This window comes from Microcoleus sp. N9_A2 (assembly GCF_036701775.1).
Classification (GTDB): domain Bacteria; phylum Cyanobacteriota; class Cyanobacteriia; order Cyanobacteriales; family Microcoleaceae; genus Microcoleus.
Map to the genome: position 1 here is coordinate 1 of NZ_JAUBRH010000059.1, position 40,818 is coordinate 40,818.

37 protein-coding genes are annotated in these 40,818 nt (G+C 46.3%); 24 read left to right on the forward strand and 13 right to left on the reverse strand.

The window, feature by feature from the left end:
* The first annotated feature begins 316 nt into the window (after window positions 1-316).
* Genes QUA44_RS24750 through QUA44_RS24760 form a run of 3 tightly spaced genes read left to right on the forward strand, consistent with a single transcriptional unit; the run spans window position 317 to window position 1,263 of the window.
* Window positions 317-511, forward strand: coding sequence for an IS110 family transposase (locus QUA44_RS24750; RefSeq protein ID WP_333255395.1), 195 nt, complete (start codon window positions 317-319; stop codon window positions 509-511).
* Window positions 477-857, forward strand: a complete 381-nt coding sequence (locus tag QUA44_RS24755) for an IS110 family transposase (protein WP_333255393.1) — start codon at window positions 477-479, stop codon at window positions 855-857. The genes QUA44_RS24750 and QUA44_RS24755 overlap by 35 nt, the downstream gene beginning before the upstream one ends.
* 46 nt (window positions 858-903) lie before the next feature.
* Entirely contained in the window at window positions 904-1,263 is a 360-nt protein-coding gene (locus QUA44_RS24760; RefSeq protein WP_333255391.1) for an IS110 family transposase, read from the forward strand.
* Window positions 1,264-1,391: 128 nt separating this feature from the next.
* On the opposite strand, the gene QUA44_RS24765 is transcribed toward QUA44_RS24760, so the two are convergent.
* Complete coding sequence (locus QUA44_RS24765) at window positions 1,392-3,548, reverse strand: WD40 domain-containing protein (protein WP_333255389.1); 2,157 nt, start codon at window positions 3,546-3,548, stop codon at window positions 1,392-1,394.
* A 365-nt stretch (window positions 3,549-3,913) separates the two neighbouring features.
* On the opposite strand from QUA44_RS24765, the gene QUA44_RS24770 reads away from it, so the two are divergent.
* The 5 genes from QUA44_RS24770 (at window position 3,914) to QUA44_RS24790 (ending at window position 13,432) form a co-directional block, all read left to right on the forward strand.
* Window positions 3,914-5,056, forward strand: coding sequence for a sulfate ABC transporter substrate-binding protein (locus QUA44_RS24770; RefSeq protein WP_333255387.1), 1,143 nt, complete (start codon window positions 3,914-3,916; stop codon window positions 5,054-5,056).
* A gap of 92 nt (window positions 5,057-5,148) precedes the next feature.
* Window positions 5,149-6,009: a sulfate ABC transporter permease subunit CysT gene (gene cysT / locus QUA44_RS24775; RefSeq protein ID WP_333255385.1), complete on the forward strand. Its 861-nt coding sequence runs from the start codon at window positions 5,149-5,151 to the stop codon at window positions 6,007-6,009.
* Window positions 5,999-6,877, forward strand: a complete 879-nt coding sequence (gene cysW, locus QUA44_RS24780) for a sulfate ABC transporter permease subunit CysW (RefSeq protein WP_333255383.1) — start codon at window positions 5,999-6,001, stop codon at window positions 6,875-6,877. Before cysT ends, cysW begins: the two co-directional genes overlap by 11 nt.
* A gap of 376 nt (window positions 6,878-7,253) precedes the next feature.
* The gene (locus QUA44_RS24785; RefSeq protein ID WP_333255381.1) at window positions 7,254-7,610 is read left to right on the forward strand and encodes an NIL domain-containing protein; all 357 of its coding nucleotides are present in this window, start codon (window positions 7,254-7,256) and stop codon (window positions 7,608-7,610) included.
* A 515-nt stretch (window positions 7,611-8,125) separates the two neighbouring features.
* Entirely contained in the window at window positions 8,126-13,432 is a 5,307-nt protein-coding gene (locus QUA44_RS24790) for a DUF4347 domain-containing protein (RefSeq protein WP_333276749.1), read from the forward strand.
* 145 nt (window positions 13,433-13,577) lie between these two features.
* On the opposite strand, the gene QUA44_RS24795 is transcribed toward QUA44_RS24790, so the two are convergent.
* Window positions 13,578-13,958, reverse strand: coding sequence for a cytochrome c (locus QUA44_RS24795; RefSeq protein ID WP_333255377.1), 381 nt, complete (start codon window positions 13,956-13,958; stop codon window positions 13,578-13,580).
* Window positions 13,959-14,139: 181 nt separating this feature from the next.
* On the opposite strand from QUA44_RS24795, the gene petG reads away from it, so the two are divergent.
* Entirely contained in the window at window positions 14,140-14,259 is a 120-nt protein-coding gene (gene petG, locus QUA44_RS24800; protein ID WP_015174208.1) for a cytochrome b6-f complex subunit V, read from the forward strand.
* 249 nt (window positions 14,260-14,508) lie between these two features.
* Here petG and QUA44_RS24805 read toward each other — a convergent pair whose 3' ends face one another.
* From QUA44_RS24805 to QUA44_RS24840, 8 genes are all read right to left on the reverse strand, one after another.
* Window positions 14,509-15,591, reverse strand: a complete 1,083-nt coding sequence (locus tag QUA44_RS24805; RefSeq protein ID WP_333255375.1) for a glycosyltransferase family 1 protein — start codon at window positions 15,589-15,591, stop codon at window positions 14,509-14,511.
* Window positions 15,592-15,681: 90 nt separating this feature from the next.
* Entirely contained in the window at window positions 15,682-16,752 is a 1,071-nt protein-coding gene (locus QUA44_RS24810; RefSeq protein ID WP_333255373.1) for a glycosyltransferase family 1 protein, read from the reverse strand.
* Between the two features lie 320 nt (window positions 16,753-17,072).
* Window positions 17,073-19,208 (reverse strand): glycosyltransferase, encoded by a 2,136-nt coding sequence (locus tag QUA44_RS24815; protein ID WP_333255371.1) that lies wholly within the window; start codon window positions 19,206-19,208, stop codon window positions 17,073-17,075.
* Window positions 19,209-19,218: 10 nt separating this feature from the next.
* Window positions 19,219-19,752 carry a hypothetical protein gene (locus QUA44_RS24820; protein ID WP_333255370.1) on the reverse strand — a complete coding sequence of 178 codons (534 nt, stop codon included), beginning with the start codon at window positions 19,750-19,752 and terminating at the stop codon, window positions 19,219-19,221.
* Window positions 19,753-19,991: 239 nt separating this feature from the next.
* Window positions 19,992-21,065, reverse strand: coding sequence for a glucose-1-phosphate thymidylyltransferase (locus QUA44_RS24825; protein WP_333255368.1), 1,074 nt, complete (start codon window positions 21,063-21,065; stop codon window positions 19,992-19,994).
* A 284-nt stretch (window positions 21,066-21,349) separates the two neighbouring features.
* Complete coding sequence (locus QUA44_RS24830) at window positions 21,350-22,060, reverse strand: M15 family metallopeptidase (RefSeq protein ID WP_333255366.1); 711 nt, start codon at window positions 22,058-22,060, stop codon at window positions 21,350-21,352.
* Between the two features lie 45 nt (window positions 22,061-22,105).
* Complete coding sequence (locus QUA44_RS24835) at window positions 22,106-22,330, reverse strand: DUF433 domain-containing protein (RefSeq protein ID WP_333255364.1); 225 nt, start codon at window positions 22,328-22,330, stop codon at window positions 22,106-22,108.
* Between the two features lie 134 nt (window positions 22,331-22,464).
* Entirely contained in the window at window positions 22,465-23,127 is a 663-nt protein-coding gene (locus tag QUA44_RS24840; RefSeq protein ID WP_333255362.1) for a class I SAM-dependent methyltransferase, read from the reverse strand.
* 9 nt (window positions 23,128-23,136) lie between these two features.
* On the opposite strand from QUA44_RS24840, the gene QUA44_RS24845 reads away from it, so the two are divergent.
* On the forward strand, window positions 23,137-23,415 hold the full coding sequence (locus QUA44_RS24845) for a MarR family transcriptional regulator (RefSeq protein ID WP_333255360.1): 279 nt from the start codon (window positions 23,137-23,139) through the stop codon (window positions 23,413-23,415).
* Window positions 23,412-23,600: a hypothetical protein gene (locus QUA44_RS24850; protein WP_333255358.1), complete on the forward strand. Its 189-nt coding sequence runs from the start codon at window positions 23,412-23,414 to the stop codon at window positions 23,598-23,600. Before QUA44_RS24845 ends, QUA44_RS24850 begins: the two co-directional genes overlap by 4 nt.
* A 398-nt stretch (window positions 23,601-23,998) precedes the next feature.
* Here the strand turns inward: QUA44_RS24850 and QUA44_RS24855 are convergent, their stop codons facing one another.
* The 3 genes from QUA44_RS24855 to QUA44_RS24865 form a co-directional block, all read right to left on the reverse strand.
* The gene (locus QUA44_RS24855) at window positions 23,999-24,763 is read right to left on the reverse strand and encodes a hypothetical protein (RefSeq protein ID WP_333255356.1); all 765 of its coding nucleotides are present in this window, start codon (window positions 24,761-24,763) and stop codon (window positions 23,999-24,001) included.
* A 262-nt stretch (window positions 24,764-25,025) separates the two neighbouring features.
* Window positions 25,026-25,418 (reverse strand): ACP S-malonyltransferase, encoded by a 393-nt coding sequence (locus QUA44_RS24860; RefSeq protein ID WP_333255354.1) that lies wholly within the window; start codon window positions 25,416-25,418, stop codon window positions 25,026-25,028.
* A complete protein-coding gene (locus QUA44_RS24865) occupies window positions 25,415-25,807 on the reverse strand; it encodes a DUF433 domain-containing protein (protein ID WP_333255352.1) in 393 nt (130 codons plus the stop codon). The genes QUA44_RS24860 and QUA44_RS24865 overlap by 4 nt, the downstream gene beginning before the upstream one ends.
* A gap of 286 nt (window positions 25,808-26,093) precedes the next feature.
* Here QUA44_RS24865 and rpmH point away from each other — a divergent pair, with 286 nt between their 5' ends.
* The 13 genes from rpmH (at window position 26,094) to ltrA (QUA44_RS24930) (ending at window position 40,704) form a co-directional block, all read left to right on the forward strand.
* A complete protein-coding gene (gene rpmH, locus QUA44_RS24870) occupies window positions 26,094-26,231 on the forward strand; it encodes a 50S ribosomal protein L34 (RefSeq protein WP_006632320.1) in 138 nt (45 codons plus the stop codon).
* A gap of 42 nt (window positions 26,232-26,273) precedes the next feature.
* A complete protein-coding gene (rnpA, locus tag QUA44_RS24875) occupies window positions 26,274-26,678 on the forward strand; it encodes a ribonuclease P protein component (protein WP_333255350.1) in 405 nt (134 codons plus the stop codon).
* Window positions 26,650-27,042 (forward strand): PH domain-containing protein, encoded by a 393-nt coding sequence (locus QUA44_RS24880; RefSeq protein WP_333067527.1) that lies wholly within the window; start codon window positions 26,650-26,652, stop codon window positions 27,040-27,042. The genes rnpA and QUA44_RS24880 overlap by 29 nt, the downstream gene beginning before the upstream one ends.
* 204 nt (window positions 27,043-27,246) lie before the next feature.
* Window positions 27,247-28,395, forward strand: coding sequence for a membrane protein insertase YidC (yidC, locus tag QUA44_RS24885; protein ID WP_333255347.1), 1,149 nt, complete (start codon window positions 27,247-27,249; stop codon window positions 28,393-28,395).
* Between the two features lie 11 nt (window positions 28,396-28,406).
* The gene (locus QUA44_RS24890; RefSeq protein ID WP_333255345.1) at window positions 28,407-28,880 is read left to right on the forward strand and encodes a R3H domain-containing nucleic acid-binding protein; all 474 of its coding nucleotides are present in this window, start codon (window positions 28,407-28,409) and stop codon (window positions 28,878-28,880) included.
* 242 nt (window positions 28,881-29,122) lie between these two features.
* Window positions 29,123-29,635, forward strand: coding sequence for a YceD family protein (locus QUA44_RS24895; RefSeq protein ID WP_333255343.1), 513 nt, complete (start codon window positions 29,123-29,125; stop codon window positions 29,633-29,635).
* 498 nt (window positions 29,636-30,133) lie between these two features.
* Complete coding sequence (locus tag QUA44_RS24900; RefSeq protein WP_333255342.1) at window positions 30,134-31,642, forward strand: AAA family ATPase; 1,509 nt, start codon at window positions 30,134-30,136, stop codon at window positions 31,640-31,642.
* A 104-nt stretch (window positions 31,643-31,746) separates the two neighbouring features.
* On the forward strand, window positions 31,747-32,208 hold the full coding sequence (locus QUA44_RS24905) for an SH3 domain-containing protein (RefSeq protein ID WP_194067479.1): 462 nt from the start codon (window positions 31,747-31,749) through the stop codon (window positions 32,206-32,208).
* A 489-nt stretch (window positions 32,209-32,697) separates the two neighbouring features.
* Entirely contained in the window at window positions 32,698-32,874 is a 177-nt protein-coding gene (locus QUA44_RS24910; protein WP_194010918.1) for a hypothetical protein, read from the forward strand.
* 531 nt (window positions 32,875-33,405) lie between these two features.
* A complete protein-coding gene (locus tag QUA44_RS24915) occupies window positions 33,406-34,845 on the forward strand; it encodes a peptidoglycan-binding protein (RefSeq protein WP_333255340.1) in 1,440 nt (479 codons plus the stop codon).
* A 354-nt stretch (window positions 34,846-35,199) separates the two neighbouring features.
* Window positions 35,200-36,000 carry a hypothetical protein gene (locus tag QUA44_RS24920; RefSeq protein WP_333255338.1) on the forward strand — a complete coding sequence of 267 codons (801 nt, stop codon included), beginning with the start codon at window positions 35,200-35,202 and terminating at the stop codon, window positions 35,998-36,000.
* A 583-nt stretch (window positions 36,001-36,583) separates the two neighbouring features.
* Entirely contained in the window at window positions 36,584-38,371 is a 1,788-nt protein-coding gene (ltrA, locus tag QUA44_RS24925; protein WP_333255336.1) for a group II intron reverse transcriptase/maturase, read from the forward strand.
* 653 nt (window positions 38,372-39,024) lie between these two features.
* Complete coding sequence (ltrA, locus tag QUA44_RS24930) at window positions 39,025-40,704, forward strand: group II intron reverse transcriptase/maturase (protein ID WP_333255334.1); 1,680 nt, start codon at window positions 39,025-39,027, stop codon at window positions 40,702-40,704.
* Window positions 40,705-40,818 lie beyond the last annotated feature (114 nt).

Here is a 40,818-nt window from a genome sequence, read left to right on the forward strand (position 1 = left end):
TGTCATTGGTTTTCTCACAGGATGGTCTTGGATTTTACATTCTTTATCTCTAGCACATCTTTAAAAAAATGGTATAAGATGCAAGTTTCAGTGGAAAGTGCTGTTTAAGGACATCAGAAATTGGTGAAGTTGGCCCGCCCCTTAGGCGGAATAAGTCTGTTGCGTAGATAAGCTCCCATTACTGATGACAGGCGCACATTAAGCTGGACAGTATCTTAGGCTCTCGATCTTTTGATCGGGAAAGCCTGCATTGACAAGGTTAGTCTTCCATTGCCTGTCGGTTCTTTCATAAATCGGAGTACATCTGGAGCAAACAATGACATCAACAGTCTTAGGTATAGACATCAGTAAAAGAGACTTTCATGTCTCATTGCTGACTGAAAGTCGTGCGACTAAACCCAAAAAGTTTACTAACAATACTCAAGGGTTTGAAAGTTTACATAACTGGCTCAAACAACAAAGTGTAGTCGAGCTCCATGCTTGTATGGAAGCTACTAGCATTTTGGCGTGAAGCTTTAGCCGAATTTCTGTATGGGGCTGGGTTTCAGGTAAGTATCGTCAATCCGGCCCGGATTAAGGGGTTTGCTAAAAGCGAACTTCTGCGAACTAAAACCGACTCCGTAGATGCAGCACTGATTGCTCGTTTTTGTGCTGCGATGAAACCGGCTCTGTGGACACCAACGGCGCCCGAAGTCAAGGAATTACAAGCTTTGTTGCGACGGCTAGAATCAGTCACAGAAATGATGACGATCGAACAAAACCGTTTGGAGACAGCTACGCCAACTGTTGCTGGGCTTACCCTTGCACATTTGGAGTACCTAATCATGGCAACAAAAACTGATCAAAAAACTGATTAGCGACCATTTTGACCAACATCCACATTTAAAACAACAACGCGACCTTTTGACCTCAATTCCCGGAATTGGTGAACAGACGGCATCCGTATTGTTAGCGGAAATTCGTGATGTTTCCGATTACAACAATGCCCGTCAATTAGCCGCTTATGCTGGTTTAACTCCCTGTGAACGCAGTTCTGGGACTTCGGTTAAAGGCAAAACTCGTTTGTCCTGCACCGGAAACGTCCGACTACGAAAAGCCTTGTATCTGCCTGCGGTAGTGGCGATGCGTCACAATCCGTTACTCAAGGCCATGAGTGAGCGATTATTGGGTCGTGGCTGGCGTCAAAATGCAGGTGATTGGCGCTCTGATGAGGAAATTGGTGCATTTGGCTTTTGGGATTTTAAAGTCCCAAAAGCCTTTTGACCCTAATTATTTACTCGCTACCCCTTGACAGTTCAAGACAGTATCTACAAGTATTGTGGTTAATTTACCGAACACGATAAGACTACTGACTACTGACTATTGACTGCGGACTAATGACTAATGACTGCCTAATCGCAGCGCCAAATCTTGATCGTCTCATCCGCGCTGCCGCTGGCGAGTAAATTGCCCGAAGGTGCGATCGCCACCGAGTACACCGTACCCGAATGTCCCTTCAGACTGCTCAACAACTCCCCCGTCTGCAAATTCCAAATATTAATCGTATTATCATCGCAGCCGCTAGCCAAAGTCAAACCGTCCCCACTGATAGCAACCGAATCGCCCCGACTCACATAATTCTGCAAAATATGCAGCGCCTCATTCGTTCCTAAATTCGCTACACCCTTTCCCTTCCCAGAATTAGTATTTAAAATCCGCAACAAACTGCCGGTATGCAAATTCCGCAGCTTAATCGTATAATCATTGCTGACGCTAGCAAGAATCTGACCATCCGGCGCGATCGCCACAGAATTCACCCCAACACTCAAACCCGAAAGAGTCCGCAGTAACTTGCCACTTTCCACATCCCAAACCTTGCTCGTCGCATCCGAACTGCCGCTCGCCAAGATCTTACCATCCGGGCTAAAAACCACCGCATTCACATTGTCAGCATGACCCCTCAAAGTCCGTAGCAACTCACCAGTCCGCAAATTCCAAAGCTTAATCGCATTATCAGCCCCACCGCAGCTAGCAATTAGCTGGCTCTTCGGATTAACCGCCACCGAATTCACCTCCATAGAATGTCCCGGAAAAGTACACAATAAATCACCGTTATACAAATTCCAAAACTTAATTGTTTCGTCCGAACTGCCGCTGACCAACATTTTTCCGTCCGAGCTAATAGCCACAGAATTTACGCGATCGGAATGTCCCGTCAGAGTGCCAATTAATTCCCCTGTTTCTAACTTCCAAATCTTAATAGTTTTATCCCAACTGCCGCTAGCCAGAATTTTGCCGTCAGGGCTAATCGCCAGAGAATTCACAAAGGATGAATGTCCCGGGAGCGTATATACACACCGCCATTTCTGATGTTTTAATTTGTGAGCTAATTCCTTCACCCGCTTAGATACCGCCTCAGCTTCCTGTCTGCGTTTGAGTTCAGCCTCCTCCAAACGCTGGCGTTCCGCCCTAGCTTTCGCCTCTCGCAGCGCCAGCCGCCGCATCTCTCCCTTATAGACTATTCGCTGCTGCTCCTGAATTTCTTTAAGAGTTTCAATATACGGTTGGGCCCAATCTTTAGAAAACCATTCCTGAGCAAATTCCGCCTCTAATTTAAATAACTGAGGTTCGTGAGTAAAATCGATATTTAAATAATACAAATCAGCTAAAAAAGCCGCCAATAACTTGTGAATAGTCACAATTATTTGCCGAATAATCCGCAGGCTCAGCTTTTTGTCTTTCCCCTGCGCTTCTAACTGGTGATAAACCTCTTCCCAATTCCAAGGCTGCATCGCCACTAGAGAAACGCTCTGATTGATGACTCCCCAAAAACCAACATGAAAATTAACTTCATAATCGCTGATATCGCTGTACAGTATAGCTGTCGGTACGGGAGACAACACAGTCTGCAACCGCTCCACATCAATATCAGAAATCGATTTTTTGAAATAGTCTCCGTAAAACTGAACCGGGCACAAATCTCCCTGGGGGGGGTAGTGCTGGTTCAAAAAAGCTCTTAACTTAGCCGGCAGCTCGATATTCAGATTGTGGCGAAACGAATCGGGGCAATCTTCGCTAATTTTTGCGGGAGCAACTAACAGCAGCAATCGGTGCTGCTGCTGCTGCAAAATCTGTTCAGTTTCCTGCCTGCTCAAATTAGAAAACCAGTTGTCCCTGTCCCAAATAGTTTGAATTTCGCTCAGCTTAACTCGAATTGCTTCTGATTGAAACTCCCGCATTAAGTCGCGGCAAAGCCGACTAATTGCCCGTTTATCTCTTACTTCTTGTGCCTTAATTCGATTAGCGCGTTCTTCCTTTACCCATTCTTCTGCGTCGGCGACGGCGATTAATTCTTGTTCTCTAGCCTGCTGCCGCTGCAAATATCTCACTTGTGCTTTAATCCAGCGGGGGTCTTTTTTGATTTGCTGGTTTAAAACTGAAGAACCAGACGGCTCAATTTCTGCATAGCGTTCGTTGACAGCGCTTGCTCCCAATCTTTCTCCCAATTCAGAGGCTACAGGCTTCAACAGTTCAATTAGGGTGTCTGAGACTGGGCGGGGTAAGGACATACCAGTTAAAACTTTTTCTTAGTTAAGGACGATCGCGCGAGTCAGGCATATCTCGCTGAGGCGGGGACTCTTGGCAGGGCTATTACATTTGGGCGATCGGCCGATGGTAGTCGTAGGGCGTATCGTGCAGCCGCGCAAGTTGACCACTTTAACTCAATAATACTATTTATACACTTTACATTTTACCCCAAATCTGGCTCGAAAGCACCGAGGGAAAAGACATCAGGATATGCGATCAACCCTGAGTTCCCCCAATTTGTTTTTTTTGTTGCCTTTTGACTCGCTCTTGTCTATAATCGTACTTCACAACCCTAATTACGGTATTCCGACCTAATAACCGTACTTTTACGAGAGGAACAAATATAATGAGCCCGTGGCAACGCCTAACTCAACACCTTCACTGGCCACAACAGCCACCAGCCAGCACAAATCAATCATTTACGGCGCTGAAAAGATTTGTGTCGCTATTTTTAGTGGGAATAACTTTAAGTCTGGCCGTTGCATCCTGCGGCCAGGGAACCACCAACAATCCCGCAGCCACTCCAGGCGGTGCTAGCCCAGCAGCCAACAAAGGCAACGTAGAATTAACCCTAGTATCCTTCGCCGTCACCAAAGCCGCCCACGAAGCCATTATTCCCAAATTCGTAGAACAATGGCAAAAAGAAAAAGGCCAAACCGTCACCTTCAACCAAAGCTACGGCGGTTCCGGCTCCCAAACTCGGGCCGTAATTGACGGTTTAGAAGCAGATATCGTACACCTAGCCCTCGCCCTCGACACCGCAAAAATCGAAAAAGCCGGACTAATTCAACCTGGGTGGGAAAAAGAAGTCCCCAACGAAGGCATAGTCAGCAAATCCGTAGGAGCAATAGTTACCCGCGAAGGCAATCCCAAAGGCATCAAAACCTGGGAAGATTTAAGCAAAGACGGAGTAAAAGTGATTACTGCCGATCCCAAAACATCAGGCGTTGCCCGTTGGAATTTCCTCGCACTTTGGGGCTCGGTTGTTAAAACCGGAGGAGACGAAACCAAAGCATTAGACTTTACTAACAAAGTCTACAAAAACGTCCCGATTCTGACTAAAGATGCCCGCGAAGCCACTGATGTATTTTTCAAACAAGGGCAAGGCGACGCCTTAATTAACTACGAAAACGAGATTATTCTGGCTGGTGAGAAAGGCGAAAAACCGACTTATAGTATTCCCGAAGTCAATGTGTCGATCGACAATCCGATTGCCATTGTCGATAAAAACGTTGATAAACACGGTACTCGCGAAGTCGCCGAAGCATTTGTCAAGTTTCTCTACACCCCAGAAGCTCAGCGAGAATTTGCCAAAGTAGGCTTCCGCCCAGTAGATGCGACAGTAGCGGCGGAACCAGAATTTGTCAAAAAATATGCCCCCATCAAAACCCTATTTACAGCTCAAGACTTAGGAGGTTGGGCAGATATTCAGCAGAAATTCTTCGATGACGGAGCTGTTTTTGACAAAATCCAAGGTTCAATTAGATAGTAAAAAAATAGAATGCCCTGATCCCCGACTTCCCCGAAGTTGTCGGGGCTCTAAAAGATTCACTATTCTTGACAACTCAAAACTATTCACTTATGGCTGTATCATCTCCTACCAGCAACCCTCAATCTCCTATTCAGAATATCAAAAGGGCGATCGGCAAAATCACATTACCTTGGGGAATCACCCTAGGCTACCTCAGCTTAATGCTATTGCTCCCAGTTGCAGCAATGCTGCTGAAAGCCAGCACAGCAAACCCCGCCGAATTTTGGAAAATTGCCACAAGCCCGATCGCCCTTTCCGCCTACGATGTCACCTTCTTTACGGCATTAATTGCAGCATTAATTAACGGAGTATTCGGCACATTAATTGCCTGGGTATTAGTCCGCTACGACTTTCCCTTAAAACGGGTTGTCGATGCAGCAGTCGATTTACCTTTTGCACTGCCCACCTCCGTCGCCGGTTTAACTCTCGCCACAGTTTACAGCGATAACGGCTGGATCGGCGGGCTATTTGCACCCTTGGGAATCAAGATCTCATTTACTCGCTTGGGCGTAGGAATAGCGATGATATTTATTTCCTTGCCCTTTATCGTGCGGACTGTACAGCCAGTTTTAAAAGAAATGGAAAAAGACATAGAAGAAGCAGCTTGGTGCTTGGGTGCTTCTCAATTTCAAACCTTCTGGCGAGTAGTTTTACCGCCGCTGTTGCCGTCTATTTTAACCGGGGTTGCCCTCGGATTTTCGCGAGCGGTTGGCGAGTATGGCTCTACTGTGATTGTAGCTTCTAACATACCCTTCAAAGATTTAATCGCCCCGGTTTTAATTTTCCAAAGGTTGGAACAGTATGACTATGCAGGAGCAACAGTTATCGGCACTATCCTGTTAGCTATTTCGCTGACAATGCTGTTCGCAATAAATCTATTACAAGCATGGAGAAGACGCTATGACGGCTAATATAAATTCACCCGCTGATTACAAGTTTCCGCCCGGTGGTTCTAGTCGGAGTAAAGAGAAAGCCTGGGTAAAACCAACTTTAATCGGAATTGCGAGCGGCTATCTTGCTCTCGTCTTATTCATCCCCATGCTCAACGTTTTTTACCAAGCTTTCAGAAAGGGATTTGAGCCATTTTTGTCTAACTTAACCTCGCCAGATTTTCTGCACGCAGCGCAACTTACCCTGGTGATTTCTCTGATTGTCGTGCCTGTAAATACAGTCTTCGGTTTGTGTGCAGCCTGGGTAATTGGCCGCAATAAATTTCGGGGGCGCACGCTATTAATCAGCATTTTAGACGTGCCGTTTGCCATATCTCCCGTAGTTGCAGGTTTAATGATTGTACTGCTTTACGGTCGGGTGGGATGGTTCGGGCCGTGGCTGGAGGCTGCCAATATCAAGGTTATTTTTGCCTTCCCTGGAATGGTGCTGGCTACTGCTTTTGTTACCTTGCCTTTTGTGGCCCGCGAAGTAATTCCTGTTTTGGAAGAAGTGGGGACAGATCAAGAAGAGGCTGCGAAAACTTTGGGAGCAAATGACTGGCAAATTTTCTGGAATGTCACGCTTCCGAGTATTCGCTGGGGATTACTTTACGGAGTAATTTTGACGAATGCTAGAGCAATGGGAGAATTTGGAGCCGTCTCTGTGGTGTCGGGAAATATTGCTAAAAAAACGCAAACTTTGCCTTTGTTTGTAGAGGATGCTTACAAGCAGTACGCGACGCAAGCCGCATTTTCAGCGGCGGTAGTTCTAGGTCTTTTAGGAGTTGTTACCCTTGTACTTAAGGAGATTTTGGAACGAAAAACTAGCATTAAGGAAGTTGAGGAATAGTCAGTTGTCAGTTGTCAGTTGTCATGTCAGTTGTCAGTTGTCAGTTGTCATTGGTCTAGATAACTTGCGCACCAATATCCAAAAAACCTGGTTTTTGAATCTGGCAAATGGATTATAGCGGTTCTCACAAAAGTGAGGTATGCCCTATGCCCTATGCCATATACCCTATGCCCTATCCCGGATAGTACCTCATCTTTCTGAGAAAGGCTATAAACAGTGAAACTAAGATACGGCACTGTCAAACTACTGTAGTTGCTCGCTTCACCAATAGCTTGTTCGTGATACCTAAAGACTAAAAAAATGCCCCCGCCAGCGATAGTTCTGAAGAGCTATATTGGTGCAAAATGTAAACAGAAATAAAGATTAGGAGGTCGAAATGTTAAATCAAAACGCTAGCGGATCGGCATTTGAGCCGATCGACAATTTCAACCAAACTCAACCAGACAACCGGCACGCTCAGCCCGCAGACAGCAGACAAACTCAAACCCGCATTCGCATTCGCATTCCTAAAGAATACCATCAGGAACCTGTAATTTCTAACCTGATTTCGGAACAGGGTTTGACGGTAAATTTTAATGCAGCTTTGTTGGGTGTCAAAACTTCTGATGACGGTTGGTTTGATTTGGAACTTATCGGTACAAGTCAACAGATTGAAAGTGCTCTCATTTATCTCAACGATTTAGATGTGGAAATCTGGAGCAATTCCAATCATCCCGATGAAGAAACTTGGTGATTTGTCAGTGGTCAGTTGTCAGTGGTCAGTTGACAGTTGACAGTTGACAGTTGACAGTTCAAATAACCAGTAACCAGTAAGCTGTCGCGCATTTAAATTGTATATTCAGGGCGGGCGGAACACCTCACTGATAGTTCGATCGTTTTGTAACAGACAATTTAAATGCTGGACAGCTTACCCAATAACTCATAACTATCGATCGCCCTCAGTAATTTTTCTAATTGACATATTTTATAAAATATGGTACTAACTTTGTTTTAAAATTAAAATCTTTGTGCAGGTATCATAAAAAATTTTTGTAAAAGCCGGAACAACATCCCCCTTTCAGACTTCTAAGTAATCAAATTAAGTGATTTATTGTCGCGAATCACAAAAATGCGTTTTTGTCAACAGGGAACTTAGGTTGAACCAGGGGCGGGCGATCGACTCTATCGACACCAGAAAAAGATAGATCGCTGCTGTGCTGGGTTTGTGCTATGAATTTGATGTGTGCGTGTACCAGGAGTATTTAATTTATGAAATTTCATCAAGAACGGAAACACCAGTTACTTTTCGTAGATACAAAAGTTAAAGATTACCAAAATCTAACAGAAAGTATAAACTCTGATACAGAAGTTATTATTCTCAAGGGCGATCGGGACGGCATCAAGCAAATCGCTGAAACACTCAAACAGCGGCAAAACATTGCAGCCGTCCACATTTTGTCTCACGGCGCAGCAGCCAGCTTGCAACTGGGAACCACAGAACTCAATTTCAGCAATATTGAAAGCTACCGCAATTATTTAGAAACATGGTTTGCTTTACCAGCGGCCTCGGCAAACTCGAACTATTCAACTACAGCTAAACCCGAAATTCTGCTTTACGGTTGCAACGTTGCCGCCACAGAAGCCGGTGTGGCCTTCGTAGAAAGGCTGAGTCAGCTAACAAAAGCAAATATTGCGGCTTCGGATAATTTGACTGGTAGTGCAGCCCTGGGTGGAGACTGGGAACTAGAAGTCACTACGGGGAAAATAGAAACACCTTTGGCATTTTCCCAAGAAGCGAGAGAAGCTTATAGCGGGGTGCTAGCTGACTTAAACCAGAGTGCTGGCGACTTTGGCGCACTGCAAAATGCCATCAATGTTGCCAACATCAATGCTGGGATTGACACAATTACCCTGACTGCGGATATCACCCTCGCGGGGCTGCTGCCAAAAATTAGTGACAACACCAATATCATTGGCGGAGGTTTTGCCATCAGGGGCGGTAGTAATTTCCGCGCCTTCGTAGTTGATAGCGGTGCAAACCCAGTCAACATCTCCAACCTCACCATTGATTCTGCAAGAGCATTAGGTGGCAACGCACCAGTTGGTGGTGGTGGCGGCGCTGGCGGTTTAGGCGGCGCACTTTTTATCAATACTGGCAGCGTAATTGTTGACAGAGTGACTTTCTCGAACAACCAGGCTATCGGCGGTAACGGTACTCTTGGCAGCGGTGGCGTTGGTGGCAACAGCGACTTAAATACTGGTGTTCCTGGTGGCACTCCTGGTGCGGCCGGGATCGGTGGTGTTGGTGGTGTTCCTAATGGCGTTGGCGGCACTGGTGGCACCGCTGGTAATGGTAGCCCTGGCTTCCCTGGTGGCACTGGTGGCATTGGTGGCATTGGTGGTACTGGTGGAGCCACCACCGGTAATGGTGGGCCTGGCAGTGCTGGTGGGATTGGCGGCGCCGGAATCTTCGGCGGCGGTGGTGGTGGCGGTGGTGCTGGCGGTGCTGGCGGTGCTGCTGCTGGTGCTCCTGGCGTTGCTGGTGCTCCTGGCCTGGGCGGTGCTGGTGGTGCTGGCGGTGTTGGCGGCGGTGGCGGTGCTGGCGGTGCTGGCGGTGCTGGCGGTGTTGGCGGTGCTGGTGGCTTGGGTGGTGGCGGTGGTGCTGGTAGCACTGGTGGTGCTGCTGGTGCTGCTGGTGGCGGTGCTGGTAGCATTACTGCAGGTGGTGGCGGTGCTGGTTTGGGTGGTGCGATTTTTGTCGGTGGCGGCAGCTTGACCTTGACCAACAGCACCTTGTATAGCAATGCAGTCACGGGTGGAAATGCTGGTGATGCTACCGCAGGTGCGGGTACAGCAGCAGGCGGTGCAATTTTCGTTAACTTAGGTGCAGCAGCTACGCTGACTAACAACACGATCGCCTATAACTCTGCTACAGCGGCTACTGTTGGCGCGCCGGCTAGTCTGATTGCTAGATCCGGAGGAATTGACAACGGTGGTACTGTCACGGTCAAGAATACGATCGTCGCTGGCAACACTGCTGCTACCAACACCGATGTTACAGGAGCATTCACAGCGAACAACAACCTGATTGGACTCCTCACGGGGAGTACAGGTTTTGCGGCTACTGAGCAATTAGCAGTTCCTATCGCAAGTGTATTAGCACCAGCCGCCGCAGCCGGACTCAACGGCGCAACTGCTGCTCCTTTCACCCTTGCCCTAGTTGACAATAGCCCTGTAACTACCAGCAGCAACCCTGCCATTGGTGGAGGCGACCCAACCATAACGGCAGTGGGCGCTACTGCTTTCGACCAACGTGGCACAGGTTTCCCTCGCAAAATTGACAATACTCTCGTTGGTAAACCCATTATTGACATCGGTGCTTACGAGTACGGGCCAGTTGTTCAGGGTCAGAAATTCAACGATATCAACGGCGACGGCGTTAAAGCTGCGACAGATCCAGGTTTAGGTGGATGGACTATTACCGCAGAAACTAAGACTGCTGTTAGCTCTGCGGTTGCTGCAACTTTGGGTCAATACACCCTCACGGATACTAAGGCAAATACTGCGATCGCCGAAACGTTACAACCAGGTTGGGTACAGACTTTAGCGCCAACAGTGACCACTGGTACTGCTGATGTCTCTAACGCCGACTTCGGCAACTTCCAGAAAACATTGATCGCGGGCAAAACCTACACCGATCTCGCGGGCAATGGCTTCACGCCCGATGACACCGTATTAAACGGCATCACCGTTAACTTATACCAAGACACCAACGCCAACGGCACGCTAGAAGTCGGCACAGATACTGTTGTCGGCACAGCGCAAACGACTGCGGGAACAGGAGATTACACATTCTCGGATATAGGCCCCGGCAATTACCTGATACAAGCCACTGCCCCAGCCAACTCCAGCATCTCTTTCCCCGCTGCGGCAATTCTCGTTAGTGCCCAAAGCGGTACTCCCATCACCGGTCAAAACTTCGGCGTTTTCCAAAACATCACCGTTAGCGGCACCAAATTCACCGACCTCACAGGCAACGACTTCAGTCCCGACGATACGCCCCTGAACGGTACTACGATTCGGTTGTTCAAAGATACTAACGATAACAGCACTTTAGATAGCGGTGATGCGGAAATCGCCTCTCAAGTTACCGGAACAGCGCCAGCGGCTGCTGGCACTTATAGCTTTGCCAACGTCGGCTCTGGTCGGCAATTTGTGAGAGAAGACGTGCCGACTGGTTTCTCACAAACCGCAGGCCCGACTTTTTATCCCATTAACCCGGTCAGCGGCACAAACATTACGGCTCAAGACTTCGGCAACTTCCAGTTCGGCAAAATCGGCGGCCTCAAATTTAATGACCTCAACAAAAATGGCACCCAAGATGCGCCAGCAGAACCACCGCTAGGAGGCTGGACAATTTACTTGGATGCCAACAACAACGGCGTGCAAGACCAAGTACCAGCAGAAACAGGCACCAACGCCACCGTCACCGATGTCGCGGGTAACTACCAGTTCACCAACCTGCCAGCCGGCACTTATACAGTGCGGGAAGTGCCACAAACCGGCTGGACGCAAACTGTGCCCCCCGTCAATGCAGCCACGCCTACTCTTTCCGGCGCGTTTACGATCGCAGTCACCAGCGGCACCGACTCCCAAAACAACAACTTTGGCAACTTCAAACCCAACTCGATTAGTGGTCTGAAGTTCAATGACATCAACGACAATGGCATCCAAGATGTCCCAGCAGAAACAGGACTACCTAATTGGCAATTCTTCCTCGATACCAACGATAACGGTACTCTCGACACCGGGGAACCGAACACCCTCACCGATGCCGCCGGCAGCTACAAATTTCTAGATTTGTCAGCAGGAACCTATAAGGTGCGGGAAGTCTTGCAGCCTACTTGGACGCAAACTACCCCCGACCCGGCGGACATCACTGTCACCAGCGGTCAAGACATCGCTAATATCAACTTCGGCAACTTCCAGTCGAGCACGATCAGCGGTCAAAAATTCAATGACCTCAACAACAACGGCGTTAAGGATGCCGGAGAATTGGGGCTAGGTAACTGGCAAATATTCCTCGACAGTATCAATCCCGATGGCATCTTTGAGCAGGGCGAACCGACTACCATCACCGATGTAGCGGGCAACTACACTCTCCGAGATATACCCGCAGGTACTTACCAGGTAAGGGAAGTCCAGCAAAACGGCTGGACGCAGACGACCCCTAACCCCGCCCCCGTTACGGTTAATCCCTCCGATAACATCACGGGCATTGACTTCGGCAACTTCCTGCCCCAACCCGGGGCGATCCAAGGTCTGAAGTTCCAAGACACCAACAACAATGGTACTCAGGATGCTGGAGAACCGGGTTTACCCAATTTCCAAATTCAGTTAACCAATGTCGTAGCTGGAACTGCTCCTGATCCTGTTACTACTACCACAGACAACAGTGGCAACTACCTTTTCCCAAACCTAACGCCGGGAACCTACCGTGTCCGGGAAGTCAACCAAACTGGGTTTACCCAAAGCACACCCGAACCCGCCGATATCACCCTAACTTCGGGCGCTATTATCAGCGGCATCAACTTCGGGAACTTCCCAGCGCCGACGCCGACGCCGACTCCGCCGCCGACGCCGACTCCGCCGCCGACGCCACTGCCACCTGCACCTGTACCGACGCCTGCACCGACGCCGACACCTGCACCTGCACCGACGCCGACGCCTGCACCTGTACCGACGCCGACGCCTGCACCTGTACCGACGCCGACGCCTGCACCTGTACCGACAGATTTGGTTTGCCCTGAGAACTTCCCCAGGATCGCTACTCCCAATGATCCCGGCACTTCTTCAGCGGGTAATGCGATCAATGGCCCTAACGGCGACGATACGATCTTGGGTAGTGCCGGCAGTGACTCTATCTTCGGATTGGGCGGCAACGATTTGATATTTGGCCGAGGGGGCGGCGACTACATCAATGGCAATATAGCCAACGATACTGTCTACGGAGGCATCGATAACGATACTCTCTTCGGTGGCAAAGGCTTTGACCTGATTTTTGGCGATCGCGGTAACGATACGATTTATGGCAATCGTGGCAACGACTCTATTTCTGGCGACGAAGGCAATGACTTATTGTACGGGGGCAAAGCCGATGACGTAATTTTGGGAGGCGCTGGCGACGACGTGCTATTTGGCGATCAAGGCAATGACATTCTCTGCGGCGGCGAGGGTAACAATACCTTAATTGGCGGCAGCGGCGATGATTTGCTTTTTGCTGACACCGGCGATGACTTGCTCTTTGGCGGCATTGGCAGCGATACCCTCGTCGGCGGCAGTGGCAGCAATGGCTTTGTTTTGTCAGCGGGCGGAGGAATTGACACCATTATCAACTTCACCGCAGGAGTTGATTCGATCAACTTGGTGGGAGGCTTGGACTTCAATCAACTGTCATTGACCGAAACTAATGGCTCGACGGCGATCGGGCTTGCCAACAGCGACCAGATTTTGGCTATAGTGACGGGCGTGCAGCCGATCCAGTTATCGGCGAGCAGTTTTAGCTTGCTGGTTTAGTCCGCAGATAAAACTCGGCAGTTGCAACCGATCCGACACTTGCCTGTCGTCCCAGCAGAGACAGACTATCGGGAAGCAGAGCCTCGAAGCATTGGTTTCGAGGCTTTGCCAAAGAAGGGGAACGAATTCCGTTCCCCTTCTTTGGTCAAATTTGTTCGAGATATTTCAGCAAGTCGGCCATTTCTTGCGGACTCGGTTGAAACTGTGGCATTGGTGGGGTTTGCCCGCTGGTGACTTGCCGGATCAGATCGAATTCGGATTTGCGCTCGGACACTCCGTGCAAGTTGGGCCCGACTTGACTGTCTGAAACGGATATGTGACAACCCGCACAGTTCATTTGAAAGATGGCGGAACCCTGAAACGGGTTGCCCGTGAGGGATAGTACGCTTTTGACGTAGGGATCGGCGACTTGAAATTGACGAATTATTATACTCGCCAATATGATGGCAAGTAACACCGCGATCGCAAATATGGCAATGCGCTCGATCGGGTTTTTAATTTCATTCCTGGCAAATTGGTTATTCAAAGGAGTTCAATTAAAAATAGTATCTACAAGAAAATTTATTTCTCATAACATAGCTTAATCGTTTGCAGCGGGGAGAGCAAGCTCTCAGACCCCTGGAAGAGCGATGAATGCGAAATTTCATCTGTGTAAGTGCTGGTAATATTAAAAATAGGTTGTTAAATCTTAACGTTAAGGAGCTCTCATGGTAGAACCGCTGCTTTCAGGTATTGTTCTGGGTCTAATCTTTGTTACTCTGTCGGGGCTGTTTTTTGCTGCTTATCAGCAGTACAAGCGCGGCGATCAGTTGGGTATCAATAAGTAATATCATTTCCGGTTACACCGGAATGATGTTGACGGTTGACGGTTGACGGTTGACGGTTGACTGTTGACTGTTGACAGTGAACAGTCAACCGTCAACAGTGAACTCGAATTTACTATTCCGATGCTAACGGATTTGATATAAAAATGGCATACAGCCCCTAACTCAGGCTGTCAGGGGGAGTGGGAATGGGGAATTGGGCATGGGGCATTAATCTACCTACTGACTTCTTCCTTCTTCCTTCTTCCTTCGTTAAAGATATCGATCGAGAATAGCAGCAGTTTCCAGGCCTGTTTTTTCCCAGCTAAATAGTTTTGCTCTGGCTAAACCGAGCTCCCGCAAGTGCGATCGAACTTTGGCATCGGCTGCAAGCTCTTGCATAGCAGAGGCTATTTCCTCAACGCTGTAGGGGTTAACTAATAAGGCGCCGTCCCCCGCCACTTCTGGCATTGAAGACAGGTTAGAGGTGATGACAGGAGTGCCGCAGGCCATTGCTTCCAGCACGGGGAGCCCGAATCCTTCCCAAAGACTGGGGAAAACCAGGGCGATCGCTTGGTTGATGACTTTGGGCAAGTCGGCTGCAGGGAGGTAATCTAGGAATTTTACTCGATCGACCAATCCCAATTCTTGAACCTGCGCCTTCAGCAGGGGCGTATAGCGTTTGTCTTCCGAACCTGCTATCCACAATTCGTACTCGGAATTATGAGGCAAAGTAGCAAATGCTGCTACAACTCGCTGCACGTTTTTATAAGGATTGTGGCGACCGATATAAAGAAAATAATTGCTTGTTGGTAAGTCTAGAAAACGGAAAAAGCTGGTATCATATCCAGGGAAAATGGGCGTAATTAAATTAGTAGGAATCTTGCCAAAATTAGCGATATCTTTCGCAGTTGATTCAGAGTCGCAAATGACGTGTTGAGCCTGTCGCAGCACTTGGGGAATGTAGTAGCGGTGGTAAGGTGTCAGAGGATCGAAGCGACGGGGAAATCGCAGCGCTATCAAGTCATGTACTGTAATGATATAGCGGCAACCTGCAAATAAAGGAGCTTCGGGAATTGGGGAAAATAACAGGTTAGATTTTAGCTGTTTGTAAATTTTGGGAAGTTGGGTTTGTGTCCACAGCAATCGGTTGATGTGTCCTTTGGTTCCTTGTTCTGGTGTTAGATTGGCAGGGATTTGGTAGCAGTTACTATTGGGGAATTTTTCTGCTGTTAGTAATGTGGGATTGAGGGTTTTTAGGTGAGGAAATAGGTTTTTGGCGTAGATGGCTAAGCCGGTTGGTTTGGAAATTAGGAAGGAGAGGTTGATTAGCAGGTTGGATTGGGGATTGGGCATGGGATAATATGTAGATTGCGGTTTTTGGGTGGGATTTTTTTTATTAACCGCAGAGGGCGCAGAGGGCGCAGAGAGGAAGAGAGGGAAGATTTAAAGGTATTGTTGTAAGATGTTGGCGGTTGCTTTTCCGGTTTTGTTCCAGCTAAATTGAGATGATCTGGCTAAACTAGCATTTTTTAAGTTCGATCGCACTTTTGAATCTGTGGCTACTGTTTGCATGGCTTCGGCTATTTCTCCGACGCTGTAAGGATTGACTAATAATCCGGCATCTCCGGCTACTTCTGGCATCGATGACAGGTTGGATGTGATGACGGGTGTGCCGCAAGCCATTGCTTCTAAAATTGGTAAGCCGAATCCTTCCCAAAGTGTAGGGAAAACTAGGGCGATCGCCTGATTCATTAGTACGGGCAATTGAGAATAGGGAACGTAACCGAGAAACTTTACCAAAGATTGTAAACCTAATTCTTCAACTTGTGCTGTCAACTGCGGCGTGTAGGCATTGGGAGGCCCTGCTAGCCACAATTCGTAATTTGCGCGATCGGGCAAACTCGCAAATGCACCGATTAATCTTTCTAAGTTTTTATAAGGATCGTGTCTGCCGGTATAAAGAAAATAATTTTTGGTGGGCAAGTCGAGATATCTAAAATTAATATTATCGCAAGCTAGGGGAATGGCGGTCATTTTCTGACGCGGAATCTGGAAAAAGTTAGCAACATCTGCCGCCGTTGCTTGAGAATCGCAAATAATGTGTTCTGCTTGCCGCAAAACCTGGGGTATGTAGTAGCGAAAATAAGCTGTTAATCTAGAAAACCGTTGGGGAAATCGCAAAGGAATTAAATCGTGAACTGTGACGATGTAGCGACAGCCGGAATACAAAGGTGCTTCGGGAATGGGGGAAAACATCAGGGTGGACTGCAATTTTTGGTAAATTTTTGGTAACTCAAACTGAGTCCACAGCAGTCTGTTAATTTGTCCTTTCGGGCCGCGATTCGGTGTCAGAGTTTCTGGGATTTGATAGCAAGTATAATTTTCAATTTGCTGGGAAGCGAGTAATGTTGGTTCTAGCTGTTGCAGTTGCGGGAAAAGATTAGTGGCGTAAGTCCCGATTCCGGTTGGTTCGGGAGTTAAGAAGGACAAGTTGATTAACAGTGAATTAGACATGATTTTATGGAACAGAATTTCTCCCAATTGTAGGGGCGGGTTTTACCAACAATAATTGCTTAAAACCCATAATCTCCTAAACCCGCCCCCACCCAACAAACAATCAAAATGTACATTATTATTGATACCGTCGGGTGCGTCGCCATCAACAATCCACTTGGGAAGCAAAATCTCGCAGCGACGCACCATACAAGGCGCGGGTTTATATCGTAGGGTGCGTCGCCATCAAGCATCTACTTGCTTCGCTGGAAAATCTCGCAGCGACGCACCATACAAAGCGCGGGTTTATATACATTTTTGGCGATGTTAAATATTACACTTTATCCGCGATCGCGATCGAGCATTTGAGCTATATCGGCAGGATTTGGCAGCCGAATTGTAGCATACTCTTGGTGAATAATCTCAAAAAAACTATTGACTTTTTTATCGAAACGTGCAAGTCTAAAGTTCTGACTGCGTTGCTGTGCACCAGCTTGAAGTTCTGCTAGCAAATCAGGATTAACAATTAGTTGATGTGAATGCTGGCACAGTTCCTCAACGGTATTGAACAAAAAGCCCGATCGCCCATGTTCGATAATTTCCGGTTGGCCACCGCCGTTGAAAACGATCGGAGCACAACTATTTTGCATGGCTTCCACAGTCGCCATCCCGAAATGTTCAAATCTTTGAGGATTGACTTCCCCCAAACCGCAGCCGTGCCAAAATATGCTCGCTCTAGCATAAAGCGATTTTACCTCATCTAAGTCAGCATTGACTTTGATCTCGATCGCCCTTGAATCTTGCTTCAATAAATTCTGAACTGTCTTTAAATAAGGATTTTTCGGAATGCTACTTCCGGCTAAAATGAGCCGCCATCCTTGAAAATCTTCGGGATAATCTGCTAGCAAACAGCGGAAAGCTTTAATTAGTTCAATTTGCTTTTTTGTTCCCCCAGCTTCAAACTGTCCCACAGCCAAAATTATTTTTTCTTTCGGCACTTTAACTGTTGCCATTTCCACGGGCGGATAAAGCAGAAAAGTTGGCTGTAGGTTCCAGCGTTTCTCCAACCACTTAACAGTAAATTGACTATTGGCAATAATAAAAGTGTAGTCATCGACAGCAAAATGACGGTTGCGGAAGGTATTGGGAAAGTGGCAGAAAAATATTGAGATTGGCGACAGTGGCTTAACTTTTTCCAGTTGGTTTGCGTTGATGAAAATATCGTAGTTTTTGCTTTCTCTGGCAATTTCATCAAAGGGATTTTCCATATCTTCCACGATGATGCTGGAATCGATGCACTGCATTCCGCGTTTCTCGTAAAACGCCAAGGGCATAATTTTAATTTTGCATCCTGAAAGGTTGAGTCCGTACCACGATTCTAAGTCGGAAACAGCAACTGGTTTGTTGGCGATAAAAGTAATCTCAAATTCATTTTGTAGCAGCGAGGCGATGGTAGCGACGTATTTTTGACCGCCACCAATAAAATGTAGTCCGTGATCGTAAATGGCGATCGACATTTTGCGATCGCCCCGAACCACCTGCAATCGAGGTAAAATGCGATCGACCTTCATCCGACTGTAAATCACCGCCAGCTTTTCCGACAACTGCGGCAATACAGTTTCGATGATTTCTGGTTTCTGATAATCAAGCAGCTTTTTAATCGCTACAAATAAACTCTCGAACAGCAAATCGTACTGCTTGTTACTAAAAAAATCCGAAGTATGAATTGCTTTGACTAATTGCAACGGTTCATGTTTTGCCAAATACAAAAATCGATTGCGGTTGCAGAAATACTCGGTAAGTTTGCTTCCTTTACTCGAACCGCGATATTCGTGATGGGCGATTGCTGCGGGAGTATAAAGCATTTTCCAACCGCGTTTGTGGCAGCGTTTGGCAAACTCTACATCCTCAAAATACATCACAAAATCTTCATCTATCGGCCCGACATCTTCGAGACATTCTCTCCTAAAAAGCACCGCTGCCCAACAAAGCCCTTCGACTTCCCGTTCTGTTTCGTACTGTCCCGCATCTTTTTCGCCAAAGCCGACATCTTGCCAATAAAAATTAGGTAATTGCTGAATACCTGCGCTGTTAATTCGCCCGTCTTTAAACAACAATTTGCCGCTAGTCGCACCTACTTCTTTATTAGTTTCTAGCTTTTTTACAAGAATTTCTAACCAGCGACTCTCAAGGGTAGCATCGTTATTTAGAAAGGCGATGTATTGCCCTTTTGCTTCGCTGATGCCAAGGTTGAGGGCTTTAGCAAAGTTGTTGGCGGAGTTGACAAAAATCCGAACTTTTGGAAATAGTTCGCGCAGGGAAGTAACGGAGTCGTCTTGAGAACAATTATCAATTACAATTAAATCGAGTTGCGATTCGGGATACGCAAGTTTTTGTAGAGATTTTAAGCAATCTTTCGTGTGGCGCAGACCGTTATAGTTGACTATAATTAACGAGCATATGGGCAGTGTGGTCATCTTTGATGCTTTATTGTTGTCGATCAAGCAATTGAGCGGTAATCTTCTCTAAAATAGCAGTATGTTGCTGCTGCACTGCCTTAATTTGCTCTATTTCCGACTGAAAAGTGGCGATCGCTGTTTGTTGAGTCTCAAGCTGTGCTGTAACTTCGGGATATTCGCTGCTGAATTCCGATTCAATTTTTTTCTCTAGATTTTGTTGATTTTCTTGCAATTTTTGCAACTGTGTGCTTAATGTATGCACGACCCGGGTATTAGCGAAATTGTAAATAACTTGACGTTCGAGTACGGGCCTGAGCAATTTTCGGACTATTTTTCTAACGGCGATGACTGCGGAACCGAGTTGCCTTTGGTAAGAGGTAATGGGGATATTATAAATGTCGAAACCTGCCTTTAAAAGGGCGATGTCTTCGTCATCTTCATTGTGGGCGATCGCACTATTTTCTGTTCCCAACAGGGGCGGCTGTGCAATACCAATTCGCGGCTCCAAAGTTTGTCGCAATTTATGTATTATCTGTTGAGTTGGTATTTCTTCGTACTGCAAACTTTCCTCTCTTTTATATAACTTACTATGACTTATTATGGAACAGGCATCTTTGCTGTTTCAATCATTTTAACTAATTGTGAATGGGCAGCTTTGCTGTGTGAATAATTGTAATTAATTGTGGAACAGGCATCTTGCCTGTTCCAGGGCGGGCAGGATGCCCAACCCCTACTCCCCACAAGAAAATTTATCTCTTGTTAAATCAGGATTATTGCTTCCGATATTGGCAATATCTCAATTTAAGCTAACTCAATTTGACTGTCATCACCAATCATAAACCGCAGAGCTTTTGGACGAGCCGGCGCATTGGTTAGTTGAGCTCGCTGCCCGATCACGCTGTCAACAATTCGCTGGTGAATGCCAACTATTTTCGCCCCTTGCAATATTACACTGTGTTCGATATCAGCATCAATCATCGTCACGCGATCGGCAATACTGCTGTAAGGCCCGATAAAGCAATTTTCAATGCGGCAATTTTCCCCAATTACCACTGGCCCGCGCACTGTAGAATTAATGATTTCCGTTCCTTCGCCTATTTGCACTCGTCCGATAATTTGACTTTTGGCGTCTACTTTTAATTCAGTTGAAGCTACGATACAGCTATCTAAAATGATTTGGTTTGCACTTAGCAAATCGTCTTTTTTCCCCGTATCCAGCCACCAACCCTCTAAATTGCAGGCTTCTACGTGTTTTTGCTGATTGATGAGCTGTTGAATGGCATCGGTAATTTCGAGTTCGCCGCGGGGCGAAGGTTGAATTTGATTGATCGCCTCATGAATACTAGGAGCAAAAAAGTAAATCCCCACCAGTGCTAAATTCGATGGCGGATTTTGCGGTTTTTCTACTAACTCCAAAACTCGCCCGTTTTCATCAACTTTTGCCACACCAAAAGCCGAGGGATTTTTAACTGGGCGCAACAAAATCAGCCCGTCTAGTTTTTGCTTGTTAAAAATCTCTAAAAACGGATCTAGCGGATTCTCAATTAAGTTATCTCCCAAATACATAATAAACGGAGAATCTCCCAAAAATGGTCGGGCCACTTTCACCGCGTGAGCGAGTCCCGCCGGCTTTTCTTGCAAGATATAAGTAATTTTTGCACCGAAGCGAGATCCATCTCCTGTTTTCGTCTTCACCTCTTCCCCGGTTTCGGGACTAATAATAATCCCAATATCCGTAATCCCAGCCGCCACAATTCCTTCAATTCCATACCACAGTATCGGCTTATTTGCTACAGGAACCAACTGCTTAGCACCCGTATAGGTGAGGGGACGCAAGCGTGTTCCTTTACCGCCAGAGAGGATGAGTGCTTTCATTTGGTGAACTCTGAGTTATCCTTTAGGGTTTGCGGTGCTGGCAACTATGCCTGCACTTGTTCGCTCTCGTTGATTTTAAACTACCGCTACCCCGCTGGCAATAGTTGCCGTGTATCCTGACACAAATGATTTATTTTGCTCATACTTTTATAGTGCGGGAGGCACAGAGCGTCAGAAACCAGGTTTATTGCCACAGGAAGCAGTTAAAAGCTGAGGTTTTTTGTCAATAAACCCGGTTTCTCAAGGTTGCGAGTGCGCCAGTCCCGATTTAATTGCGTACCCTTTTAATAGCGGCCATATCGAGCAATCAATTGACTACCACTATTGTTTTGATTTGTCAACCAAGCCCACATCTGATCGCCCAGACAAAAATGCCACCATTCGTTAGGATGTTGCTGAAAACCCGCAGCTATCATCGCATTTTTTAAGATTTGCCGGTGACGGTGATATTGCTCTTCTTGTGGGTGATTGCTGTTAGCAAAATAATCTGGATAAGAACGTTCTGATATTTCATCAATCGGAGAACCCATAGCAATTCGCCGATTATTTTCATCGACTAAAGTTATATCTAAAGCAGCACCTGTACTGTGAGGAGGAGGCGTCGCGCGATCGAGGCTCGGCACTGCCCAAAATTGATATACGTGTTCTATAATCACTTGGCGTTTGTCTTCGGAAACCGGAAATTCACAGCCTTGAGCTAGGGCAATTTGATTAAAAGTATAATCTACCATAAATTGCTGGACTTCCACCGGCCGATAAGCGTCAAATATCAGAATTTTCCAATTTGGATAATTTTGCTGTAGGTGGGTTTTAGCTGCGATTAAACTATCTACCACTCCTTGCCGCAAATAGTAAGGTGAATCTGCTTTGCTGTTGTGATAGGGAGCACCCAACTTTTGATAAGGGTGTGGAATTTCAAAGGCAAAATGTTCTGGTGGAATGGGGACTAAAGGTTCGCCGCATTCGTCGATCACTATTTTCTGATATGGTTTCATATCAAGGTTTTACCCTAGTTTTTTATTACTGATGAACTACAATACTCAGTATATGCTTTTCACTTGAGTCCCTCGCGCGGCAAATAGCAAAGCAGCTAGAATATCCTCATGTTCTAAATCGTCATATTCATCTATAATTTCTTTAGCATTCATACCAAAACTAAGTAATTCAAGAATCAATTCTACTGGATATCGGAGACCGCGAATACAAGGTTGTCCGTGACAGATATTTGGATCGATTGTGATGCGCTGCAAAAGTTGGTTTTCCATATTTTAGGAGCATATATTAAATATATCCTAACCTAACCTAACCTAAAGAGCGTAGCTTTCGATCTGTTTATAGTAAGGACTTTAGTCCTTTCAATCTTCACCTAAAGTCCTAAAGTCCTTACTGCCCAAAAATCCTAACTTTGGCGGTAAGCAACTACCGCATAAAATGGATCGCCGCTTGGTATTCGCAGCATTTGCATAAAACTCGGCAAGTTAGGCTTGCGAACTATTACTTCGGGCTTGCTAAATCCGGGTATGTTCGCTCCTTTGACAGAATCAAAGTAACCCTTGACTAATTCTACCCGATCGCCCTCGGAACCTTCCCGCCAAGCCGCGATCGCCTTTTGATAAAACATCCGGTTGGAAAAGCTCATAATTGCTACGCCACCAGGCTTTAAAATCCGGTGAATCTCGGCAAAAACCGCATCCGGGTGCTGCAAATACTGTACGGAAACACAGTTGACAACCGCGTCAAACTCTGCATCCGGCAGTGGCAATTTGGGATTTGCGTTCAAATTCTGCACGAAATAATGATTCAGTCTGCGATTCTTTGCCAACTCGTCTTCATTCATGCCGTGCCCTTCAACATGGGCAAATTGCATCTCGTCAGGCAAGTGAGAAACCCAACTGCTCATCATATCAAAAATCCGAGTATTCGGTTTCAGCCGTTCCCGATATAAATCGGTGAGTTGCTGAATGAATCCATCGTCTACGTGAGTCACATACCGGGGAGCGGAATAGAACAAATTGTCGTCGGTGTCGTCTAACTTGGTGCGTTGGTCGGCTGGAAGCAACATAAATTCCGATTGCAAACTAGATTTACTCTTTCTAGTTTAAGAACAATAAGAATTGTTAACATATCCGGCAGAGGGCGGATTCCCGCTTTTAGCGTAGCAGTCGATCGCCAAATAACCTGCTGGCACCCTTTGGGCTGGTGGCAAGAAGACGGTTTGCCGACTTCCAGCATTGGCGACAAACTGCAAGAGGTAGGCGGGACGCTGAGACGCGCGATGGATGGCATGGAAGAAACAGGCCTAGTCCGCCGGGAGAGACACACCCGCGATCGGCGCATTTGGCGCATTTGACTGACAGACTCCGGCATACAACAGAGCGGGAAAGACAACGCACACAGCAAGAGCGGCTGGCGAAGGAACAAGAGCGACTGGCGAAGGAGCAAGCCCAGCAACGTGTAGAAAGATTAGAGGAAATGCTGCGATCGCAAGGTATCGATCCTGATCGATTGCCGGATGCAGTGGATTCTGGCGATTGAGATAGCGGTCTCAGTTTTCCGGAACGTTGTCTTTACTTCACCGCGATCGGGACTACTCCTACGCTGTTTCTGGCTCGTCTAATTCCAGAAAAAGGCCCTCAGCATTCATTACTAAATCTTCATCAGACAGCGGTGGAAAGTCTAAATAAGCTGTGATACCAACTTTGGTCGTAACCTTTAGTGATCTAAATTAGATCCCTAGGCTTACCCCCGTATTCAAAATAAATCTTTTGCTGAATTCCAAAACTAAAGATTTAGAATTACTTAGCTATACAGTTCTAAAAACACCTGTTCAAATAGATCCTAGACCTTGTGCAGGCTAACGGCTCAAATCTGCGGCGGCAGACAGGCTCGAACTCAGCACTAGCGGCTCTCAACCGTCCGCTGCATTTGAATTGTTAGCTCTCGTCTGGGCTTCGTGGAATAGCTTTTGCTTGTAAAATGCTGGCTGGATCGTCTGTCACAATTCTGTTGTCAAATTCTCCAGTCTCCGTCTCCAGAAATTGAAACCATTGGCTACCTAACTTGTTTACAAAACCTGTTAGCGAATCTGGTGCTCTCTCACTATAAACAGGAATCCACAGAAGGTTTGCATAATTATTACCCGGAATATCAACGTAGTGGTTAAGTGTTAAATAAACGAAGGCATCTATAGATGAATACGAGTGGGATAAAATTTCACATATTATGCTCGTGATAAATCGAGGTTCAAGAGAAAGAAAATCGTCATTTATTAGAAGTAGTATTCCCGGTGTGTTTGGAAGATTTAGTTCTCTCTTGGTTTCTTTGAGTTGCGTGTTTGCTTTCTTAAGAATTCGACTTAAAGCAGGTCGAAACAGGCGAAGTATATCTCCTATATACTCCTTTGGCTGTTCTGCACTATGAAAAATTGCACTGAGGGTCATCCGGCTTTCCGAGAGATACTTCTTGACAAGCTCGATGTGCTTAGCTCGAAATGAGTCGGTTGTTCCAAAATCAGTTTGTAATGTTTTCAACTCTGCAATAACATTCTCATTGGGAAAAAGATAATCAGCATTTTGAAATGAAGGATTGCCAGAGAGAAGGTCAGAAATCTTTTGCCCTTCAAAACTCTTGACAAAGCGATCAAATGTCTCCTCGGTTGGTAGTGCTGGTTTCTCATAAAGCCAATCAGGTAGATTCATACGTGTAAATTGATGAGATTAAACGCGAACTCACTTATAATTGTATCGCAGTTGCGGTACAATACCCACTATAATCGGAAAATACCGCAGCTTAATGATGTAATGTCAACCCCTTCTTACTCCCCATCAGAATCTCCCTTCCTTAATCAAGTTCGCCGCACGATTCGACCCAAACACTTAAGCCGTCGCACTGAAAAAAGCTATCTTTATTTTATATCGGTGAACTGACAAGTGTTCTACTCATCAACTTAAATAGATATGTTTACGGAATAAATAACCGACCTGCTCCCATATAGTCTTGGATATCGATCGCGATTTCTACAAGCTTTTCAACACAACGCTCTCGATAATCATATTCGTTAACCCGATCTGGATCGCCAATCGTGATAATGGGAAATGAAGTTGGCTCATTTTCTTCCCGCATCACCTGTTCCAGAGAGTCTTCACCCTTTGCATTACGGTTTGCTGTCAATAAAAGCATCTGATTAGATTGAGCCAATCGCCAAACAACTCGATCGTCGCTATTAGATGGTAAGCCAATATCTTGAAATGTCACTAACCGAATGGGAGCAATATCTAACCACCCTCCTGCCACCAGACTTCCAGACAGCAAGAGAGCTTGTCGATTCAAATTGTAGTCAGCCAGAATCATCATTGCTTTGTTGCTGCCCGCTGTGCTCTGCGTTGCTGAAGTTTGACTCGCGCAGCTTCATATTCAGAGCGAGGGGGAGTTGCAGCGATGCGAGCAAAGCGTTCGCGGTTGCGCTCTTCCCAATACTGCCGAGTTTCTTCGGCTGATTTCAAAACTTCTTGATACTCAGCTTCTACGTCTGTTTGATGCGCTTCTATGTAGGAAAGAGCCGCGCGGAGCTGCTCATCTGTAAGGTTAAATACATCGCGAATGAATTTAGGGGGATACTGGGCTTTGAGATGATCTATTACATCATAAAGAGTTATGCGTGTTCCCGCGATTGTCAGCCCCCTTTCTGTGCGGACTATCGTAACCTTTCCATTAGGATTAGGGGTTAATACTGTGGCATTCATCTGTTTTTCCGGTTGGCTATATTGGCATTTTAACGCATTGTTTTTCAAACATCAAATTTTTTTGGGGAATGCTTTCAATAGATTTCAGCCGTTCATAAACTCGCAGCACTTAAAGAAATCTGGATTCTAGGCTTTTCCAATCATTCAAGGCTGCGATCGCCACTTCAATCAACTCTCAATACATATCAACTCAGAAAAATATTATTGCCAAGAAAACCACTCTATGGTAAACTAGAAGATTGTGAATATTAATCAAAAGTAAAGTAACAAGCCCGGAGACATCAAAATGACACAGCAAACCCTGCACGGAACCAGCCGCAAAAGAAAAAGAACATCCGGTTTTCGCGCCAGAATGCGTACCGCAACCGGTCGATTGGTAATCAAAGCTCGCCGCAGCAAAGGTCGCCACCGCCTCGCAGTCTAGCACTGCATCAAGGTTGAGAGGCCTCAACGATCGCCCTACGCCATGTTGCCCGAGACAAACCGACTCAAACACCGAAAAGACTTCAGCGCCGTCTACCGCAAGGGAATGCGCCGCAACTCCGCTCATTTCAGCTTAAGAGCTCTACGCAAACCAAAAAGCGCCGAATTAAGCAAACCGACAGCCGAAAAATCCTTGCAACCAAGTCGCACAGGCATTTCTATCAGTCTGAAGGTTAGCAAACGCGCTGTAGTCCGCAACCGGATTAAGCGTCAGATTCGGGCAGCTTTGCGCCAGCTATTGCCCCGATTAAAATTCGGGTGGGATTTAGTAATTGTCGTGCGTCCGATCGCACAAGAGTGCAATTATGCAGAAATTCTGCAAGAATTAGAGCAGTTGTTGGTAGAAGCCGAGGTACTAGATGGGAATTCGAGAGGAAGTATATTATGAAGGCGGCCCCGCGCCGGGAGACTTGATCCTCAATTTACTCCTGGGGCTGACTGTGGTGGGAATCCCCCTAGCAGTAGGAGCAATTGTCCGGGCTCTGTGGCTGCGGTATCGGATCACGAGTCGCCGAGTGTCCGTAACTAGCGGCTGGATGGGGGGCGATCAGACAGACGTTATCTACTCAGATATAGTCAAAATCGTCACAGTACCTCGCGGTTTCGGGACTTACGGAGACATGGTGCTCACCATGAAAAATGGCAGCCGCTTGGAACTCAGAGCTATGCCGAAATTTCGAGCAATGTATGACTACATTAACGAAAAACTACCCGTAGCAGCTCAAAAAGCAAACGCGGCTCAAGCTAAATAACCCAACCGCTTTCACCCTGATTAGAGGCCCAATTCAGTGCGAGTATTGGCAAACTCATTACAACAAACCCGCAGACCAGGCGGTCGATCGACGGGCAATGTCCTAAGATAGAGACAAAACCCTGAAAATTGAGGCGGCTCGCCTTCAGCGGGTAAAAATAGTTCTCAACAGCAAACATAGAGCACCTAAATTAACTCAAAGCGAATGGATTTTGGTATCTCGTTTCTCTCCAACAACCTAATGCTGCCGATCCTAGATTTTTTCTACGGGATCGTGCCAAGCTACGGTTTAGCGATCGTAGCACTGACGCTCGTGATTCGCTTTGCTCTTTATCCTCTCAACGCAGGCTCTCTTCGCAATATGCGGCGCATGAAAGTAGCGCAGCCTTTGATGAAAGAGCGAGTAGATCAAATTCAAAAACTCTATAAAGAAAATCCTGCAAAACAGCAGGAGGAAATGAGCAAAGTATACAAAGAATTTGGTAATCCTCTAGCAGGATGCTTCCCATTGGTGCTGCAAATGCCAGTGCTGTTTGCACTGTTTGCAACACTCAGGGGTTCGCCTTTTTCTGACATAAATTACAGCGTCAACGTTCAAGTTTTGCCGAAAGAACAAATCGAAACTGTTCAACCGCAAGCTTTTGCTACACCGCCACAAAATATTTACGTCACAGGTACTTTTCATGCTCCTGTTGTGGGCGTAATTCCAGGCGGTGACCAACTCGCAGTCGGCGACACAACCAAAATTAATTTTCAAACCCCAGAGGGCAAACCTCTCAAAGCCCTAGCGGCAGAAAATAAGAGCGAAATCGACTTTGAACCACACTGGAAAGTCATCAAAGGCGAAGAAACTGTCCAGGTAGATGAACAGGGCAACATCACGGCCTTAGCGCCCGGTGAAGCCACTGTTCAAGGCACAATCCCCGGATTGGCTAGTAACAAAGGATTCCTGTTTATTGAAGCTCTCGGCCGCGTGGGCGCGATCGACTCAGACGGTACAATCCACTGGGATATTTTGGTGATGATCCTGGGCTTCGGGATCAGTTTGTATATCAACCAAACTCTTTCAGGACAAGCACAAGGGCCAAACGACAACCCACAACAGGCTACAGTCAACAAACTAACACCTGTCATATTTTCGGGGATGTTTTTGTTCTTCCCGCTGCCTGCTGGCGTGTTGATGTATATGCTGATTGCTAACATCTTCCAGACAGTTCAATCGTTTATTTTGTCCCGAGAACCGCTGCCCGAAAATCTCCAAAAAATAGTAGACGAAGCAGAGGCGAAAACCCAAAAAGAACAGGGATTAGATGCACTTCCCTTTGAGCCCAAGCGTTCTAAGAAAAAGGCTTGATTTTAACAACAATGAAAGACTCTCAAATGCAGCGCGGACAGGCATGGTTAGAAGAATTGCTACAACTGTCCGCAATTCCTTCAAAAGTGGTATGCGAACAACAAAAAGATTGCTATTGGATGACAATAGATGAAAGCAATCTGACTCCCGAACAAGTTGCTATCTTAGTCGGGCCAGACGGTAATGTACTAGATGCGATTCAGTACCTCTGCAACACGGTTCAGAATATAGGCCAGGAAGTAGAGGAGTCAATTCCTTATACAGTTGAACTAAATGGCTATCGCATCCGCCGCCAAGAGGAATTGCGATCGATGGCAGAGTACGCAGCCGATCAAGCGCGTTCGACGGGAGTTGAATTTGAACTCAAATCGCTGTCTTCGGCAGAACGCCGTCAAGTTCACAGCTTTTTGAGCGAATGTGAGGATATAGAAACTTACAGTCAAGGACAAGATGCCGATCGGCGTTTGGTAGTGCGGCTGCGCTGACGTTCAGTTGACAGTTGACAGTTGACAGTTGACAGTTGACCGCACGGGTAGCGACCTCTACATGGAAGGAAGAGGATTGGAGTAATGAATAGTCTGATTTTAATTTATCCCGATCAGGCTTCCGGCTTTAAACCAATTCTTTCTGGGAAAAAAGGAAAAAGGAAAAAGGAAAAAGCCAAAAATTAGCTATTCCTTTTGACTTTTGCCTTGAGACGACGAGAATAAAACGGCAAAAGATGATTATGGAGACAATTTATATCCCTCATCTACTCACAAAAACCGAGCGGAAAGAGGTCATTGATTTTGAAGAAATTATCCCCGATTTAGAAACTCTTACTCCGGTGCGGGGGCGACTGCAAGTTACTCACCAAGGGAATTTCCTTGAGGTGAAGGCGAAAGCAGAAACAATTGTCACTCTCACCTGCCACAGATGCTTGAAACAATACAATCACCGTTTGAGACTCCAATCATCTGAAATAATTTGGCTCGAAGAAAAACCGAATCAGCATGATGCAAGTTCAGGAGAATTTGAAGTTGATTTAGAAAATTTGGTGGAAAATTTGTCGCCTACCGACTCTTTTTCTCCAAGTGATTGGGTGTATCAGCAACTGTGCTTGGAACTGCCACACAAACAGCTATGCGATACTAAATGTCCGGGAATAGATTTCAATGAGGATGCAGAGACAGAAAGCTCAGAAACAATCTCTGACAGTCGCTGGGCATCTTTGGCAGCACTTAAACGGCAATTGCCTTAGTCAATAGGGCTCTCATGAGTTTGTAGTGATAAGCAAACCGCATATCCTTACGGAGAGGGCGTCACAGAATCACGAACAGTTGTGCCTGATACCGTATGCACCATAAACCCAGGAGAGCCGTCAATAGTCATTAGTCAGCAGTCATTAGTCAGTAGTCATTAGCTAATGAAGTATTTCAGTTTTGCTTTTACACGCGAGTGCGAACGTCCCCGCTCGCACTCACACAAACAAAAAATATTTTTACTCTCCGAAACAAAGGATTTCATAGCTAACCACTAACGAACGGTGGAATAACGAGTGCAAAAAAATAACACCACCTAGCAACCGATGACTAATAACTAATGACTAATGACGTTTCCGAGCGGGGACTAATGACTAATGACTAATGACTAATGACTAATAATGGAAAGCGAGCAGGGACAGCACTAATAACTAATGACTACTGACTAATGACTACTGACTAATGACTACTGACTACTGACTACTGACTAATAACTAATGACTATTTTTAGTGACGAGTTTGAACTACTGCTACGATCGCGCTACCCCCTAATTTACATTCCCACACGGGAAGAAGAGCGCGTCGAAGCAGCGATCGCCCAATGCGCCAAAAAACAGGGTTCTCGCGCAGTCTACATCTGGGATTTTGTTGACGGCTACCAAGGAAATCCCAACGATGCCGGTTTTGGCAAGCGCAACCCGCTGCAAGCTTTAGAATTTCTCGAAAAATTGCCCGCATCCGCGCCGGCGATCTTTATTTTGCGAGACTTTCAGCGGTTTTTAGAAGATGTTTCAATTTCCCGCAAGCTGCGGAATTTGGCGAGACTCCTCAAATCGATGCCCAAAAATCTTGTCATCGTCTCTCCAATAACTTCGATCCCCGAAGACCTCAGCGAAGTAATCACAGTTTTGGAGTTTCCCCTGCCTGCGGCGGCGGAAATAAAAATTGAGGTGGAAAGACTGTTAGGGTCTACCGGACAAGCCATAGAAGGGCGTTTGCTGGACGAAACAGTGCGCTCCTGTCAAGGTCTGTCGATCGAACGAATCCGGCGAGTTTTGGCAAAGGCGATCGCCACCAGAGGCGAACTGCACCCAGACGACGCGGAACTGATTTTAGAAGAAAAGCGCCAAACAATCCGCCAAACTCAAATTCTCGATTTTTACCCAGCCCGCGAAAACATCTCCGATATCGGCGGTTTGGACAATCTCAAAGAATGGCTGCTGCGGCGCGGCGGTGCTTTTTCCGAACGAGCCCGCCAATACGGTTTGCCGCATCCCAGAGGCCTGTTGTTAGTCGGAATTCAAGGAACAGGCAAATCCTTAACTGCAAAGGCGATCGCCCACCACTGGCATTTACCCTTGCTGCGATTGGATGTCGGGCGCTTATTTGCCGGATTAGTCGGCGAATCGGAATCGCGCACCAGACAAATGATTCAGCTAGCCGAAGCCTTGGCCCCTTGCGTGCTGTGGATTGACGAGATTGATAAAGCTTTTTCGGGATTGGACGGTAAAGGCGATTCCGGGACAACCAGCCGCGTGTTCGGGACTTTTATTACTTGGCTGGCAGAAAAAACTTCACCGGTTTTTGTAGTTGCTACGGCGAACAACATCCAGTCTTTGCCGCCGGAAATGCTCAGAAAAGGCAGGTTTGACGAAATATTTTTTGTAGGTTTGCCCAGTCAGGAGGAACGGCGGGCAATTTTTGAGGTACATTTGTTGCGGTTGCGATCGCACAGTATCAAAAATTACGACTTAGAGCGCTTGGCTTACGAAACTCCCGATTTTTCGGGTGCCGAAATTGAGCAAACTTTGATTGAAGCCATGCACATTGGGTTTAGCCAAAATCGAGACTTTACCACAGATGATATTTTAGAATCAGCCAGTCAGATGGTACCCTTAGCCAGAACGGCGAGCGAGCAAATCCAATTTTTACAAGATTGGGCCGCTGCTGGGAAAGCTCGCCTTGCTTCCAGATACGGCAGTCTGAGCCGCCGGATTCAGGGATAGTCGTTCGAAGACAGTAGTAAGTCAGCAGTCAACAGTCAACAGTCAACAGTCAGCAGTCAACAGTCAGCAGTCAACAGTCAACAGTCAACAGTCAACAGTCAGCAATGAACAGTATATATAGCGTTTTCAAGTTTTTAGTGGGTTTTCTGCTAGCGATCGTCCTCATGGCAGGCGCTAGCGTGGCGGCTGCACTTTACTTTGCCGCTAAGCTAACTACTGTGCCCGAAAAACCGATGTTTTCCAATGACAAAACAGCAGTTCAGGTTGCCGGCGCAAAACCCAAGTCAACAGCGCAAGCTAGCCCTGTTTCTACATCTAGCGATGAGCAGTCTCCGAAACCCTTAGAACCGGGAGCTTACCGAGCTTTAGTGACTCAGCCGATCGGCTTAATTCTCAGAGACAGTGGAAGCAGAGACTCAAACCGGATTGGCGGTGTCGGTTACAACGAAAAAGTCGTAGTTTTAGAAGATTCCCCGGACAAAGAGTGGCAGCGAATTCGGGTTGAGGATGGAAATCGCGAAGGTTGGGTAAAGGGCGGCAATACTGCAAAAGTCGAAGGTGAATAGGACAATAGCCGATCTCAAGTCCTGCACGACAACCCTTATCCGCGATCGGGAAATTATCTGCCTTAAGAAAGCGTCGATCTGCCTGATACCTGGGGTTTCCGAGAGCGAAAATCTACGCAACAAGTCTAATCTTAATCTGCGATTCAAAAAGTCAGTATCACATTTATTTATAAAAGTCAAGTAAAGTTTATTTGCAATATTTGGGATGGCAATCAGAGACTCTGAGACTGTGGGTGCGAGTCCGAGCAAAATCAGCAATTTGACATTAAAGCCAAGCAGCGCAAAGGTTTTTTAACCAAAAATCCCACCCCCAGACCAGGCTTTGTATAAGTAAAAGCTATCTAATTAATTAGAGTATGTTAAGAAACTTAGCAAAATTTTAAGCTTAGTTGCGAAACTGAGGGATTTGTGACCTAGGCAGAAGCAACAGTGATAGCTTTGATCCCAAGAGGTAACTTTTCAGCTTAATAGCTACCAAAAATAAAAGATATGTACGACAAACGTCCCGATCGAGATTTGGCGACTGCTGCTGTAACTGCGGCATTAGGAGCTGGGGTGGTCACTTCTTTTGCAGTCAGCAGAGGCCAAAACCCGCTGGTAGCTTTGGCAATTACTGTTTTTGCGGCGGGAGTAGCTTTGATTTGCGATCGGTTCGGCTTAATTTAAGCGATCGTCGATTTTTTAATACAAAGTCAACTTATCAAAAAATCCCCGCCCTATTTGCAACTAGCAAAAGTGGGGATTTTTAGTGGCTAGTTTTTTGGTTAATCAGCGGTACTTTCCCAGATGCACTCGCCACATGAAAAAGCCGCGTTTCTTAACAAAAAACCTGCGATTTCAGGCTCTTTACCAGAAAACAAATTAAGGTGATGACAACCGGCGCCCAAGTCTTGTGGTAATTTCTGCGGCAGCGAGATAAAATATTAGCCAGCACTACCCCAGAACTTATTCTTTTTTGGCCTTACAGGCTAAGACTATGCCTGCAAACTTTTTTTGCTGAGTCTCGCGCCTCTAGAAGCAGCGATGCTATCTTGGTTATTACCTGTAATTATTTTTGACTGTAAATTTTTAAAAAAAACGGGTGCTTCGCGCTTTCCAGGTATAACTTAGCGTTGATAGAATCCAAGCCAAGCGTGCCAAAAATCATTTTTGGCAGTTTGCTCACACAACCCACCCACAATTTCACACTAAAAAATTATGGAATCCCTCGCCTACCTCGAACTTGCTCTTGTTTGCGAAGCACCCGCAGAGTCGAAAATTTTTGATGCGCCCAAGTGGCAAAACCTATTATCAAGTCAGACTTATTTCCGTTTGTTGTCTCTGGCTTTGATGCTGTCGGTGTTGAGTGCAGCCGGTTCGGCTTTTGCTCAAATAGATCCGGGATATCCGAATGTGCGAGCGGTTCAAGACAGGTTGCGGGATCTCGGCTATTTTCCCAGATCTTCGACAGGTCAACTCGGCCCGGTTACTAAACAGGCGCTGACTAACTTTCAGCGAGACTATCAACTGTCGCTGACTGGCCGGCCCGATCGAGCTACTGTGATAGCACTCAACAGTTTTGCCGGGGATGACGATCGACCTTTTAATACTATTTATACAAATTATCGGGAGCTGCGTTTTGGAGACGCCGGTGCAGATGTTTCTGCTCTGCAGCGCAGGTTGAAGCAGCTAGGCTACTTCAGCGCGCATCCCACAGGGAGTTTTCGGGAAGTGACTCAAAATGCCGTTAGATACTTCCAGCGAATTAATCGACTGCGGGTGACTGGAGTTGCCGATAGGCAAACTTTAGCTTTGGTGTTTGGTTCCACCCGGCCGGTTTCCCCCGTTACGCTTCCAGGGAATATTTCGGGAAATGGCGGTTGCAAGGGGCTGCGTTTCGGGGACAGAGGGGCGACGGTAGACTTGATCCAGCGGCAGTTAAAAGCTTTGGGTTATTTTGAAGGCGACGTTGACGGCAAGTTTCGCGAGCGCACTCTTTACGCTGTGACTCGTTTTCAGCAAGATTATAATTTGGTTTCTGACGGCTGCGCTGACACTGCCACTTTGACTGCTATCGATGCGGAGATGAGGTCTAATCAAATTACCTTATATCCTGGAGAAAATGACGAGCAGAGTAATGCTGGAGATTTTCTGGAGTTGGGCGACACAGGCCGAGAAGTTGAATTTGTGCAGCGGCGGCTGCAACAATTGGGTTATTACAGGAGCCAGATTCACGGTTGGTTCGATCGACCAACTCAGATAGCTTTGATCCGGTTTCAGAAAGATAGCGGGATGTTCGGGACTGGTCGGGTGGATCGCAGCACTCGATCGGCTTTGCGACTAGGCCACAGGCAGGCAGCAAAGGCGCAGCAGCCAGTCGCAAGGGGTATCCGGCGGGGTGATAAAGGGCCTGCGGTGCTACAGCTTCAATCAGCGCTCAGAAGTCTGGGCAAAAATCCCGGCCTGGTGAATGGAGTATTTGGAGCCGAGACTGAATGGGCGGTGCTGTCGTTTCAGCAGGAACGCAATTTGTCTCCGGCGACGGGTATTGCCACTCCGGCAACTTTGGCCGAAATTCAAAACGGATTGGCTCGGAGGTTGCCTGTTCCTGCTGTTCCGATTAGCAGCACTGTCAATTCTCGTCGATCGAGCATTTAATACTGACAAAGGTGGCTGCAAGACCTCGGCTTTTACAGGGGCTGCGGCAGTTGACAGTTTATCTAGATTTACCGAGAATTTAATTACTAAATTCTCGGTAAATTAATCGACAGACTAATTAGCATTAGTGATTTTGATCGAAAAAAGACGCAACCTTTGCTTTGAAGAAGACCTCGCCAGCAACGTTTCGGAAATAAAGAACTCATTCAAAATCTTGCGAATTCTGCGCGAAGCGATTAATATACAAAGATACAACCGCATTGAGAGGTCGAATCAATCGCTACCCTAACTTATTGCAAAGGCTTGCCCACACCAACGAATGAACTCAACGAACTAGGATTTACAGATTTCGAGATGTTCTTAGAAGCTTACGCCCCAATCTTTAGGGCTGCAAGCATTGAAACAGTCAACCACTTACTCTTGAATACAGACTTCAAGAAATCTGACTGGAACACGCACCTACAGCAAACCTATGGCATCAATAAGCGCCACGCGAACGGTGTAATCAGTGCCGCCAAAGGTCGTGTAGACGGCGCTAAAGAACACAGGATTCTACATATAAAAACTCTTGATGGGAAGATTAAATCTATTAGTGCGTGGCTCAAAAAAGCCGAACGCAAACTGGTATCAGCTCGTAAATTTTATGCCAAGAAAAAATGGCAAAACTCAAAGACAGGCTGCATTTTTCCCATAGCCTGCTCGCTCCAGTATAAGTCTACAAATTGGCAGAACTTACGCTTTCAAATACACAATATAAAGCGCAGAATGACTCTGTTGACTAACAGAATTAAACATTTAAGAGTCAAGCCAATCAAAGTTTTCATCCCTCACGGCGATATTTTTGTTGTCGGCTCTAAAGACGAGTCTTTCGGCAATCAAGTCTCCCAGTGGAATGGGAAAAAAATAACTTTTAGACTCCCCAAATACTTAGAATCACGATTTGGAAAAACTGTGTCTTCTGAGGTTGGTGATTTCAATCGCAATATAAATAGGCTACCAGAATGCGGGGCGTATACCTGGCATTTCTATCGCAAGAACGGAAAGTGGGTTATTGCCGTGCAATTTACTCCAAATCCTGTGAGTCAAGTTTCTAAAAATAGGATATACGGCTGCATTGGAATCGACATGAATCCCGGTGTGCGACTCGTTGGCTAGAAACCAATCCTAAAAAGGGTTAGGGGGATTAGCCGCAAGGTAGAACCTTGACAACTGAATGACCATGTAGGTGAGAGTCAATATCCTAGAAACCTCAAATCCTACCCCGCAGGTGCAGCGGTGAAAGCACATCCCCCAGGTTCGAGACTAGCCATCAACGCCTGAAGCGGGGATGAAAGGTGTTATTACTGACAGCCTAAGTTGGTAAGCACCGAGCAAAGTACCCATGAGTAAAGCCTCGGCTTAAAGATGCGTTTGAATCGTCATTATCATGAACCAGCGAAATAAGGCTAAATGCGCTGGAGCCAAAAGGCAAAGGATAAGGAGTTGGCAATTACCTGGTTGACCAACAAGCACTTCCTATAAACCTGGCGAAAAGCATCACTCTAAAAGTACATACTATGGTCATTCGGAACGAGATAACCTCTCGTCTGCTCTCAGGAGGTCGAATACTTGAGTAGGTGCTAACCGTATGCAGCGAGTAGGGGAGATTAAGTCAGAAGCGAAGGTCTGGGGTAATGCCCAGAATATGCAAACAGACTTACGGTGATTTGGATGATAAAGTCCCAAGTAGTGAGTATATATGTCTAATACACAGTCTCAACAACTGATGGTGGAATGGCACTCTATTAACTGGCGCAAGCTAGAGCGTAGCGTGTATAAGCTCCAAAAGAGAATTTATCAAGCCTCTGCCCGTGGTGATGTGAAAGCATATCGCAGACTCCAAAAGACGCTGATGAAGTCATGGTCAGCAAGAGCTTTAGCGGTTCGTAGAGTTACCCAGGATAACCAAGGGAAAAAGACGGCAGGTGTAGATGGCGTTAAATCGCTGACTCCAAAGCAACGTGTAGAACTTACTGGTAACTTAAACCTGGGTACAAAGGTCAGCCCAACTAGGCGGGTATGGATTCCTAAGCCTGGAACGGGAGAAAAGCGACCTTTGGGCATACCTACAATGAAAGACCGAGCCTTGCAAGCACTTGTCAAACTGGCACTAGAACCAGAATGGGAAGCGCGATTTGAACCGAATTCATACGGGTTCAGAGCCGGACGCTCATGCCATGATGCGGTAGAAGCAATATTTAATGCAATTAGGCTTAAGCCTAAATACGTACTAGATGCCGATATTGCCAAATGTTTTGACCGCATCGACCAAGAAGCGCTGCTAATAAAATTAAATACATTCCCCACCATCCGCCGACAAGTTCGAGCCTGGTTAAAAGCGGGAGTGATGGAATCAAAGCAGTTGTTTCCAACATCTGAGGGTACGCCACAGGGCGGGGTAATATCCCCGTTACTGGCAAATATTGCCCTTCACGGGATGGAAGAACGAATTAAGCAATACGCCGATACCTTTCCCACTAAAAGTGGTCTAGGTAAACGGGATAACCGTAGAAGCATAAGTTTAATTCGTTATGCCGACGATTTCGTGATTCTCCACGAAAACTTAACCGTTGTCCAAAGATGTAAAGAGATTATATCTGAATGGTTAAAAGGCATGGGTTTGGAATTAAAGCCCAGTAAAACGAGACTTGCTCACACCCTCAACCCGTATGAGCAAGAAAAACCAGGATTTGATTTCCTAGGTTTCACAATACAACAATTTCCAGTAGGAAAGTATCACTCAAAGCAAGGGTTTAAAACAATCATCACCCCAAGTAAGCAGAAGCAAAAGGTACATTACGACCAAATCGCTAGTGTAATTGAAGCTCATAAGGCAGCACCGCAAGCGGCGCTAATCAGCCGATTAAACCCAATAATACGGGGTTGGGCTAACTACTATGCAACAGTTGTGAGCAAAGAAATTTACTCAAAACTCAATGCTCTGACGTACCAAAAGCTAAAAGCTTGGGCAAAACGCCGTCACCCGAAAAAGAACGGGGAATGGGTGTCAAAGAAATATTGGCAGTCCATAGACGGTGATAACTGGGTATTCGCAACCAGGGAAGAAGGGTTAAACCCTCTTCGGTTACTCAACCATGCTGACACTCCTATAGTGCGCCATGTAAAAGTTAAAGGCGAATCGTCTCCATACGACGGAAACCTAGTTTACTGGAGTACAAGAATGGGTAACAACCCCGAAATGCCAATTAGGGTATCAAAACTCTTAAAAAGGCAAAAAGGGAAGTGCGCCCATTGCGGCTTGTTTTTCCGTGAAGACGATGTGATGGAAGCTGACCACAGAATTCCCAAATCGCAAGGTGGCAAGGATTCCTATGATAACTGGCAGCTTTTGCACAGACATTGCCACGACACAAAAACTGCTAGCGATGGCAGTCTCGGCAACAAATCCGACTGCAACAGAGTCGAGCCTAAGCCCTCCAAAATACTTGAAAAAGTTGAGGATAAATGGGTAATGAGGTATGCGTGACAAGCACCAAATCATTGAGGAGCCGTGTGAAGGGAAGCGCGACGTGCAAAGTCGCATTTGATGAGTAGAGAGCCGTCTCTCTCTGGGGTACTTCTCCTCAGTCCTCGTGTAAAAGACTCAATCCGAGTCCGGTCACAACGAAAGTAAGTAATAAAATCGTTGGAGTGCAGACCACACAAGCATCTAAGCTGATAGCCTAAATCGGTAGTGTATGCAAGAGGAAGAAAAGGAAGGGTTAACGATAAGTAAACGACTAATCTAGCTCCGTGATACACGAAAAGGTGAAATCAGGCTGGAACACCTTAACCAAAAGGTAAATAGCTGATTATTAGAAGTTTCGCTGTCTAATAAAGAAGTTCAAAAAGCTATCGGAGTATGAGTCGAATCCTAACCTTTTTCGCAGGTCATCAAAAGCGAAACACGGTAAGCCCAATAGACTCTCTCTTAAGGTCGAAACAAGAGAGTAAGCCAAGAGTAATCACAGCCGAATTGTCTAGGGGGTAAAGGAAGTCAGAGAAAGCGAACGCCCTGTGTAATGCAGAGGATAAGGGTTGAGGAATATCCCAACATCACACCGCCTGAAAATGGTAGCCCACTTCTGACAGGTCTTAAACGATAAACAGGATTCAAAGAAACTAAACGGAGATTGAAAGATGGAAACCACTATGGTTATCGGAAGCTCTGGACAACTTAACGACTGGTCACAGATTGACTGGAAATCAATCGTCAAGAATGTTAAGAATCTGAGGAAACGGATTTATCGTGCCACACAGAGCGGTCAGTGGAATCAGGTCAGAAGCCTCACAAAACTGATGTTAAGAAGCTTCGACAATCTAATTTTGTCAGTGCGTAAAGTTACCCAACTGAATCAAGGAAAACGAACAGCAGGTGTGGACAAGGAGGTAGCATTAACACCTGAACAACGGGTAAAACTCATCCGAGAAATGGGGCAGCACACACTATGGAAGGTTAAACCCACCAAAAGAGTATATATACCAAAAGCCAATGGGAAGCAAAGACCATTAGGCATCCCCACCATCAAGGATAGAGTAGCACAAGCCATAGTTAAGAACGCTCTAGAACCAATCTGGGAAGCTCTTTTCGAGGCAAACAGTTATGGATTCAGAGTCGGAAGAAGTTGCCACGATGCCATTGAGCAGTGTTTTCTACGCCTACAAGGTAATAGAGACACATGGGTTCTGGATGCCGACCTATCAGGATTCTTCGACAATATCACTCATGAAACCATCCTACATTCCATAGGGAATTTCCCCGCCCGCAGCCTAATCAAGCAATGGTTAAAAGCAGGATACATAGACAAGGGAAAACTTCATGAAACACAAAGCGGAACGCCACAAGGAGGCATTATCAGCCCCCTACTGGCAAATATCGGCTTACACGGTCTGGAAAACTTCTTGAGCCAATTCAAGAAGGTCAAAGGCTCATACAAATCCGATAGATATGGTTTCGTCCGATACGCAGACGACTTCATCGTCACCGCTACCTGTCAAGAAGACATAGAGAAAATCCGACCTGAAATCGAACAATGGCTATCCAACAAAGGGTTACAACTAAATAGGGAGAAAACCCGAATCGTGCACATCAGCGAAGGATTTAATTTTCTTGGGTTCAATCTCAGACAATACAATGGCAAACTACTGATCAAACCGCAAAAAGAGAAAGCCCTAAAATTCCTTAAGGAAATCAGGGAATGGCTCAAAAGAAATAAAACGGTAGAACAGAAAATTGTCATTGAACAATTAAACCCCAAACTTCGAGGCTTTGGAAACTACTATCGCCACGCCGTCAGCAAAGAAGTGTTTAGCTACATCAGTTCTGAGGTATGGATAGCACTTTGGCGATGGGCAAAACGGCGACACCCAAACAAGAGCAAACGGTGGATTGCCAACCGATACTTTAAAATTAGAGGCAAAGGGTGGGAGTTTACCTGCAATGTCAAGGACAGAAAAGGTAACAACAAGGAAATTAGCCTATTTAACATAGCTAAAATACCCATCGAACGCCACATAAAGGTAAAAGGAACAGCATCCCCAGACGACCCCAACCTAACAAAATATTGGGCTAAAAGAGCCACAAAATCTGGGAAAACCATCTGGGAAAAAGGGTGGAAGTATTACCAAATTGCCCAAAATCAAGGAGGGAAATGCCCTATCTGTGGCGAATATCTTAGCAATGGTGAAGCTATCGAAACACATCACATAGTACCAATGACAAAAGGAGGCTCGGATGACATCGACAATCTCCAGCACCTACACAAAATCTGTCATAAAGTGGTACACAGTGGTAAACGTACTGTGAAGGCAGAGGCTTGAGCCGGATGATGCGACAAGTGTCAAGTCCGGTTCTTAGGGGCGCGACCTGAAAGGTCGTTCGGCACGTGGAGCCTACTCCACTAAGGGATTCACACCCCTTACTCTCACGTAAAA

Bases quoted from the DNA above. Each gene is read 5' to 3' on its own strand.
- QUA44_RS24750 (WP_333255395.1), top strand. From the start codon at position 317: ATGACATCAACAGTCTTAGGTATAGACATCAGTAAAAGAGACTTTCAT.
- QUA44_RS24755 (WP_333255393.1), top strand. From the start codon at position 477: ATGCTTGTATGGAAGCTACTAGCATTTTGGCGTGAAGCTTTAGCCGAA.
- QUA44_RS24765 (WP_333255389.1), bottom strand. From the start codon at position 3,548: ATGTCCTTACCCCGCCCAGTCTCAGACACCCTAATTGAACTGTTGAAG.
- QUA44_RS24770 (WP_333255387.1), top strand. From the start codon at position 3,914: ATGAGCCCGTGGCAACGCCTAACTCAACACCTTCACTGGCCACAACAG.
- cysT (WP_333255385.1), top strand. From the start codon at position 5,149: ATGGCTGTATCATCTCCTACCAGCAACCCTCAATCTCCTATTCAGAAT.
- cysW (WP_333255383.1), top strand. From the start codon at position 5,999: ATGACGGCTAATATAAATTCACCCGCTGATTACAAGTTTCCGCCCGGT.
- QUA44_RS24785 (WP_333255381.1), top strand. From the start codon at position 7,254: ATGTTAAATCAAAACGCTAGCGGATCGGCATTTGAGCCGATCGACAAT.
- QUA44_RS24790 (WP_333276749.1), top strand. From the start codon at position 8,126: ATGAAATTTCATCAAGAACGGAAACACCAGTTACTTTTCGTAGATACA.
- petG (WP_015174208.1), top strand. From the start codon at position 14,140: ATGGTAGAACCGCTGCTTTCAGGTATTGTTCTGGGTCTAATCTTTGTT.
- QUA44_RS24805 (WP_333255375.1), bottom strand. From the start codon at position 15,591: ATGCCCAATCCCCAATCCAACCTGCTAATCAACCTCTCCTTCCTAATT.
- QUA44_RS24810 (WP_333255373.1), bottom strand. From the start codon at position 16,752: ATGTCTAATTCACTGTTAATCAACTTGTCCTTCTTAACTCCCGAACCA.
- QUA44_RS24815 (WP_333255371.1), bottom strand. From the start codon at position 19,208: ATGACCACACTGCCCATATGCTCGTTAATTATAGTCAACTATAACGGT.
- QUA44_RS24825 (WP_333255368.1), bottom strand. From the start codon at position 21,065: ATGAAAGCACTCATCCTCTCTGGCGGTAAAGGAACACGCTTGCGTCCC.
- QUA44_RS24830 (WP_333255366.1), bottom strand. From the start codon at position 22,060: ATGAAACCATATCAGAAAATAGTGATCGACGAATGCGGCGAACCTTTA.
- QUA44_RS24835 (WP_333255364.1), bottom strand. From the start codon at position 22,330: ATGGAAAACCAACTTTTGCAGCGCATCACAATCGATCCAAATATCTGT.
- QUA44_RS24840 (WP_333255362.1), bottom strand. From the start codon at position 23,127: ATGTTGCTTCCAGCCGACCAACGCACCAAGTTAGACGACACCGACGAC.
- QUA44_RS24855 (WP_333255356.1), bottom strand. From the start codon at position 24,763: ATGAATCTACCTGATTGGCTTTATGAGAAACCAGCACTACCAACCGAG.
- QUA44_RS24860 (WP_333255354.1), bottom strand. From the start codon at position 25,418: ATGATGATTCTGGCTGACTACAATTTGAATCGACAAGCTCTCTTGCTG.
- QUA44_RS24865 (WP_333255352.1), bottom strand. From the start codon at position 25,807: ATGAATGCCACAGTATTAACCCCTAATCCTAATGGAAAGGTTACGATA.
- rpmH (WP_006632320.1), top strand. From the start codon at position 26,094: ATGACACAGCAAACCCTGCACGGAACCAGCCGCAAAAGAAAAAGAACA.
- rnpA (WP_333255350.1), top strand. From the start codon at position 26,274: ATGTTGCCCGAGACAAACCGACTCAAACACCGAAAAGACTTCAGCGCC.
- QUA44_RS24880 (WP_333067527.1), top strand. From the start codon at position 26,650: ATGGGAATTCGAGAGGAAGTATATTATGAAGGCGGCCCCGCGCCGGGA.
- yidC (WP_333255347.1), top strand. From the start codon at position 27,247: ATGGATTTTGGTATCTCGTTTCTCTCCAACAACCTAATGCTGCCGATC.
- QUA44_RS24890 (WP_333255345.1), top strand. From the start codon at position 28,407: ATGAAAGACTCTCAAATGCAGCGCGGACAGGCATGGTTAGAAGAATTG.
- QUA44_RS24895 (WP_333255343.1), top strand. From the start codon at position 29,123: ATGGAGACAATTTATATCCCTCATCTACTCACAAAAACCGAGCGGAAA.
- QUA44_RS24900 (WP_333255342.1), top strand. From the start codon at position 30,134: ATGACTATTTTTAGTGACGAGTTTGAACTACTGCTACGATCGCGCTAC.
- QUA44_RS24905 (WP_194067479.1), top strand. From the start codon at position 31,747: ATGAACAGTATATATAGCGTTTTCAAGTTTTTAGTGGGTTTTCTGCTA.
- QUA44_RS24910 (WP_194010918.1), top strand. From the start codon at position 32,698: ATGTACGACAAACGTCCCGATCGAGATTTGGCGACTGCTGCTGTAACT.
- QUA44_RS24915 (WP_333255340.1), top strand. From the start codon at position 33,406: ATGGAATCCCTCGCCTACCTCGAACTTGCTCTTGTTTGCGAAGCACCC.
- QUA44_RS24920 (WP_333255338.1), top strand. From the start codon at position 35,200: ATGTTCTTAGAAGCTTACGCCCCAATCTTTAGGGCTGCAAGCATTGAA.
- ltrA (WP_333255336.1), top strand. From the start codon at position 36,584: ATGTCTAATACACAGTCTCAACAACTGATGGTGGAATGGCACTCTATT.
- ltrA (WP_333255334.1), top strand. From the start codon at position 39,025: ATGGAAACCACTATGGTTATCGGAAGCTCTGGACAACTTAACGACTGG.